The organism is Mahella australiensis 50-1 BON, assembly GCF_000213255.1.
GTDB classification, from domain to species: Bacteria; Bacillota; Clostridia; order Mahellales; family Mahellaceae; genus Mahella; species Mahella australiensis.
On the sequence record NC_015520.1, the window covers coordinates 862678 to 920348 of the forward strand.

66 protein-coding genes (2 of these 66 only partly in view) are annotated in these 57671 nt (G+C 43.9%); 65 read left to right on the forward strand and 1 reads right to left on the reverse strand.

Going from position 1 to position 57671, the window contains the following annotated elements:
- The 21 genes from MAHAU_RS04045 to MAHAU_RS04140 all read left to right on the forward strand — a co-directional run.
- A protein-coding gene (locus MAHAU_RS04045) for an aldehyde dehydrogenase (protein ID WP_013780447.1) crosses the window boundary here: on the forward strand, nt 1-664 show its 3' portion. 758 nt of this gene lie to the left of the window's left edge; the window shows 664 of its 1422 coding nt (coding positions 759-1422); the start codon falls outside the window, past its left edge; its stop codon occupies nt 662-664.
- 13 nt (nt 665-677) lie between these two features.
- Nucleotides 678-1868, forward strand: a complete 1191-nt coding sequence (locus MAHAU_RS04050) for an acetate/propionate family kinase (protein ID WP_013780448.1) — start codon at nt 678-680, stop codon at nt 1866-1868.
- Nucleotides 1869-1873: 5 nt separating this feature from the next.
- Nucleotides 1874-2167 (forward strand): BMC domain-containing protein, encoded by a 294-nt coding sequence (locus MAHAU_RS04055; protein WP_013780449.1) that lies wholly within the window; start codon nt 1874-1876, stop codon nt 2165-2167.
- Between the two features lie 29 nt (nt 2168-2196).
- Nucleotides 2197-2475 carry a BMC domain-containing protein gene (locus MAHAU_RS04060; RefSeq protein ID WP_013780450.1) on the forward strand — a complete coding sequence of 93 codons (279 nt, stop codon included), beginning with the start codon at nt 2197-2199 and terminating at the stop codon, nt 2473-2475.
- A 55-nt stretch (nt 2476-2530) separates the two neighbouring features.
- Nucleotides 2531-3586 carry a class II fructose-bisphosphate aldolase gene (locus MAHAU_RS04065; RefSeq protein WP_245543956.1) on the forward strand — a complete coding sequence of 352 codons (1056 nt, stop codon included), beginning with the start codon at nt 2531-2533 and terminating at the stop codon, nt 3584-3586.
- A gap of 186 nt (nt 3587-3772) precedes the next feature.
- Nucleotides 3773-4051 (forward strand): BMC domain-containing protein, encoded by a 279-nt coding sequence (locus MAHAU_RS04070; RefSeq protein WP_041644326.1) that lies wholly within the window; start codon nt 3773-3775, stop codon nt 4049-4051.
- A 47-nt stretch (nt 4052-4098) separates the two neighbouring features.
- Nucleotides 4099-4731 carry a phosphate propanoyltransferase gene (gene pduL, locus MAHAU_RS04075; protein WP_013780453.1) on the forward strand — a complete coding sequence of 211 codons (633 nt, stop codon included), beginning with the start codon at nt 4099-4101 and terminating at the stop codon, nt 4729-4731.
- An 11-nt stretch (nt 4732-4742) separates the two neighbouring features.
- Nucleotides 4743-5006, forward strand: a complete 264-nt coding sequence (locus tag MAHAU_RS04080; protein WP_013780454.1) for a EutN/CcmL family microcompartment protein — start codon at nt 4743-4745, stop codon at nt 5004-5006.
- Nucleotides 5007-5021: 15 nt separating this feature from the next.
- Nucleotides 5022-5300 (forward strand): BMC domain-containing protein, encoded by a 279-nt coding sequence (locus MAHAU_RS04085; protein ID WP_013780455.1) that lies wholly within the window; start codon nt 5022-5024, stop codon nt 5298-5300.
- 16 nt (nt 5301-5316) lie between these two features.
- Nucleotides 5317-6762, forward strand: a complete 1446-nt coding sequence (locus MAHAU_RS04090; protein WP_013780456.1) for an aldehyde dehydrogenase — start codon at nt 5317-5319, stop codon at nt 6760-6762.
- Nucleotides 6759-8090 carry a 4Fe-4S dicluster domain-containing protein gene (locus tag MAHAU_RS04095; RefSeq protein ID WP_013780457.1) on the forward strand — a complete coding sequence of 444 codons (1332 nt, stop codon included), beginning with the start codon at nt 6759-6761 and terminating at the stop codon, nt 8088-8090. The genes MAHAU_RS04090 and MAHAU_RS04095 overlap by 4 nt, the downstream gene beginning before the upstream one ends.
- A gap of 1 nt (nt 8091) precedes the next feature.
- Nucleotides 8092-8646, forward strand: a complete 555-nt coding sequence (locus tag MAHAU_RS04100; RefSeq protein WP_013780458.1) for a BMC domain-containing protein — start codon at nt 8092-8094, stop codon at nt 8644-8646.
- Entirely contained in the window at nt 8643-9839 is a 1197-nt protein-coding gene (locus MAHAU_RS04105) for an acetate/propionate family kinase (RefSeq protein ID WP_013780459.1), read from the forward strand. The genes MAHAU_RS04100 and MAHAU_RS04105 overlap by 4 nt, the downstream gene beginning before the upstream one ends.
- Nucleotides 9840-9876: 37 nt before the next feature.
- A complete protein-coding gene (locus MAHAU_RS04110; RefSeq protein WP_013780460.1) occupies nt 9877-10674 on the forward strand; it encodes an electron transfer flavoprotein subunit beta/FixA family protein in 798 nt (265 codons plus the stop codon).
- Nucleotides 10675-10687: 13 nt separating this feature from the next.
- Nucleotides 10688-11710, forward strand: coding sequence for an electron transfer flavoprotein subunit alpha/FixB family protein (locus tag MAHAU_RS04115; protein WP_013780461.1), 1023 nt, complete (start codon nt 10688-10690; stop codon nt 11708-11710).
- The gene (locus MAHAU_RS04120; RefSeq protein WP_013780462.1) at nt 11707-13134 is read left to right on the forward strand and encodes an FAD-binding oxidoreductase; all 1428 of its coding nucleotides are present in this window, start codon (nt 11707-11709) and stop codon (nt 13132-13134) included. The genes MAHAU_RS04115 and MAHAU_RS04120 overlap by 4 nt, the downstream gene beginning before the upstream one ends.
- A 613-nt stretch (nt 13135-13747) precedes the next feature.
- Nucleotides 13748-15397, forward strand: a complete 1650-nt coding sequence (locus MAHAU_RS04125; protein WP_013780463.1) for a Na/Pi cotransporter family protein — start codon at nt 13748-13750, stop codon at nt 15395-15397.
- A 3-nt stretch (nt 15398-15400) separates the two neighbouring features.
- Nucleotides 15401-16366 (forward strand): ROK family protein, encoded by a 966-nt coding sequence (locus tag MAHAU_RS04130; RefSeq protein WP_013780464.1) that lies wholly within the window; start codon nt 15401-15403, stop codon nt 16364-16366.
- Between the two features lie 80 nt (nt 16367-16446).
- Complete coding sequence (locus tag MAHAU_RS04135) at nt 16447-16986, forward strand: PRC-barrel domain-containing protein (protein ID WP_013780465.1); 540 nt, start codon at nt 16447-16449, stop codon at nt 16984-16986.
- A 5-nt stretch (nt 16987-16991) separates the two neighbouring features.
- Entirely contained in the window at nt 16992-17165 is a 174-nt protein-coding gene (locus MAHAU_RS15535) for a YtxH domain-containing protein (RefSeq protein ID WP_013780466.1), read from the forward strand.
- 13 nt (nt 17166-17178) lie between these two features.
- Nucleotides 17179-18234, forward strand: coding sequence for an AI-2E family transporter (locus tag MAHAU_RS04140; RefSeq protein WP_013780467.1), 1056 nt, complete (start codon nt 17179-17181; stop codon nt 18232-18234).
- Nucleotides 18235-18295: 61 nt separating this feature from the next.
- On the opposite strand, the gene MAHAU_RS04145 is transcribed toward MAHAU_RS04140, so the two are convergent.
- A complete protein-coding gene (locus tag MAHAU_RS04145; RefSeq protein WP_013780468.1) occupies nt 18296-18841 on the reverse strand; it encodes a hypothetical protein in 546 nt (181 codons plus the stop codon).
- 256 nt (nt 18842-19097) lie between these two features.
- On the opposite strand from MAHAU_RS04145, the gene MAHAU_RS04150 reads away from it, so the two are divergent.
- The 44 genes from MAHAU_RS04150 to MAHAU_RS04365 all read left to right on the forward strand — a co-directional run.
- Nucleotides 19098-19655: an RNA polymerase sigma factor gene (locus tag MAHAU_RS04150; protein WP_013780469.1), complete on the forward strand. Its 558-nt coding sequence runs from the start codon at nt 19098-19100 to the stop codon at nt 19653-19655.
- A gap of 4 nt (nt 19656-19659) precedes the next feature.
- The gene (locus MAHAU_RS04155) at nt 19660-20457 is read left to right on the forward strand and encodes a DUF4367 domain-containing protein (protein ID WP_013780470.1); all 798 of its coding nucleotides are present in this window, start codon (nt 19660-19662) and stop codon (nt 20455-20457) included.
- Between the two features lie 228 nt (nt 20458-20685).
- Entirely contained in the window at nt 20686-21786 is a 1101-nt protein-coding gene (dprA, locus tag MAHAU_RS04160) for a DNA-processing protein DprA (protein WP_013780471.1), read from the forward strand.
- A gap of 14 nt (nt 21787-21800) precedes the next feature.
- Nucleotides 21801-23897: a type I DNA topoisomerase gene (topA, locus tag MAHAU_RS04165; RefSeq protein ID WP_013780472.1), complete on the forward strand. Its 2097-nt coding sequence runs from the start codon at nt 21801-21803 to the stop codon at nt 23895-23897.
- On the forward strand, nt 23897-25219 hold the full coding sequence (gene trmFO / locus MAHAU_RS04170) for a methylenetetrahydrofolate--tRNA-(uracil(54)-C(5))-methyltransferase (FADH(2)-oxidizing) TrmFO (protein ID WP_013780473.1): 1323 nt from the start codon (nt 23897-23899) through the stop codon (nt 25217-25219). The genes topA and trmFO overlap by 1 nt, the downstream gene beginning before the upstream one ends.
- Before the next feature lie 338 nt (nt 25220-25557).
- On the forward strand, nt 25558-26088 hold the full coding sequence (hslV, locus tag MAHAU_RS04175; RefSeq protein WP_013780474.1) for an ATP-dependent protease subunit HslV: 531 nt from the start codon (nt 25558-25560) through the stop codon (nt 26086-26088).
- A 4-nt stretch (nt 26089-26092) separates the two neighbouring features.
- Nucleotides 26093-27487 (forward strand): ATP-dependent protease ATPase subunit HslU, encoded by a 1395-nt coding sequence (gene hslU / locus MAHAU_RS04180; RefSeq protein ID WP_013780475.1) that lies wholly within the window; start codon nt 26093-26095, stop codon nt 27485-27487.
- A 17-nt stretch (nt 27488-27504) separates the two neighbouring features.
- Nucleotides 27505-28302, forward strand: a complete 798-nt coding sequence (gene codY, locus MAHAU_RS04185; protein ID WP_041643838.1) for a GTP-sensing pleiotropic transcriptional regulator CodY — start codon at nt 27505-27507, stop codon at nt 28300-28302.
- A 206-nt stretch (nt 28303-28508) separates the two neighbouring features.
- The gene (flgB, locus tag MAHAU_RS04190; protein ID WP_013780477.1) at nt 28509-28922 is read left to right on the forward strand and encodes a flagellar basal body rod protein FlgB; all 414 of its coding nucleotides are present in this window, start codon (nt 28509-28511) and stop codon (nt 28920-28922) included.
- Between the two features lie 5 nt (nt 28923-28927).
- The gene (gene flgC, locus MAHAU_RS04195; RefSeq protein WP_013780478.1) at nt 28928-29317 is read left to right on the forward strand and encodes a flagellar basal body rod protein FlgC; all 390 of its coding nucleotides are present in this window, start codon (nt 28928-28930) and stop codon (nt 29315-29317) included.
- Between the two features lie 22 nt (nt 29318-29339).
- On the forward strand, nt 29340-29639 hold the full coding sequence (gene fliE / locus MAHAU_RS04200) for a flagellar hook-basal body complex protein FliE (RefSeq protein ID WP_013780479.1): 300 nt from the start codon (nt 29340-29342) through the stop codon (nt 29637-29639).
- The gene (gene fliF / locus MAHAU_RS04205) at nt 29636-31237 is read left to right on the forward strand and encodes a flagellar basal-body MS-ring/collar protein FliF (RefSeq protein WP_013780480.1); all 1602 of its coding nucleotides are present in this window, start codon (nt 29636-29638) and stop codon (nt 31235-31237) included. Before fliE ends, fliF begins: the two co-directional genes overlap by 4 nt.
- A gap of 14 nt (nt 31238-31251) precedes the next feature.
- Nucleotides 31252-32262: a flagellar motor switch protein FliG gene (gene fliG / locus MAHAU_RS04210; protein WP_013780481.1), complete on the forward strand. Its 1011-nt coding sequence runs from the start codon at nt 31252-31254 to the stop codon at nt 32260-32262.
- Nucleotides 32255-33007 carry a FliH/SctL family protein gene (locus tag MAHAU_RS04215; RefSeq protein WP_041643842.1) on the forward strand — a complete coding sequence of 251 codons (753 nt, stop codon included), beginning with the start codon at nt 32255-32257 and terminating at the stop codon, nt 33005-33007. Before fliG ends, MAHAU_RS04215 begins: the two co-directional genes overlap by 8 nt.
- Nucleotides 33008-34315: a flagellar protein export ATPase FliI gene (gene fliI, locus MAHAU_RS04220; RefSeq protein WP_013780483.1), complete on the forward strand. Its 1308-nt coding sequence runs from the start codon at nt 33008-33010 to the stop codon at nt 34313-34315.
- A gap of 12 nt (nt 34316-34327) precedes the next feature.
- Nucleotides 34328-34780: a flagellar export protein FliJ gene (gene fliJ / locus MAHAU_RS04225; protein ID WP_013780484.1), complete on the forward strand. Its 453-nt coding sequence runs from the start codon at nt 34328-34330 to the stop codon at nt 34778-34780.
- Nucleotides 34773-35330 carry a MotE family protein gene (locus MAHAU_RS04230; protein WP_013780485.1) on the forward strand — a complete coding sequence of 186 codons (558 nt, stop codon included), beginning with the start codon at nt 34773-34775 and terminating at the stop codon, nt 35328-35330. Before fliJ ends, MAHAU_RS04230 begins: the two co-directional genes overlap by 8 nt.
- Nucleotides 35331-35368: 38 nt before the next feature.
- On the forward strand, nt 35369-36928 hold the full coding sequence (locus MAHAU_RS04235; RefSeq protein WP_013780486.1) for a flagellar hook-length control protein FliK: 1560 nt from the start codon (nt 35369-35371) through the stop codon (nt 36926-36928).
- Between the two features lie 17 nt (nt 36929-36945).
- The gene (locus MAHAU_RS04240) at nt 36946-37377 is read left to right on the forward strand and encodes a flagellar hook capping FlgD N-terminal domain-containing protein (protein WP_013780487.1); all 432 of its coding nucleotides are present in this window, start codon (nt 36946-36948) and stop codon (nt 37375-37377) included.
- Nucleotides 37370-37738, forward strand: a complete 369-nt coding sequence (locus tag MAHAU_RS04245; RefSeq protein WP_041643845.1) for a TIGR02530 family flagellar biosynthesis protein — start codon at nt 37370-37372, stop codon at nt 37736-37738. Before MAHAU_RS04240 ends, MAHAU_RS04245 begins: the two co-directional genes overlap by 8 nt.
- 88 nt (nt 37739-37826) lie before the next feature.
- A complete protein-coding gene (gene flgG / locus MAHAU_RS04250) occupies nt 37827-38624 on the forward strand; it encodes a flagellar basal body rod protein FlgG (protein WP_013780489.1) in 798 nt (265 codons plus the stop codon).
- A 194-nt stretch (nt 38625-38818) separates the two neighbouring features.
- Nucleotides 38819-39058 (forward strand): flagellar FlbD family protein, encoded by a 240-nt coding sequence (locus tag MAHAU_RS04255; RefSeq protein WP_013780490.1) that lies wholly within the window; start codon nt 38819-38821, stop codon nt 39056-39058.
- Between the two features lie 44 nt (nt 39059-39102).
- Nucleotides 39103-39906, forward strand: coding sequence for a motility protein A (locus MAHAU_RS04260; protein ID WP_013780491.1), 804 nt, complete (start codon nt 39103-39105; stop codon nt 39904-39906).
- Nucleotides 39899-40654 (forward strand): OmpA/MotB family protein, encoded by a 756-nt coding sequence (locus MAHAU_RS04265; RefSeq protein WP_013780492.1) that lies wholly within the window; start codon nt 39899-39901, stop codon nt 40652-40654. The genes MAHAU_RS04260 and MAHAU_RS04265 overlap by 8 nt, the downstream gene beginning before the upstream one ends.
- A gap of 18 nt (nt 40655-40672) precedes the next feature.
- Nucleotides 40673-41104, forward strand: a complete 432-nt coding sequence (locus tag MAHAU_RS14925; RefSeq protein ID WP_013780493.1) for a flagellar basal body-associated FliL family protein — start codon at nt 40673-40675, stop codon at nt 41102-41104.
- Between the two features lie 16 nt (nt 41105-41120).
- The gene (gene fliM / locus MAHAU_RS04275; RefSeq protein ID WP_013780494.1) at nt 41121-42128 is read left to right on the forward strand and encodes a flagellar motor switch protein FliM; all 1008 of its coding nucleotides are present in this window, start codon (nt 41121-41123) and stop codon (nt 42126-42128) included.
- Nucleotides 42121-43221, forward strand: a complete 1101-nt coding sequence (gene fliY, locus MAHAU_RS04280; RefSeq protein ID WP_013780495.1) for a flagellar motor switch phosphatase FliY — start codon at nt 42121-42123, stop codon at nt 43219-43221. The genes fliM and fliY overlap by 8 nt, the downstream gene beginning before the upstream one ends.
- A 21-nt stretch (nt 43222-43242) precedes the next feature.
- On the forward strand, nt 43243-43605 hold the full coding sequence (locus MAHAU_RS04285; protein WP_013780496.1) for a response regulator: 363 nt from the start codon (nt 43243-43245) through the stop codon (nt 43603-43605).
- Between the two features lie 4 nt (nt 43606-43609).
- Nucleotides 43610-43987 carry a flagellar biosynthetic protein FliO gene (locus MAHAU_RS04290; protein WP_013780497.1) on the forward strand — a complete coding sequence of 126 codons (378 nt, stop codon included), beginning with the start codon at nt 43610-43612 and terminating at the stop codon, nt 43985-43987.
- A complete protein-coding gene (gene fliP, locus MAHAU_RS04295; protein WP_013780498.1) occupies nt 43968-44741 on the forward strand; it encodes a flagellar type III secretion system pore protein FliP in 774 nt (257 codons plus the stop codon). The genes MAHAU_RS04290 and fliP overlap by 20 nt, the downstream gene beginning before the upstream one ends.
- A 14-nt stretch (nt 44742-44755) precedes the next feature.
- Nucleotides 44756-45025: a flagellar biosynthesis protein FliQ gene (fliQ, locus tag MAHAU_RS04300; RefSeq protein WP_013780499.1), complete on the forward strand. Its 270-nt coding sequence runs from the start codon at nt 44756-44758 to the stop codon at nt 45023-45025.
- Between the two features lie 5 nt (nt 45026-45030).
- Nucleotides 45031-45801, forward strand: a complete 771-nt coding sequence (gene fliR / locus MAHAU_RS04305; protein ID WP_041644330.1) for a flagellar biosynthetic protein FliR — start codon at nt 45031-45033, stop codon at nt 45799-45801.
- Nucleotides 45798-46883, forward strand: a complete 1086-nt coding sequence (gene flhB / locus MAHAU_RS04310; RefSeq protein WP_013780501.1) for a flagellar biosynthesis protein FlhB — start codon at nt 45798-45800, stop codon at nt 46881-46883. Before fliR ends, flhB begins: the two co-directional genes overlap by 4 nt.
- A gap of 5 nt (nt 46884-46888) precedes the next feature.
- Entirely contained in the window at nt 46889-48916 is a 2028-nt protein-coding gene (gene flhA / locus MAHAU_RS04315; protein WP_013780502.1) for a flagellar biosynthesis protein FlhA, read from the forward strand.
- 3 nt (nt 48917-48919) lie between these two features.
- Entirely contained in the window at nt 48920-49981 is a 1062-nt protein-coding gene (locus MAHAU_RS04320) for a flagellar biosynthesis protein FlhF (RefSeq protein WP_013780503.1), read from the forward strand.
- A gap of 1 nt (nt 49982) precedes the next feature.
- Nucleotides 49983-50867, forward strand: a complete 885-nt coding sequence (locus MAHAU_RS04325; RefSeq protein ID WP_013780504.1) for a MinD/ParA family protein — start codon at nt 49983-49985, stop codon at nt 50865-50867.
- Nucleotides 50868-50876: 9 nt separating this feature from the next.
- Complete coding sequence (locus tag MAHAU_RS04330; protein WP_041643848.1) at nt 50877-51557, forward strand: flagellar brake protein; 681 nt, start codon at nt 50877-50879, stop codon at nt 51555-51557.
- Nucleotides 51554-52129 carry a CheB methylesterase domain-containing protein gene (locus tag MAHAU_RS04335; RefSeq protein ID WP_013780506.1) on the forward strand — a complete coding sequence of 192 codons (576 nt, stop codon included), beginning with the start codon at nt 51554-51556 and terminating at the stop codon, nt 52127-52129. The genes MAHAU_RS04330 and MAHAU_RS04335 overlap by 4 nt, the downstream gene beginning before the upstream one ends.
- A gap of 2 nt (nt 52130-52131) precedes the next feature.
- Nucleotides 52132-54108 carry a chemotaxis protein CheA gene (locus MAHAU_RS04340; RefSeq protein ID WP_013780507.1) on the forward strand — a complete coding sequence of 659 codons (1977 nt, stop codon included), beginning with the start codon at nt 52132-52134 and terminating at the stop codon, nt 54106-54108.
- A gap of 17 nt (nt 54109-54125) precedes the next feature.
- On the forward strand, nt 54126-54554 hold the full coding sequence (locus MAHAU_RS04345; RefSeq protein ID WP_013780508.1) for a chemotaxis protein CheW: 429 nt from the start codon (nt 54126-54128) through the stop codon (nt 54552-54554).
- A 19-nt stretch (nt 54555-54573) separates the two neighbouring features.
- A complete protein-coding gene (locus tag MAHAU_RS04350; RefSeq protein ID WP_013780509.1) occupies nt 54574-55191 on the forward strand; it encodes a chemotaxis protein CheC in 618 nt (205 codons plus the stop codon).
- A 3-nt stretch (nt 55192-55194) separates the two neighbouring features.
- Nucleotides 55195-55689: a chemotaxis protein CheD gene (locus MAHAU_RS04355; protein ID WP_013780510.1), complete on the forward strand. Its 495-nt coding sequence runs from the start codon at nt 55195-55197 to the stop codon at nt 55687-55689.
- Between the two features lie 22 nt (nt 55690-55711).
- Nucleotides 55712-56455, forward strand: a complete 744-nt coding sequence (locus MAHAU_RS04360; protein ID WP_013780511.1) for a sigma-70 family RNA polymerase sigma factor — start codon at nt 55712-55714, stop codon at nt 56453-56455.
- A gap of 28 nt (nt 56456-56483) precedes the next feature.
- A protein-coding gene (locus MAHAU_RS04365) for a FapA family protein (RefSeq protein WP_013780512.1) crosses the window boundary here: on the forward strand, nt 56484-57671 show its 5' portion. It continues 612 nt past the right edge of the window; only the first 1188 of its 1800 coding nucleotides appear in the window; its start codon is at nt 56484-56486; its stop codon lies beyond the right edge, outside the window.

Consider the following 57671-nt stretch of genomic DNA (forward strand, 5'->3'; position numbering starts at 1 on the left):
AGTAGTGGATGAGACGGCCGACATAGCCAAAGCGGCTAAGGATATAATAGACGGCGAAAGCTATGACAACAATGTGCTATGTATAGCTGAAAAAGAGGTATTTGTAGTAGAATCCGTAGTAGATCGGCTTATAGCTGAAATGCAAAAAAATAACGCATACCTTATAAAAGGCCAAGATGTTGCTAATTTAACGGGTGTTACTATAAAAGACGGCAAGCCGAACGGCCAACTTGTAGGTAAGAATCCATCGGTGATATTAAAAGAGATAGGCATAGAAGTGGGCGATGATGTGCGCACCGTCATATTCGAAGCGCCGCCGGAACACCCGCTGGTAATGATAGAGCAGCTTATGCCCGTATTACCTATAGTACGGGTCAAAGATTTCGACGAGGCTGTAAAATGGGCTGTTAAAGCCGAGCATGGAGACGGCCATACCGCCATATTGCATTCCAATAATATAAACCGTATAACAGAATACGCGCGTGCCATGCAAGTGACGGTGCTGGTGGTAAATGCTCCATCTTATTCATGCATGGATCCTCAATCCAAAACATTGGTATATGCCCATACTTTGACCGGGCCGACCGGCGAGGGATTCTGTACGCCGCGCCATTTTACGCGCCAGGAACGTATCGTATTGGGCGGCGCCTTTCATTTTGTGTAGAGAGGGCCGAAAGATGAATATTTTGGTATTGAATTGTGGAGGTTCGTCGGTCAAGTTTCAGGTATTCGATATGCCGAGCGAGCGGGTGATAGCTAAAGGTATGGTGGAACGCATAGGCAAAACCGATGCTGTATTGCATTACAGTTCTGCTCGTCAGGAAGCACAGCAAAGGGTAATGCCTATATCGGATCATAAAGCGGCTATAAGCATGGCGTTAAGCACTTTGACAGATGATGACTCGATAGGCGCTATAGATGCTATAGGCCACAGATTGGTACATGGCGGCGAAAGATATACAGGTGCTGTGTTCATAGATGATGAGGTTTTGTCAACATTGAAAGAATATGCGCCTTTAGCACCGCTGCATAATCCGCCCAATGCTCTTGGTATAGAAGCCTGTAAGCAGTTGATGCCTGACATAGTGCAGGTGGGCTTGTTTGACACTGCATTGCATCAGAAATTACCGGATTATGCATATACCTATGCGTTGCCGTATAGATACTATGAAAAATATCGTGTGCGGCGTTATGGTTTCCACGGCATAGCTTTTACCGATATAACCGAGCGTACTGCCCAAATTATGAGAAAGCCCCTAAACGAACTGCGCATAATATCGCTTATGCTGGGCAGCGGCACCACCGCTAACGCTATGAAGTACGGACGCTCAGTGGATGTGAGCACGGGGCTTACGCCATTGCAGGGCTTGGTTCAATCCACGCGCAGCGGCGATATAGATCCGGCAGCGGTTACCTACATAATGCGACAAGAGGGTTTATCGACCGATCAGATGGACGATGTGCTGAATAAACAGAGCGGCTGGCTGGGCATATCGGGCGTCAGCAACGACTTAAGAGAGGTGGAACAGGCAGCAGCCACGGGCAATGAGCGTGCTCGGCTGGCTATAGATACATTTGTATACAGCTGTAAAAAGTACGTCGGCGCCTATGCCGCTGCTATGGGAGGTTTCGATGTTTTGGCTTTTTCAGGCGGGATAGGCGAAAAATCATCACATATACGCCAGAAAGTGTGCCAGGGCCTTGAATTTTTGGGTATAGAATTGGACCAAGAAAAAAATAACGCTGGGATTGGCCCGCGTTTTATAACCACCGAGGATTCCAAAACAAAAGCTGTAGTGGTGTCTGTGGATGAAGAGTTGGTTATAGCACAACAAACATACGATTTGATCGATAGAGAGGGGAGGTGAGGGCTGTGAATTATGCACTGGGCATAGTGGAAGTTGTTGGATTCGCTGCTGCCATGCAGGCTGCTGATACTGCGGTCAAGGCGGCTAATGTAACCTTATTAGGGTATGAGCCGTCTAAAGGCAGCGGTATGGTTACCGTTAGATTTATAGGGAATGTAGGAGCTGTAAATGCTGCTGTGGATTCGGCTGCGGAGGCTGCGAATCGCGTAAGCAGCGTGTATAGCAAACTGGTGATTCCGAAGCCAGCCGAAGAGATAGATGCACTCTTAAAGGCAAAGAAGGCTGAAGGCGTTGATTAAATTTATTTGAGAAAGGAAAAAGATGAACTATGAATAATGATGCATTGGGAATGGTGGAGACCAAAGGTTTAACGGCGGCGATAGAGGCGGCTGACGCCATGGTAAAGGCGGCCAGCGTAACGCTGGTGGGCGTAGAGAAAATAGGTTCAGGTTTGGTGACAGTATTCGTTAGCGGCGACGTAGGCGCTGTTAAGGCGGCTACAGAGGTAGGAGGTCAAGCTGCTAAGAGGTTGGGAGAGCTTATCGCTGTTCACGTTATACCCAGGCCTCACAGCGATATAGCCAAGATATTACCGTCTATAAAGTAAAGCTCTCGATGGCATAGTGACTATAAATATTTAGGAGGTGATGATATTGCCATTGATGACGCTCAAGCAGATCTTAGCCGATGCCGATCAGCGCAAGTACGGCGTCGGCATGTTCAATGTTATAAATCTTGAAATGTTGAAAGCCATCATAGAAGCGGCCGAAGAAGAAAATTCTCCGGTGATATTGGGCTTTGCAGAAGTACACAAAGCCTACATGGATATAGAAACATTGGCGCCGATGATGGTCAAAGCTGCTAAAGAGGCTTCTATTCCAGTAGCAGTGCACTACGATCATGGCCAAAGTTTCGAAGGCATAGTAAAGGCTATGCACTACGGTTTTACCTCGGTTATGTATGATGGTTCCATGCTACCTTACGAGCAAAACGTGCGCAACACGCAAGAAGTGGTGCGAATTGCCAAGATACTGAATGTATCAGTGGAGGCCGAATTAGGTCATGTTGGTGGAGCGGAAGGCGGACTGGGAGGCCAAGATGATCCGTCAGCTTTTTATACCGATGTGAATCAGGCCGCCGATTTTGTTTTGCGTACTGGCATTGATGCATTGGCTGTAGCAGTGGGTACTGTGCATGGTGTTTACCGATCGCAGCCCAAGTTGGACCTTGATAGGCTGGAAGCCATTAAAAAACGTGTAAACATACCATTGGTATTGCATGGTGGCTCGGGATTAAGTGATCAGGATTTTCAAAATGCGATAGCCAGAGGGATATCTAAAATAAATATATTTACTGATATGTCGCTGGCGGCGGTCAATACGCTCCAAGACAGTGTATGTCTATGCGATAAACCCAGTTGCACTGGTGCTTTTTCGGATGAATGCCTTATCAAGATGGATAAGCCAAATCTATATCATGAAAATAGTCAGGAGGCTATAGTGCAGCGGGTAGTGCAAAGGGTTTTGCTTCAGTTGAAAGAGGGTGAGGGTGTATATAATACATCCGAGCTGAATTATCCGGACGTTATAACAGCGACCATAAGCGGTATAAAGGCTGAAGTTAAGCATAAGATTGAGATATTTGGCAGCAACGGTAAAGCCTGTGCATTTTCCTGCACACATTCAGGCGGTTGCAGTTGCGGTTGTCAAAAAGATTGAATTTGGTAGGTGAGTTTTAAAATGGCTGAAGATGATGTGTTACAGGGCCAATATGATGACATGACGGTTGAAGGCCAGACGGCTGTGCAGCTCGAACAGGGCACAGTCCCTCCCGATAATAGCTATAAGCGGCGAGGGCGTCCCAGAAAATCTGATAGCGAAAAGAAGAACAAGGAGGTTATAATCATGATAAACGAAGCATTGGGAATGGTAGAAACCAAAGGTTTAACAGCGGCGATAGAGGCGGCTGATGCTATGGTAAAAGCAGCCAGCGTGACGCTGGTGGGCGTAGAGAAAATAGGCTCTGGCTTGGTGACGGTATTTGTTACCGGCGACGTAGGCGCTGTTAAGGCAGCTACGGAAGTAGGAGGCCAGGCCGCCAAGAGCTTAGGAGAGCTTATAGCTGTTCATGTTATACCCAGACCCCATGAAGATATAGCTAAGATATTGCCGCAAATAAAATAAGTTGCGTTACTTTTTAAGTCTGTATCTTTAGGGAGGTGAATAATTCCGTGGACAGGGATAAGTTGTTGGAATTGATAACTAAAGCTGTTATAGAGGAGCTACAATATCAAAAGCGCCGCGTGCCGGTAGGGGTGTCGGCGCGTCATATTCATGTTTCCAGGCAGGATTTGGATACACTGTTTGGCAAGGGATATCAATTGCATAAACTAAAGCCATTGATGGCCGATGATTTTGCATCTGAAGAAACGGTAACATTAGTAGGACCCAATTTGAGGACGATAGAACGGGTGCGCATACTAGGGCCTGAACGCAAGCGAACGCAGGTTGAGATTGCACGGACCGATGCCGTAAGGTTGGGCGTTAACCCGCCGGTACGTCCGTCGGGTGATGTTGATGGATCAGCTGGTATAGTTGTGGTAGGCCCTAAAGGTGCTTTAAATCTAAAAGAAGGGTGTATTCTGGCTAATAGGCATATACACATGACGCCGGCCGATGCTGAACCTATAGGATTAAAAGATAACGATTACGTTACTGTCAGAGCAGGAGGAGAAAAGGGAGCAGTTTTGTATAATGTACAGATACGCGTCAATGAGAAATTCGATACTGAGATGCACATAGATACCGACGATGCCAATGCCATAGGAGTGCGCTGCGGGGACCTCGTCGAGATAATGCTGTAAGGAGAGATGATATGATCATATGCAAGGTTGTCGGCAATGTGGTATCTACTAGAAAGCATGAGCAGTTGGTGGGCTCAAAGTTACTCATAGTTGAGCCGTTATATGGCAGCGATGACAAGCCTATGGTGGCTGTAGATAATGTAGGCGCCGGCGTGGGTGAAACGGTACTGGTGGCAGTAGGCGGTGCCGCCAGGGTAGCCGTTGGGAAAAAGGAAGCTCCCATAGATGCTGCTATAGTAGGCATTGTAGACAACGCGGATTCATTACGTTTATAAGAGAGGTTGGCATATATGAATGGAAATGCATTAGGAATGGTTGAAACCAAGGGATTGGTAGCGGCTGTAGAAGCAGCCGATGCCATGGCCAAAGCGGCCAATATAGAAGTTGTCGGTAATGTCCGAGTGGGATCAGGCTTTGTATGTATACTCATCCGCGGCGACGTAGGAGCCGTTACCGCCGCTGTAGAGGTGGGGGCTCAAGCGGCTAAGCCGTTAGGTCAGCTTATAGCCGCGGTGGTTATACCGAGGCCTCATTCAGACGTAGAAAGCATGCTCCCGGTCAGTAAATGAGGGGATGTAGTTTATTGTGCAAGAAGATAAAATAGCAGGCATAGTAGAAGCTGTATTGAAAAAGTTGGCGCCTGAGTTGATTGCCGTTGAAGATAGTGTACAGGATAAGCAAGAGGTTTACGCTGATGTTGCATGGGAAGCGAATGAAACCATGCGGCAAGACGGCATATTCGATGATGTTGAATCAGCGTTGGATGCTGCTGCTAAGGCTCAGAGGCAATTGGTCGATATGGGTATGGAAAAACGCAAGCAGATTATATCATCTATGCGTAAAATATGCTTGGAGAATGCGGAAAGATTGGCCGAGATGGCATGGAAAGAAACGCGGCTGGGCCGATATCAAGATAAGATAGTAAAGAATAGGAATGCCGCTTTATTGACGCCGGGCGTCGAAGACCTCGAACAAAAGTTGGATGTAGGCGATGTAGGCATGATACTAACTCAGCGCGGTCCATTTGGCCTGGTGATTTCAGTGGAACCGACTACTAATCCTACCAGTTCGCTTATAAATCATAGTATAGCTATGGTGGCGGCCGGCAATGCCGTTTACTTTGCCCCACATCCAAGGGCTTTGAAAGTATCTCTTGAAACTATAAGCTTGCTTAATAAAGCTATAACAGAAGTTGGAGGCCCGGCCAATGTGGTAGTGACGGCGCGGACAGCCAGCGTGGATAATGTCAATAAGGCCTTTGCACATAAGGATGTAAAGCTCATAGTTGCTACCGGCGGGGCTGCTTTGGTAAAAGCAGCCATGACTAGCGGTAAGAAATGTATAGCCGGAGGTCCGGGTAATCCGCCAGTAGTAGTGGATGAAACCGCTAACATTGAATTGGCTGCAAAAAACATTGTGTTGGGAGCCTCGTTTGACAATAATATGCTGTGCATATCAGAAAAAGAGGTTTTTGCCGTACAAAGCATATGCGATGAATTGATAGCTGCGATGGAACGTAATGGAAATTATATAGCGCGCGGGGATGTTATAGACGCTATAACCGAACTGGTCGTAACAGACGGACACATAAACGGTAAATTCGTTGGGCAGAACCCGTCTGTGATACTTAGAGAGCTCGGTATAAATATAAGCGATGAGATACGTGCGATAATTATGGAAGTTTCTGCAGATCATCCATTGGTTACGCTGGAGCAGCTTATGCCTATACTGCCGATAGTACGAGTCAGGGATTTTGAAGAAGCTTTGCAATTATCCGTAGCAATGGAGCATGGTTTCAGGCATACAGCGGCTATATATACAAAGGACTATGAACGGGCAGCCAGATTTGCTCAAGTTATCGAGGCTACCTTGACGGTAATCAATGTACCGACCTATACTGGTCTTGGCGGCGATGGCATAGGTAAACCCACCATGACGGTGGCTGGGCCTACAGGGGAAGGCATTACATCGCCTAGAACTTATACAAGGGAAAGGAATGCAGTATTTGGGGGGTCGCTCAGTATAAAATGACTGATAAGCAGATACAGGACATGGTTTTCGATGCGGGTGTGGTTGGTGCCGGCGGGGCTGGATTTCCCACTCATGTAAAGATAAACGCTAACGCAGACGTGGTCATAGTCAACGGGGCTGAGTGTGAGCCATTGATTAGGGTAGATCAGCAGCTTATGGCAGGCAAGGCCGATGAGATATTGCAGGCATTGCAGGCTGTAATGATATCCTGCCATGCTTCAAAGGCTTATATAGGTCTTAAGCCTAAATACAAAGAGGCTATACACGCCGTGGAGCAGTTGCTACCGCATTATGATGGTATAGAGATAAGCATATTGCGCGATGTCTATCCGGCCGGCGATGAGCAGATATTGGTATATGATATAACCGGCCGATTAGTACCTGAAGGCGGAATACCGCTGATGGTGGGCGTAGTGGTCGTGAATGTGGAAACGCTTTTTAATATATACAATGCCATACATGGTTTGCCGCTCACCGAAAAATTTGTTACTATAACCGGTGCAGTGCGCGATCCTATAACAGTAAGAGTACCTATAGGCACATCGGCCAGAGATGCCATATCGTTTGCCGGGGGCCCTTTGGTAGAACCTTTTGTTGTTATAGATGGCGGACCGATGATGGGTAAACTGATTTCATATAGCAGTGCTGTTGTTACCAAGACTACCAAGAGCTTTATAGTATTGCCATCTATGCATCGCCTGGCTATTATCAAACAAGAACGGCCTGGTCTGGCTGTTAAGCGCGGTATGGCATCGTGCTGCCAATGCCAGGAATGTACGGACTTATGTCCGCGTCATCTTATAGGTCACAGCATAGAGCCGCACAGGACCATAAGGGCGGTATCACATGGTGTTACCACTGATAGCGCGGCCATAACCACGGCGCTTTTATGCAGCGAATGTGGCGTATGCGATATGTTTGCCTGCCCCTTGGACCTTTCACCGAGGCACATAAACATAGCTATAAAAGAGGAACTGGCCAAGAGAGGATTTAAAAACCCTCATCATAATGCAGATCTGGTAGCACATCCATTTCGCGACGGGCGTCTGATACCTGTGGAGAGGCTTATAGCAAGGTTGGGACTAAACCAATATAATAAACCGGCGCCATTGATAATGGATGAACAAATTGTAAAAAGGGTATCGTTACCACTTAAACAGAGCACCGGAGTAGCTGTAACGCCTTTGGTCAACACCGGCGATAGGGTTAAAAAAGGCCAGCTTATAGGCTCGGTACCCGAGGGTCAACTTGGAGCAAACCTGCATGCCAGCATATCCGGTATAGTCAAAGCTGTGGGCCAAGAAATAGTGATAGAGGGGATCGACTAGTATGAACGGGAAAAAAGCAATAGGTCTTGTGGAATTTAAAAGTATAGCCATGGGATTAGTAGCTGCCGATAATATGATAAAAACAGCAAACGTCGATGTTATAGAAGCCACTGTGTTATGCCCAGGTAAATATATATTGCTTATATCCGGCGACGTTGGTTCGGTACAAAGCGCTGTGGATAGAGGCGTAAACGATTTTGCTGAAAATGTCATAGACAGTTTTGTTTTGGCCAATGTGCATGATGATGTGTTTCCCGCCCTAAATGGAGCGACGCCTATAGACGAGCTGGAATCGTTGGGTGTAATAGAGACATTTTCTGTGGCGTCGGCCATAGTGGCGGCCGATGCGTCAGCCAAAGCGGCGGCGGTAGAACTGTTGGAAGTCAGGATAGCTCGGGGAATGGGAGGTAAATCATTTGTGCTCATGACCGGTGATGTAGGGGCTGTTACGGCGGCGGTTGAAGCCGGTGCAGCATCTGTCAGGGAGGATGGATTCCTGGTGAGTACGGCGGTTATCCCGAATCCTGATCCGAAGCTTTGGGAGATGACGGTATGAAGATACTGTGTCTAAATTGTGGCGGCTCATCGATGAAATGCCAGCTTATAGAAATGCCTGGCGAGAATACCTTGGCTAAAGCTGATATAGACCGCATGAATACGCCGCAAGCCATACTCAGTTATATGGTAGGAGATGACAAAAGATTAAGCCAGTCGGTGCCGGAAGCCACCTTTATCACAGGTATAGAGATACTGATGGAGAAATTAAAAGAGGACGATATTATCGCCGAGGATAATGGCATAGACGCGATAGCCCATAAACTCGCCCATGGAGCTGAACGATTTAATAAGCCAACTATTATCGATGAAGAGGTTATCGAGGCATTAGAAAGGCTTTATCCCTTGGCTCCCGTCCATTTGCCACCGGCTGTTAAGGGCATACGGGCTTGTCAAAAGTTATTGCCCGCAGTGCCGCAGTTCGCTGTATTTGAAACAAACTTTCATCAGACCTTGCCTCCATATGCTTATATATATGGCATACCATATGAGTGGTATGAAACGTATGGTATACGTAAATACGGCTTTCATGGTACGTCGCATCGTTATGTGACCGAAACGGCAGCCGATTTATTGGGGAAAGATATAAAACAATTAAAGATGGTATCGTGCCACCTTGGGAGCGGTACGTCGGTAGCGGCTGTCAAATACGGCAAATCAGTAGAAATAAGCAGCGGTCTTACGCCGCAGTCCGGTACTATTATGTCCACCAGACCGGGCGACTTTGATCCTTGGGTATTTCCTTTTGCTGTAGAAATGACTGGCATGAGCGTGCAGGAGGTAAGCGATACATTGGTAAAGCGCGGCGGCTTGTTGGGAATATCCGGTGTTAGCGGTGACATGAGAGATATACAAGAAGCGGCCGCGCATGGAAATGAAAGAGCGCAATTGGCTTTAGATGTTTTTTGCTACCATATAAAGAAATATATAGGCTCATTTGCAGCGGTTATGAACGGGTTGGATGTATTGATTTTTACAGGTGGTATAGGCGAGCATTCCTCCGGTGTGAGAAAAAAGGCATGCGATGATATGGAGTTTTTGGGAATAAAATTGGATGATGACAAGAATGAAAGTGTACCGGTGCCACATATATTATCGGCGGATAATTCGCAAGCTGTTATAATGTGTGTGGAGACCAATGAAGAATTGATGGTGGCTAGGCAGGTATATGCTATAGCCCAAGCTGGCAATTGATAAAAAAGAAAATACTTAAAATGAGAAAGGATTATATATGCGCATTGTTATTCCGATAAAGCAGGTGCCGGAAACGGGTAACGTGAAAATGGACGAAAAAACCGGTACCATGATACGTGAAGGTGTGGAGAGCATAATAAATCCCTTGGACCTTTATGCTATAGAAGTCGGCATAAGGCTCAAAGAGCAGTTTGGCGGCGAGATAATCGTATTGTCGATGGGACCGCAAAAGGCCATGGAAGCCATAAGAGAGGCCATAGCCATGGGTTGTGACCAAGGCGTGCTTATATCGGATAGAAAGTTTGGTGGTGCCGATACATGGGCAACATCGTATACGTTATCGCAGGCCATAAAGAGGATAGGTGAATTTGACCTTGTATTGTGCGGCGAAAGGGCTACCGATGGCGATACAGGCCAAGTCGGTCCGGGTATAGCCTCATTTTTGGATCTCCCGCTCTCTACATTTACCAGCGAGATAGTTTATATCGATGAACATAGAATACAGGTAAAACGATTGGTAGAAGGCGGTTATGAACTGTTGGAACTGCCGCTTCCATGTTTGCTAACGGTGGTTAAAGAGATAAGCGATCCAAGGTTGCCTACGCTAAGAGGCAAACAAAGGGCAAAAAAAATAGACGTGCCAGTATGGGGACCGGATGATATAGATGCTAATCCGGGCAATATCGGATTAAAGGGTTCTCCTACACGCGTTGTAAAGACCTTTCATCCTCAGGTATCTCGCAACGGTAAAAAGTTGGTAGCGAGGGATGCCGAATCTATCAATAAGGCAGTGGATGAATTGATAGAATTTCTTAAAGATAGGCAGCTTATATGAGGAGGGATGAGCCATGGAGTTAAATGAGGTATGGGTTTTAGCCGAGCAAAAAAATGGTATTATACAAACGGTATCATACGAATTATTAAACCGTGCCAGATCATTGGCTGATAAGCTGAACGTGTCATTGGCCGCTGTGTTGATGGGCTACGATATCCCTGCGGATGAAGTGCAGGAGTTGATATACCGAGGGGCTGACAAAGTATATCTTATAGAACATGAAGTGTTAAAAGATTTTTTAGTGGAGCCTTATTCAAGCGTGCTATGCTATATGATAGACACGTATAACCCGCAAATAGTTATAGCAGGTGCAACATCTACTGGTCGTACAGTGCTGCCGCATGTAGCTATGAGAAAACGAGCCGGCCTTACGGCAGATTGTACTATACTTGATATAGAAGAAGGTACGGGCAACCTATTGCAAACCAGGCCGGCTATAGGCGGCAATATATTGGCTACGATAAAGACACCGGAGGCTAGGCCGCAGATGGCTACCGTGCGCCCTCATTCCATGAAGCCTGCGCCGAGAGATACAGGAAGAACAGGTGAGATTATTAAGCCGGTATTGCCGGATGGTTGTTTGGTATCTCGCGTAAAAAAACTGGACTTTATAGAAGATGAATCTCAGGGAATATCCTTGCAACAAGCAGATGTAGTCGTAGCCGGTGGCAGAGGAGTGGGTAAAGCTGAGAATTTTAAATATATCGAGGAATTGGCCAAAGTATTAGGGGGTGCGGTCGGTGCATCCAGAGATGTCGTGGATCGCGGCTGGATTACATATCCCCATCAAGTCGGCTTAAGCGGTAAGACTGTCACACCTAAACTATATATGGCAATAGGTATTTCCGGAGCGATACAGCACATAGCTGGTATGCAGACATCGGAGACCATAGTAGCGATAAATAAGGATCCGGACGCACAAATATTTAAATTGGCCGATTTTGGCATAGTGGGCGATGCCATGGACATATTGCCGGTGTTAATAGAGAAATTGAAACAATGCGCAGCACAACGTGAGCAGGAGGCGGTAAAATGAGTGTGCGTTATAATGCCGTAACTCAGGAGTTAGTGGACAAACTTATAGATATAGTGGGTTCAAAGAATGTCATATGGGATGATCAGGAACGTATGGAAAACTATGCTCACGATGAGGTGGCTGAAAAAGAATATGCACATATGCCTGATGTGGTAGTAAAACCCGCTGACGCCAAAGAAATATCGCAGATAATGAAATTGGCCAATGAATATATGATACCGGTAACGCCAAGAGCGGCCGGCAGCGGTTTATCGGGCGGGGCAGTGCCAGTGTATGGCGGCATATTGCTCTCTGTCGAGCGTATGAACCGCATATTGGAGATCGATAAAGAGAACCTCATGGCCGTGGTAGAACCAGGCGTGGTAACAAATGAGATCAATAATGTCATAAAGGACGACGGCTTATTTTATGCCGGTTACCCCATGAGCCTGGAAACCTGTTTTATAGGCGGCAATGTAGCGGAGAACGCCGGAGGAGGCAAGGCTATAAAATATGGTGTTACCGGCCGTTATATATATGGCTTGGAAATGGTTATGCCTACCGGCGAGATAGTGGAATTTGGCGGCAAACGCGTTAAGGATGTCACCGGTTACGATATAGTGCACTTAATGGTGGGCGCTGAAGGTACATTGGGCATATATACGAAGATAGTATTAAAGCTATTACCGTTGCCTACAGCCGCTGCAGACCTATTGGTTTTATTTAAAGATGTGGATACAGCTATAAATGTGGTCCCAAAGGTTATGACCAATGGTCGTATAATACCGACCGCTATAGAATTCATGGATGAATCGTCGTTTAAGGCATCATGTCAATATTTGAATGAAACTATCCCGGTGGCTGAGGCCGGTGCAATGTTGCTTATAGAGATCGATGGTGAGAATAAGGAACTGGTCGAAAGCGAGTATGAGACTATAGGAGAGCTATGTATAGCCAATGGTGCTATAGAAGTATATGTGGCCGATAATTATACCACAATAGAACGGATATGGAAGATAAGGCGCAACGTAGCCGAGGCATTTAAGGTAGTCAGTCCGCATCAGAGTTTGGAGGATATAGTAGTGCCAATATCCAATATACCCGATTTTGTGCGAGGCTTGGCGGAGATAATAGATAAATACGATGTGCCTATACCGTGTTATGGCCACGCCGGCGATGGCAATTTGCATGCTACAGTGGTTAAGAATCCTGATTTTACGATGGAAAGATGGCACGAAATTCTGCCTAAAGTATTGACGGAAATGTATGAACTGACAGCTCAATTGGGTGGCACCATAAGCGGTGAGCACGGCATAGGTTCTAAACGCAAGCACTATATGAGGCTCGTTATGAATGAAGATCAGCTCAACGTTATGCGTAGAATAAAGAAGGCGCTTGATCCCAATAATATATTGAATCCCGGCAAGATATTCGATATGGAGTAGGGCTATTAAAAAAGGGGCTTTAACAGCCTCTTTTTTATGCAACTTCGATTCGTGCTATGGCAAATTCAGCACATGCAATGATATAAAGCCTACACACGCTACTGGCTTGACATATATACCTCGCTACGGCTGTGAAGCTGGACCACTACGCAATCAAAGATTGCTGTGGTCCTACGCTTCAAAAGCCCGCTCAGTATATATGTCAAGCCTTATGCCACGTAATGATTGCGTACTTACAACTCGTTTCGCTTGAGCAAGCTAACGCCGGCAATTCGCGTCCATGCTCAGTGCCGGCTGGTCGGGCGTCCATGCCCGACCTACGCTTGCTCTGCGCTGCACTCGTTGAGTACGCCTACGCAATATTTCAAGGCGTTCTCCGGCTTTATATCATTTGCATCGCTTTATATCACCCGTTTCAGTTAGATATTACGAATCACAGTTATGCAAAAATTTTATAGCATGTTGGCCGTATGTTTGGTATAATATCGTTGGCTTGAACGATTCCTTTATAAATGAAAAAGAGGTGGGTATATGTTGTAATTATAATAAGCTCCGTAATTGTATCATCTTATAGCGTATTTTAAACAATGGAGGAAGATGGGAAGTACATGCTATGCAAATGATAATATCTCTGATAGGAGGATTGGGCCTTTTTCTTTATGGCATGAAGATGCTTGGGGAAGGTCTGGAAAAGGCTGCTGGTAATCGCCTTAAACGGCTTATCGAAGTACTGACCACCAATCGCTTTATGGGTGTATTGATAGGAACCGCAGTTAGTGCCATAATACAGAGCAGCAGCGCTACTACTGTTATGGTAGTGGGGTTTGTAAATGCAGGGCTAATGACCCTTATGCAGGCGACGGGTGTTATAATGGGAGCCAATATAGGCACCACGGTTACAGCTCAGCTTATAGCTTTTAAGTTGACCGCTATAGCTCCTATAGCCATAGCAATAGGAGTGGGATTTATATTCTTTGCTCCTAAAAAGTCATTAAAACATTTGGGAGAGATAATAGCGGGCTTTGGCATATTGTTTATAGGGATGGATATTATGAGCGAGTCAATGTCACCGCTCAGATCAAATGAACAATTTATAAGCTTTCTGCTCAATTTTAAAAATCCGTTATATGGTATAACCGCCGGTGCTATTTTTACAGGTATAATACAGAGCAGTAGCGCATCTATAGGTATATTGCAGGCTATGGCGTTCCAGGGCATAGTGGGTCTGGATGTAGCCTTGCCCATACTATTCGGTATGAATATAGGTACATGTATTACAGCTTTGTTGGCTAGCATAGGTACATCGGTTACTGCTAAACGCGCGGCTATAGTTCATCTAACTTTTAATATAATAGGCACTATTGCGTTTTTACTTATAATACAATTTATACCGTTTACTGAATTGATTCAATCGCTATCGCCTGGCAATGTGGCCCGACAAATAGCCAATGCTCATACTATCTTTAATATCGTCAATACGATTTTACTTTTTCCGTTTGCTGAACAGTTGGTGAATATAGCTTCACGGGTGATACCCAGCAAACCAGAATATATATCGGAAAAACGATTTGAGTATCTTGATCAGCGCATATTGGAGACACCTGCTGTGGCCGTAGTACAAATAATGAAAGAGGTAGGCAGGATGGCTGACCTGGCCATAAGAAATATTGAACTTTCTATGAGCATATTCTTTGATTTTGATGAGCAAGAGCAAAAGCTTATATATGAGAATGAGGAACTGATAAACTTTCTCAATCATGGGATAACGGAATACCTTGTGAATTTATCTAATATATCGCTTAACGAGGAGCAAGCGGGAGAAATATCCGGGCTATTTCATACAGTAAATGATTTGGAAAGAGTGGGAGATCATGCGGAAAACCTCGCCGAACTGGCTGAATATAAGGAGGAAAACAGATTAGAATTTTCCAATATGGCCATATCGGAATTGGAAGGGTTATATGATAAAGTGCTTGGAATATTAAAAGATTCTGTATATGCATTAAAAAATGATGATATGGTTATGGCTGCAAGTATAGAACAAAGGGAGGAAGAAGTGGATGATATGGTTAAGAATTTCAGAGAGGCGCATATAGAGAGATTGAATAAGGGACAATGTCAGCCATCATCTGCGGTAATTTACCTCGACATGCTTAATAATTTGGAGCGTATATCCGATCATGCCGTTAATATAGCGTTTTCTGTGCTCGAGCATAGTGGAAAATATAACAAATTAACAATTATAGCTGGACAGGAGGATTAATATATGAATGAAAAGTACATAGCTGGTATAGACTTGGGAGGTACCACTATACAAACGGTATTGACCGATGAAAACTATAATATTGTAACAAAATATAAGAGCGATACTTTGGCTAAAGAAGGACCGGATGCTGTCATAGAACGTATGATGGATGCCATAGACCATGTGTTGGAAGAATCCAAGCTGAGTAAGGAAGACCTATTGGGTATAGGTCTGGGTATACCGGGTCTTATGGATATAGAAAAAGGAATATCATTATTTGCCGGCAATCTCAGCTGGGAGAATATACAGGTAGTGCAACCTTTTAAAGACAGATTCAATGTGCCTGTATATATGGACAATGATGTAAGAGTAAATGCGCTTGGTGAATGGTATTTTGGAGCTGGGCGTGGCGTAAAGAACATGGTATTGATTACCCTTGGAACCGGTGTGGGAGCAGGTATAATAATAGATGGCAAAATGCTACGCGGTCCACAGTCAGCAGCAGGCGAGGTAGGTCATATGATCATAGTAGAGGATGGCCCTGCCTGTACATGTGGTAGCCGTGGGTGTCTGGAGGTATTTGCGTCGGCTACCGGGATGATGCGGCGCTGCAAAGAGTTGATGTTGGAGAATCGCGATAGCCTATTGTGGCAGATGTGTGACGGTGATATAGATAAAGTGAGAACACATATGATAGATAAAGCCCATGACCAAGGCGACAAAGTAGGGCGACAGGTAATGGCCGAAACAGCCTATTATCTTGGTATAGGACTGACCAATGTAGTGAATATATTCAATCCTGAGTTGGTGGTCATAGGAGGAGGAGTTTCCAAAGCTGGCGAACGATTGCTAGGACCCGCCAGAGACTTTGTGAATAAGCGGGCAATGGTGGTACAGCGGCAGCATTACAAGCTTGTGGCGGCGCAGATGCTGGATGAAGCAGGCATGTTGGGTGCATGTACATTGGCGAAAGAAAATTTACCATAATTTATCAAGAATTAAAAGCCTCTTTTCAGCCAAACTATAGTTGAAAAGAGGCTTTTACTTTTAATTTAAAGGTGTGATATATGAAAAAGAGTAAGGATATTATCGGAGCGCAGGCTTATGATGCACATAGCGGTGGTAGGATCGGTGTTATATCAGCCGTATTATACAATATAAATGAGCCGGTATGGTTTATAATAGAGACAACCGATGGCAGAGAAATGGCGGTATTTTTTGAAGATCTGGAGATAGGTGTCGATAACAGCATAATCATCGATTCTTCTAAGATACGCAGTGTTAAGGATATCGATGTGACTTCATTGCATAAGATTCCAGATGATGAACCTTTGCCAGTTATTACAGGAGAAGGGCGGTATGTGGGCCGTATAAGCGATATACTATTGGACGTAAATAAAAAGCGGGTAGATGGCGTGGAAATATCGGCAAGCTTGGTTGATGATATCATAAAAGGTAGAAATATACTTCTACTAACAGGTAATGAAATATCCGATGGCAAAGGGATGAAAATACCTGAATGGGAGTACAATAATGTATATGAAGGCGGAAAGGGATTAAAGAAACTTTTAGGCTTTCAAAACAGTGAAAAAATTAGAAAGGAGTAACATATATGGGCAATAAGTACTTTAGAGGCTTTATGATGGGCGCTATGATAGGGGTAGCAGCCGGTATGGTAATACTACCGCAACTCAATGCATCTACCAGAAAGCGCATAGCGCAAACTAGCCGAAAAATGGTAAATAAAGCGGGTGATACCGTAGGCGATATGATGGATATGGAATGACGATGGGAGTTACATGGGCATAAAGGTAGAAAAACGCCACTTATGGCTTATCTTATTAATATTGGCAGTTATAGTCGCTGCTTTGTTGCTATTCAACTTAAGGGCCAAATTGCTTGCAATATTACGGCCCTTTTTTATAGCTTTTTTAGTGGCGTATATACTCAACCCAGCGGTCAACAAACTGCAGTTGAAAATGCCGAGGATTGTGGCCATTATGCTGGTGTATATTTTAATATTGATTTTGATATTGTTATTCGTATCGTTTCTCTTGCCAAAAATTATATCCGAAATTATGGGCCTAATTGATATTTTGCCTGGCTATATACAGCAATTTCAAGATACAGCTAGCAAAATGCAATATGCTATGGACGGAGCAGGTATACCACAAAGCATAAAAGAGGCTTTATTATCTATAGGAGACGATATGGAAGAGACAATTAAAGACATTGCCCATAATATGGGACGTTCTGTAATCGGCATCTTGTCCGTTTCTGTAAGCCTTATAATAGTGCCGATTATAGCCTTTTATTTTTTGAAGGATGCCGATTATTTTAAAAATGCATCCGTTCAGCTTATTCCTATAAGAGCGCGTGAAAATGTGCTGCGTATAGCCCGCGACACAAACCGTGTATTAAATCGTTTTATTCGAGGGCAATTATTAATAGCTGCCATAGTGGGATTGTTATCGTCTATAGGGTTAACTATAGTGGGTGTGGATTATGGAATCATCTTCGGACTATTGTTGGGACTATTCGATGTAATACCATATTTCGGCCCTGTTATAGGCTCAATACCTGCTCTGATCTTTGCGTTGATGGAATCCAGGACCATATTCTTTTTGGCCTTGTTGGTCATAGTTATAGTCCAACAAATGGAAAGCAGTATAATTACGCCTAAAATAATAGGCGACAGCGTTGGGCTGCATCCGGTGTATGTTATATTATTTTTGCTTATAGGTGGCAGTTTCTTTGGCATAATGGGCATGCTGCTGGCAGTACCTACAGCACTGATACTGAGGATATTATTTTCTCATATAATAGATGCCATTACCGGTTCTATAATAAAATAATGCCGGTATCTTATATTTATGCCAGGTACCGGCAAGTTAAATGCTATTTGCTTTCAGCGGCTTATTCGACGTATATATAACCCGTTGTTGTAGAATTTATGTCTGCTTGGCCGTTGTCTAAAACATAGTGATAAGTCGTCACCCTATAGTATTTTTGAGGGCTAACGCTTTTATAATGCATGCTTATAGCCGTGTCGCTATTATATTCGGCATAACTCTCACTGCCAATAGTAACCCATTTATAACCGTCCCACATCTGGAAATAGAGATTATAAGACACCTTATCCACCACTTTATTGGCTATGCTCTCGCCCACAGCTTTAAGAACATAGGCGCCGGGTTGTTGCATAATCATACTTCTGCAGGCCAATAAATAACCGGCATCGCTTGTTCCGACACTGTAAGAATTTGCTTGTTGCAAAATTCCAGATCCATAATGATATCCTACGCCATAATCTGGATATTCTGAAGGAGTGCCTTCTGTAGGCACTGCGGAATACGTGCGCGCCTTATCCAAAGGAGCCGCGTAAACGGTTGAGGTATACATCGGCATCAACAATAAAGTCATAACTAATACTGAGACAGTTAAACACAACTTTTTACTCATACTATTACCTCCGTTTCATTTTTATGTATTTATAACCCAATTGTCACCACTCAAATCTCTTATACTAATGATTCTTCTAGGTCATGATATCATCCCCCGTTCTCCTCTTTATATAAGACTATTCTATACCGTAAAAGTTGCATTTTTTAAAAAATATTTTTATTATCAATCAAACCATATTAGCGTTAATAGAAGGAGATATTAATATTTTGTCGAATATATAATTAGGTAAGCATGAGAGAAGGTGTAAAAGATCGTGGCCAATAAAAATAAATCCAGCGGCGTGAAACTTTTTAATGAGTTGATGCCTCTTATATATAGAGAGTTATATAGCTTTATTTATGCTATAGTGAGGAACAAGGCTATGGCGGATGATATTATGCAGAATACTATGATGAAGGCCTATAATAAAATCGATGACCTCAGGGACCCTGATAAGTTCAAGGCATGGGTATTTTCTATCGCTAAGAGGGAGGCTATAAGCGCATTGAGGATGCACGAAAGGGAGACCATGACTGAAATGCTGGATGATAATACAGATTATGGATATGACTTTGCTTTACCTGAAAATATAATATTGGATGATGAGATCAAAACTTATATAGCGAATATCATAAATGATTTACCGCCTAATTATAGGGAAGTGATAATATTGAGATATTGGTCAGAGCTTTCTTTTGAAGAAATAGCTAAGGTATTGAATATAAACTATAATACCGCAAAAAGTCGCCATTACAGGGCTAAGCGGATTATACACGCTGAGATTGTAAATTATTTGAAAGATGAATCGGAACTAAAAGGGGAAAGGGGGTAGCCCGATGGATAAGATGGATGATATTTTAAAAGACGTACTTCACAGCAAAGCCGACATGATAAAAGGCTTAGGCGATATAGAGGTACCCGATTACCAAGAGTTTATGGATAAGCTGGCGCACGATGAAGCATCACGTTTGCGCGTTATCGACCTCGCTGATGCGAAGAAACGAAATGATAAACATAAAGGTAGACGAACTGCAAAAAAGGCTATAGCGGTGGCGGCCTGCATCGTGATACTGTCGCTGGTCTTATCTATGGCGGCCAGTATGCCGACAGCTCAAGCCTTTAAGTTCAATATTGTAAAGACCTTAATGGAAATAAAGGATGGCTTTTTGTCCATAACCCAGTCGGATATAGATAATGATGCAGATATACCCGATAAGGAGAGCGACCAAGCGGATGCCGGCGATATAGCTGATAATGCCAAGGCCGATCTAAAACACAAGGCGTTGATACCGTCATATATACCGTCTGGTTACACATTAAAGGCTATAGATGAAAAACCTATGGTTGGCAGCGACTATATAATCAAGCAGTCCTATGCAAACGATCGGAACGGGCAGATAAGTATAATACAAATATCGAATATTAACGGTTTTGATGCTAATGCTCTTGTTGCTGATGCTTCGGGCAAAACAGTCAAAATAGGCAATGTGGATGTGATCCTGCTTTCTACAGGCAATGACAGCATATATGCCGTATGGCATGATGACAATATCCAATACGAAGTTACGGCCACAATATCCGAAAGCGATGCGATAAAAATGATTGAATCTATGATACTGTCCGATGATAAATAGATCTAGGAATGGGCAGCGATGCCCGTTGCGACAGAAACCCTTTCGTTTTGTTACTGCTCAAAAGCCCGCTCAGCATATATTTCAAGCCTTATATCACGTAATGATTGCGTGCCTGCAATTCGTTTCAGTCACATAGCATGAATTCAAAGAGCAGTAATTTTTGGTTCACTATAAATATTATCTATGATATAATTCAACCTGTAATAACTTATATGGCGGTGGATAAATTTGACTTCTGAAGAATTGCATTGGATTTGGTTATCCAGCATAACAGGAATAGGCCCCAATCGCTTTTATGCATTGATAGAAGCGCTGGGCAGCGCATCAGATGTATGGGCGGCGTTATCATCTCCTTATAATCCCGACGTAGAGGGTATGGGTACGCAGTTATGGAATATACTGCGACAATATAGGGACGAAAAATATATTGAAAAATTGATAGCTAATATTGAAAAAAATCGCATTGATGTGCTTATGTCTACATCGCCGGATTATCCGAAAAACCTTAAGGAAACCTACAACCCACCTCCAACATTATATGTAAAAGGTAAGATAGATAATATTAAAGACGAGATGGCCGTGGCGGTAGTGGGCACCCGAAGGTGCAGCGCTTATGGTCGCACAGTGACCGGTAAACTTTGCTCGCAGGCGGCGGCTGCCGGCATTACTATAGTCAGCGGTATGGCCCGTGGTATAGATGGATTGGCGCATAAGGCTGCCATGGATGCTGGAGGAAGGACCATAGCGGTGCTGGGCTGCGGTGTAGATATGATATATCCGCCCGAGCATAAGCCTTTATATTACGATATAATATCGCATGGCGCAGTAATATCGGAATTTCCTCCTGGAATGGAGCCGCTTAAGGGTAACTTTCCCCAACGTAATAGGATCATAAGCGGTTTGTCGCTGGCTACTCTCGTTATAGAGGCTGGCAATACCAGCGGTGCTTTGATCACGGCTGATTTTGCGCTCGAGCAAGGCCGCGATGTTATGGCGGTTCCCGGCAATATAACCAGTCCCAACAGCATTGGCACCAATCGTCTTATAAAACAAGGCGCAAAACCGATAACCGACGTACAGGATATATTGGAAGAGTTCGGCATCAAATTTACTGCAAATATTGCTGCCGGAGATGTAGCTATGAATCAACTGAATATAGAAGAGCAGCGTTTATTGAAATTCTTTCAGGATAGTCAGCCGGTAAGCGCGGAGGACCTGTGCGTTTTATCGAAAATGAGTGCTGCGAAGGTAAACGGAGTATTGACATCTCTCGAAATAAAAGGCATAATAAAACAATTACCAGGAACACTATTTATAAAAAACGCATAAAGGGGTGAATCGATATGGCCAATAATCTGGTTATAGTGGAATCTCCGGCTAAAGCCAAAACCATAAGTAAGTTTTTGGGCAGGGGATATAAAGTAGAGGCGTCTATGGGCCACGTGCGAGATCTACCCAAAAGTCAGATGGGCATAGATATAGAGCATGGTTTCGAGCCAAAGTATATAACCATACGAGGTAAAGGCGAAATAGTGGATAAGTTAAAGAAACAGGCCAAAGCAGTTGATCGAGTGCTGCTGGCTACCGATCCCGACAGGGAGGGTGAGGCTATATCCTGGCATTTAGCACAATTGCTGGATATAGATATGGATAAGGCGTGTCGTATTGAATTCCATGAGATAACTAAAAATGCTATTAAAGATGCGTTAAAGCATGTCCGACCTATCGACAAAAATTTAGTCGATGCGCAACAGGCTAGAAGGGTGCTGGATAGACTGGTGGGTTACAGCATAAGCCCGCTTTTATGGAGGAAAATACGCAAGGGATTAAGTGCAGGACGCGTTCAGTCTGTGGCACTGCGTTTGATATGCGACCGCCAGCAAGAGATAGATAATTTCGTTCCACAGGAATATTGGACGCTGACAGCTCTTCTGGCTTCCGATAAAGGCGAGACGCTTGAAGCGCGCTTTTATGGCAAGGATACCAAAAAACAAGAGCTGAAGGATAAAGAATCAGTAGATGCTATAATAAAAGATATCAATGGTTCTGATTTTATAGTAGAAAAAATAGAGAGAGGACAGCGAAAAAGAAAGGCGTCCGCTCCTTTCGTTACAAGTACACTACAGCAAGAGGCAGCGCGAAAGCTGCGCTTTACGGCTAAGAAAACAATGGCTGTGGCACAGCAGCTATACGAGGGCGTGGAACTGGGCAAGGAAGGCATGGTTGGCCTGATAACGTATATGCGTACCGATTCGGTGCGGGTATCGCAGGAGGCCCGGCGCGAGGCCAGGAATTATATTGCCGAGCGATTTGGCGACAATTACGTTCCGGATAAGCCTAATGAATTCAGAAATCGCAAAGGTACGCAGGATGCTCATGAGGCCATACGTCCTACCTATATAAATTATACTCCGGATTACGTAAAATCTTTTTTGTCGCGCGACCAATACAGGCTATACGAACTGATATATAACCGGTTTATAGCCAGTCAGATGAGCGATGCCGTATATGATACCATATCTGTTACAATAAAGGCGGGGGACTATGTATTCAAAGCCTCCGGGTCTACATTGATCTTCCCAGGTCATCTGGCGTTATATATGGAGGGACAGGACGACGACAATGATGATAAAGAACAAAAACTCCCTCCATTGGAAGAAGGACAACGGCTTATATTAAAGAAATGGATGCCGGAGCAGCATTTCACACAACCGCCGCCCTTATATACCGAGGCTTCATTGGTAAAAATGCTGGAGGAAAAAGGCATAGGGAGGCCGAGCACATATGCTCCTATTATATCGACTATTGTGGAACGCGGCTATGTTGTGCGCGAAAAACGGACGCTTAAGCCTACCGAATTAGGCATACTGGTAAACGATATGTTAAAAGAACATTTTCCCGACATAGTGGATGTTAGTTTTACGGCTCAGATGGAGCAAATGCTGGACGATGTAGAAGAAGGCCAAAAGGATTGGCACAATATAATCAGCGAATTCTACTTTCCTTTTAAGTCGGTATTAGACAAGGCCGATCAAAGTATAGAAAAAGTAGATGTACCCGACGAGCAGTCCGATGTGATATGTGAAAAATGCGGCCGTCGTATGGTCATAAAACAGGGGCGATACGGTAAATTCCTTGCTTGTCCAGGCTTTCCGGAATGCAGGAATACCAAACCGTTGCTTGAAGAATTAAAAGTAACGTGCCCTAAATGCGGCGGGCATATACAAATCAAACGTTCCAAGAGGGGCAGGAAATTCTACGGATGCGAAAATTATCCTAAATGCGATTTTGTAAGTTGGGATGAACCTACAGGAGAGCTATGCCCCGAATGCGGTTATCCTGTGGTAATAAAGTACAGCAAAAACGGCAGAAAATACACCAGATGCAGCAATAAGGATTGCAAGTATACAGGTCAGAAATTAGCCGGGGAGGCCAAATGATGGCAATCGTTAATGTGATAGGGGCAGGCTTAGCCGGCAGCGAAGCTGCATGGCAGATAGCGCAGCGCGGCATAGATGTGAATTTGTTCGAGATGCGCCCGGTGCATATGACGCCGGCGCATACCACAGATAGATTTGCGGAATTGGTATGCAGCAATTCCCTGCGGTCGGATCGTTTGGAAAATGCCGTAGGTTTGCTGAAAGAAGAAATGCGCAGATTAAACTCGATTATAATGATAGCGGCCGACCGCTGCAGAATACCGGCAGGCGGAGCGCTAGCGGTGGATAGAGAAGGGTTCTCATCTTTTATTACTGACACGCTGTGCAGCCATCCGCATATAAACGTTATGAGGCGAGAAGTGGATGACATAGCCGATGATGGAATAACAGTCATAGCTACCGGTCCTTTGACATCGGATGTACTTGCTCAAAGGATAAGCGCAATTACCGGCCGGCATTATCTTTATTTCTACGATGCCGTTGCTCCTATAGTAATGTATGATACTATAGACACGAATAAAGCCTTTAAATCGTCCAGGTATGGCCGCGGAAACGATTATATAAACTGCCCTATGGATAAAGAACAGTATGAACGCTTTTGGAGTGAATTGGTTAACGCACAAACCGCGCCGCTTAAAGATTTTGATAAACAGATATTATTTGAAGGTTGCATGCCCATTGAAGAAATGGCTCGCCGAGGCAAGGACACATTGCGATTTGGCCCGCTCAAACCCGTCGGAATAGAGGTAGAGGGCTATAGGCCGTATGCGGTGGTACAATTGCGTCAGGACAACGCTGAAGGTACATTGTATAATATGGTGGGTTTTCAAACGCATCTTAAGTGGGGTGAGCAACAACGCGTTTTTCGCCTTATACCGGGCCTGGGAAATGCTGAATTTGTACGCTATGGCGTAATGCATCGAAATACTTATATACATTCGCCGCACCTTTTATTGCCGACATATCAGTTGCGGGATAAGCCTAATATATTGTTTGCAGGGCAAATAACCGGTGTGGAGGGTTATGTTGAGTCGGCATCATCAGGCTTGGTAGCGGGCATAAACGCCGCATTACTGGCGGTGGGGCGTAAGCCGCTCGTATTTCCTGCTGATACTGCCATAGGCTCATTGGCTGCTTACGTTTCGATGTATGCAGGAAATGATTTTCAGCCGATGAATGCTAATTTCGGTATAATGCCGCCTTTATCGCAGCGTATAAAAAACAAACAGCAGCGGAATCAAGCTATTGCTCAGAGAGCATTGCAGGCATTAGAAGATCTAATCTCCAGTCCGGAATATGGCATAGGCGAAGGTAACAATTAGTCTCAAGGCGATTTTGTGAGAGGATGCTAGTGAAACTTAGCGAAGCGTAGGATTGGCATTTCCCAGCGTAACCAAACTAACTTGGAAGTGTAGAAACAATGTCCCGCCCTGAAGTGGTAAAACGTCGAAATATTATTGGCGCTTTGGAAATGCCCGAAGCAAGCTATAGTTTCACTGCATCCGAAACATATGAGCCTGAGACGAATCAGTTACCGAGCCTACCTGCTGATTGCATCCTAAGTTCCGAATTGGAGAGGTTTAACATCGTCTATTGATAATCAAGCGTCATTGTGATAATATGTTCTCATCAGTAACGTGAATATCGGAGGATTTTGTTTATGTTAAAAGGGACTACCATAGTAGCTGTAAAAAAAGACGGAAAAACTGCGGTGGCAGGAGACGGCCAGGTTACTATGGGCGAAAATACTGTCATGAAACATCATGCTAAAAAGGTTAGACGGATATATAACAACGAGGTTGTTATCGGATTTGCAGGGTCAGTGGCTGATGCATTTACTCTGTCTGAAAGATTTGAGGATAAACTGCAGCAGCATAGCGGTAATCTATTAAGAGCAGCCGTAGAATTGGCGCAAGATTGGCGCAGCGATAAGGTTATGCGCAAATTAGAGGCTCTTATGATCGCTGCCGATAAAGAAAGAATGCTGGTTATATCGGGTAATGGAGAGGTTATAGAACCGGATGACAATGTAGCAGCCATAGGGTCAGGCGGCCCTTATGCATTGGCAGCAGGAAGAGCATTAGTTAATAACACCGATCTTTCGGCATCTGATATAGCATACAAGGCTCTTGAAATAGCGTCTTCCATATGCATTTATACTAATACCAATATTACTGTAGAAGAGGTATAAGTTCATGGAATATACACCCAAAGAGATAGTAAAAGAATTAGATAAGTATATTATAGGGCAACATAAAGCCAAAAAAGCCGTAGCAGTAGCACTTAGAAATAGATACAGGCGGAATCTGCTCCCTCAAGAGATGAGAGAAGAAATCATGCCGAAGAATATCATAATGATGGGTCCTACAGGTGTTGGCAAGACCGAGATCGCTCGTCGTCTGGCTAAATTGGTCAATGCTCCTTTTATAAAAGTCGAGGCTACAAAGTATACAGAGGTAGGCTATGTAGGGCGTGATGTCGAATCCATGGTAAGGGATTTAGTGGAAGTGGCCATACGCATGGTGAAAAATCAGAAAATGTCCGAGGTAGCTGACAGGGCTAAGCAGCTTGCGGAAGAGCGCTTGCTGGACGTTTTATTGCCGCCGCGAAGAAAAAGAAACAGCGGCAAAAATCCGTTGGAGGCTTTTTTCGGTGGCCAGGGTGCGGAGGATAAAGAAGATGAAGAGAGTGAAACATTAATTGATAATTCCGCTGATGGTCGGTTGCGCATGAAGGAAATGTTGGATGCAGGTGAGTTAGACGGCAGATATATAGAAATAGAAGTACAAGACAACGCCGTATCGGGTATGGGCATATTTTCAGCGATAGGTATGGATGATCTGGCCATAAACATGCAAGATATGTTCGGCAATTTATTTCCCAAAAAAACAAAAAAGAGAAGGGTTACTGTAAAAGAGGCTAGGCGTATTTTCGAACAGGAAGAAGCACAAAAGCTCATAGATATGGACGAAGTGACTGAAGAGGCATTGAACAAGGCCGAGCAAGAGGGAATAATATTTATCGACGAATTGGATAAGGTGGCCGGTAGAGAGGGTGGTGCCGGGCCGGATGTATCCAGAGAGGGCGTTCAAAGGGATATATTGCCCATAGTGGAAGGTACCACAGTTATGACAAAATATGGACCGGTCAAAACTGATTATATGCTGTTTATAGCGGCCGGGGCCTTTCACGTAGCCAAAGTATCGGATTTGATACCAGAGCTTCAAGGCCGTTTTCCTGTGCTGGTTCAGTTGGACAGCTTATCTCAACAAGACTTTAAGCAAATATTAACGCAACCCCAAAATGCTCTAATTAAACAATACAAAGCGTTGATGTCCGCCGATAATCTGGAGTTAGAGTTTACAGACGATGCTATAGATGAAATAGCGCGCATGGCATATGTGATAAATGAAAATAATGAAAACATAGGAGCAAGGCGCCTTCATACGGTAATGGAGAGACTGCTCGAGGATATATCATATGAAATGCCGGTCAGCGGAGGCAATGAGATAATTGTGGATAAAGCGTATGTTCAAGGTGTTTTAAAAGAAACCGTTCAGGATAAAGATATAAGCAAATATATACTATGATAGATGGAGTTGATACCATGAGTATTCCGTTATTAGAGAGAACCAGGCGGTTGAACAGTATACTTCAGAATTCGGATGCGCATTCTGTGTCATTTGCTGATATTTGCGCTTTGTTGAGCGAGGTATTGCAATCCAATGTATACCTCGTAGACGACAAGGGCGCATTATTGGGCTATAAATTGATGGAAAATTTCAAATGTTCAGTAATAGAAGAGGAAATATTAAAACAGAAACGTTTTCCCAGTGATTACAGCAGAAAGCTCCTTCAATCGCCGACAACTAAGGCTAATATTACGCAGCAGTATAATAGTTGTGTATTTGATTCGAGCATAGCATGTCTTTTCCCAGGTAAACTAACCACCATAGTGCCTATAAACGGTGGGGGCCAGCGCCTTGGGACGCTGATATTCGCCAGATTCGGGAATAGATTTGAGGATGAAGACCTTATATTGGCCGAATACAGCGCTACAGTGGTGGGCATGGAGATAATGCGCAAACGTACCGAGCGTATAGAAGAAGAGGCCAGGAAGCGTGCTGTGGTCGAACTGGCTATGAATGCCCTATCGTATTCCGAGTTGGAAGCTGTGGAGTCGATAGTGGATGAATTAAATGGGAAAGAGGGCCTTCTTATAGCCAGCAAAATAGCTGACAAAGTCGGGATTACGCGGTCGGTCATAGTAAACGCCTTGCGCAAGTTAGAGAGCGCAGGTATAATTGAATCGCGCTCGCTGGGTATGAAGGGTACTTATATAAAGATATTGAACGAAGGGTTGCCTGATGAATTAAAGAAAAGAAAGTTGCAGGAGTTGACTTAAAGCGCCACAGGCGCTTTTTTTATGCTGAGTTGAAGTGTAAAATTTGTCGAATAAACTACATGATAAATTTGGTAATATAGTCCTATTGTAGAAATCGGTCGATTTATTATATACTGATTGTGGTTTTGTTAAAATTACGTGAAAAATGTTCCGTTTGCGTTATAATGTGTTATAATGATGTAAAGAAAGTCAAAGGGGTGTGAGATATGAATTTTGTCAATGGAGAAACAGCTCAAATAGGGGTTTTGAGCAAGGCCCTGGATGGCTTATGGATGAGGAACCAGGTCATTTCGGATAATGTGGCTAATGTCGATACACCTGGATTCAAGGCTTCTAAAGTTGCATTTGAGGATGTATTGAAAGGTGCATTAGATGATAATGCGCTTAAAGGCAAGGTTACAAACATCAAGCATATTCCCATAGGCGCTTTATCTGCCAAAGACGTTCAACCTCAGGTTTTACAATCCCAAAACACATCTATGCGCATGGATGGGAATAATGTAGACATCGATTTAGAAATGGCCGATCTGGCCAAAACCACCATCGCCTATAATGCCGTTATCCAGAAAATGACTAAAGAATTTCAAATGCTTCGCTCGGCCATAAATGGAGGTAAGTGATAATCATGGGTATGTTCGATGCTATAAACAACAGCGCTTCGGGCTTGACGGCGCAGCGTCTCCGCATGGATATAATATCACAGAATATAGCCAATGCCAATACCACGCGCACGCCTGAGGGTGGTCCATATGTACGCCAGATGCCGGTTTTTTCTCAATCGTCGTCAGGAATGGTACAGGTGCAGGCTATAGTATCCGATCCCAGGCCATTTAAATTGACGTATGATCCTTCACATCCGGATGCGGATCCAAACGGCTACGTGCGTATGCCGAATGTAGATGTGACAGAGGAAATGGTGGATATGGTATCGGCTACGCGTTCATATGAAGCCAATGTAACGGTTATAGACGCCGCAAAAAATATGGCTATGCGGGCCATGGATATAGCGAGATAAGAAGGAAGGAGAGAATTGAGATATGCCTGTTAACCCCATTTCTATAAATGCTGCCATAGGTACCGGCAATATTTCGCCTATCGGCTCGGCTAAGGCCGGTGAAGTAGATTTTAAGGATTTATTGTCGGAATCGATGGATAAGCTCAATTCCATTATACAGGACAGCAATGCAGCCGGGGAAGCTCTGGCTACCGGCAGTATAGACGATATACATAGCGCGATGATAGCGGCTGAAAAAGCCGATTTGGCATTACAGTTTACTATACAGATAAGAAATAAGATAATAGATGCATATAATGAAATTATGCATATGCAGATATGATGGTTAAAGATACTTTTTCTAATATGCGCAAGCAACTCAACGAATTTTGGCAGGGCTTAACGCCCTCGCAGAAAAATCGCATAATAATAGCAGCAGTGCTCATTATTGCTGGCATTGCGGTCACCGGTGCGATATGGGGGCGTCGGCAATATACTGTATTGTATAGCGGCCTGGATATAAAGGAGGCCGGTGAAATAACGCAAAAGCTGGATGAGATGGGCGTGCCATGGCGAACTGCTGCCGGAGGGACGGCGATAGAAGTGCCTAAAGGGCAGGATGCAAAGATAAGGATGCAGTTGGCCACACAAGGTATACCGAAGACCGGCGGCAATTATGATTTGTTTATGCAAAGCTCAGCTTTCGGAACTACCGACTATAAGGAGCAAAAGCTCTATATATTTCAGCAACAGGAGCGCCTGCAGGAATCCATTATGACCATACAGGGCGTAGACCAGGCGGTGGTAAACATAAGCGTGCCGGAGAAGGATTCCTTTGTCCTGAAAAACGATGTTCAACCGGCTACAGCATCGGTATTGCTCAAGTTGTCTCCCGGCGTTGAGATGAAGTCAGCGCAGGTTAGCGGTATTCAGCAATTGGTAGCCAAAAGCGTGATAGGATTGAAGTCCGAGAATGTCACTGTAATTGATGATAAGGCCAATATATTAAGCGTAGAGCAAAAAGAAGATGATATTCGCACAGCCGATCAACAAGTAGATCTTGAGAAGAAAGTGCAGGATGAGCTGCAGCAAAAGCTCTTACAGCTATTAGAGCCTATATTTGGTCCTAAAAAAGTGGTGGTGGGAGTAGGAGTGCAATTGGATTTCGATAAACGTTCTTCGGAGAGCATACAATGGCAACCGGTTCTCGATGACGAGGGTATAGCCGTAAGCATGCAGACCATAAAGGAAAGCATGATTAATATGCCTGCCGGAGAAGTGCCTGGTACCGCTAACAATGGAGCTGATACAGGAGGTCAAGGTCCTCCTCCCGTTGAAGATGATACGGGAAATAATCCCGATGGCTATCCAGGAACTAATCAAGGCAATTCGGAATACAACAAAGAAGAAAACACAATAAATTATGAGGTAAATCAGTTAAAGCAGCAAGTAGAAGAGGCGCAGGGTAAACTCAAAAGCATGACGATATCGGTAGTGGTGGATGGGGAAAATATAAGCGAACAGGTTCGCCAGCAGGTGCAGTCGGTAGTAGCAGGCGCGGCCGGTATAGATGCCCAATATGTAATCGTGCAGGCTATGCCTTTCTCAGTCGCTTCATTACAAGAGGATATAAACAATGCGCTAAATGCCTCCCAGCAGCAGAAGCAAGCCGATAGCATGAGAAATATTATATTAGGTTTGATAACCGCTGCCGTAGCGGGTGCAGCAGCATTTATAGCTGTTAGGGTGGCAAACGGCAGAAGAGGGGCCGTCGAGCCAGAGATGGTCGAAGCTGGAATCCCGGAGGGAGTATCGATAGAAGAGATACCGATGGAACCGGAGGATGAGCATACCAAGATAAAGCAGCAGATAGAGAAATTGGTGGATCAGAAACCAGACGTGGTAGCACAATTGTTGAGGACATGGCTTAATGAAGATTAAAGGGGTGATGGATTATGGCGGGTAGAACCGGTGTTACTGGCAAAGAGAAAGCTGCTATACTTATTATAGCCTTAGGGCCGGAAAAAGCTGCTAAGGTATACAAGCATCTGCGCGAAGATGAGATAGAGCAGTTGACGCTTGGTATAGCCAATGTAAATAAGGTAACCCAGGAAGAGAAAGATAGAATAGTAGAAGAATTTTATCAGATATGCCTGGCGCAAAACTACATAAGTGAGGGTGGCATAGGATATGCAAGAGAGGTGCTGGAGAAGGCATTGGGCAATCAAAAAGCTTTGGATTTGATAAACAAACTCACGTCATCTCTTCAGGTCAGACCGTTTGATATGGTGCGGCGCACTGATCCCAATCAACTGCTCAATCTTATACAGGGAGAGCATCCTCAAGCTATAGCATTGGTGCTGTCATACCTGCGCCCACAGCAGGCCGCGGCTATCCTTTCCGCACTGCCGCCTGACAAGCAGGTCGATGTAGCCACGCGGATTGCACAGATGGATAGGACATCGCCGGATATAATAAAAGAGGTGGAGCGTATACTGGAAAGAAAATTATCATCGGTTGCAATGACCGATTATACCTCTGCAGGTGGCATACAGGCCGTAGTAGATATACTCAATGCAGCTGACCGCGGTACTGAGAAGAATATTTTAGAAACGCTCGATGTCAAAGACCCCGAATTGGCCGACGATATAAAGAAACGCATGTTCGTATTTGAGGACATAGCTACTATGGATAACCGGTCCATACAGAGGTTCTTGAGAGAAATCGACAACAATCAGTTGGCGTTGGCATTAAAAGGTGCTAGCGAGGATGTGGCGAATGTATTGTTCAACAATATGTCCAAACGTATGCAGGATATGATTAAAGAGGATATGCAGTTTATGGGTCCGGTCAGGCTCCGTGATGTAGAGGAGGCCCAACAAGCTATAGTAAACGTCATAAGGAAACTTGAAGATGCCGGCGAAATAGTTATTTCGCGCGGCGGAGGGGATGAGATCATTGTCTAAAGTTTATAAAGACGGGAATGTGCAACTTTATTATTCTTCTCCTTATATATTGGAAGATGTAATGATATCCATACATAAAGAACAAGTCGGTAAAGAAAACTATACATCTGACAACAGCGCACAGGTTAATACTATTTTAGAAGAAGCCAGCCGGCAGGCAGAAAACATAATAAAAGAGGCTGAGAGCGAGGCCGAAGCATTGCAGCAGCAGATTTTTGAGAGCGCTCGTAGGGATGGTTATGACAGGGGCTATAACGATGGTTATAACAATGGTTATAAAGACGGATTGCAGGCGGGGCGCAGCCAATACGATGATATGATAGCCGAAGCTCAGCATATGGTCGATGACGCTCAAAAAGAGAAAGACAAGGTCATGCGTGCTGCTGAAGAAGAATTGGTGGAATTGGCCCTAAGTATAGCCAAAGAGGTATTAGAACACGAAATAAGCATTGATAGGAATACTATAGTATATCTGGCTAAGAAGGCTTTAAAGCGCTGTTATTATAGCGATGGTATAACTATTAGAGTACGCGATGAGGATTATGGGACGCTGATAGAACATCTAGCTGATTTTACATCAGCTAAAGGGGAGAATGTTAATATTACAATATTGAAAGATGCAGCCATAGATGAAGGCACATGCTTAATAGATACGCCGACAGGTACCATTGATGCCAGCATAGATACGCAAATGGATATAATAGCTGCTAAACTAAGGTCCTTGTCTAAGGCGGTGAACGGATAAGTGATATCGCTTGACAAGTATAAAGGGGCGATTAAAAATATTGACTCCATAGAATATAAGGGAGCGGTTTCACGTCTGACAGGTCTTACAATAGAGGCTGATGGGCCAGGTGTGGAAATAGGCCGTTTGTGCAAGATATTGTCACAGGATGGTTCGATTTCTGCGATAGCTGAGGTTGTCGGTTTCAGAGAAGAACGTATGCTGCTTATGCCGCTAGGCAACGTTAAAGGCATAGGTCCAGGCAGTACCGTCATTGCCATGAATACCTCACTTACGGTACCGGCAGGCCCCGGTTTATTAGGAAGGGTGCTGGACGGTTTAGGGCGGCCTATGGATTCGGCAGGGCCGTTGGCTGCTGATATGTATTACGATGTGGAAAAAGATCCGCCTGACCCACTGACTCGCCAGCGCATATGCGAACCTATCGTATTAGGCATAAAAGCAATAGACGGCCTTCTCACGTGCGGATACGGGCAAAGGATGGGCGTATTTGCGGGCAGCGGTGTGGGTAAAAGCACGCTCATGGGCATGATGGCGCGTTATGCATCAGCGGATGTGAACGTGATAGCGCTGATAGGAGAGCGTGGCAGAGAAGTAAAGGAATTCATAGAAAAAGATCTGGGAGAGGGACTGGCCCGTTCAGTGCTCGTAGTAGCCACATCAGATCAACCTCCCCTTATCAGGACCAAAGCTGCCTTTGTAGCTACCGCAATAGCTGAGTACTTTAGAGATCAGGGATGCAACGTGTTATTGATGATGGATTCGCTTACAAGATTTGCTATGGCCCAGCGTGAGGTCGGCTTGGCTATAGGCGAACCACCGGTATCGCGCGGTTATACGCCATCGGTATTTGCTACTATGCCAAGGCTGTTGGAACGAGCAGGAACATCGGATAAAGGCAGCATTACCGGTATATATACCGTGCTGGTAGACGGCGATGATTTTAACGAACCTGTCACCGATAACGCGCGTAGTATATTGGATGGCCATATAGTATTATCCAGAGAATTGGCTAACCGAAATCACTATCCACCTATAGATATACTGGCGAGCGTCAGCAGGGTTATGCCTGATGTCGTAACAGACAGGCATATGATGCTGGCATCTCAGATAAAAAAGATCATGGCTGTGTATAAGGGAGCTGAGGATCTTATAAATATAGGCGCTTATGTAAGAGGGAGCAGCCGGGATATAGACTATGCGATAGATCATATAGATGATATAAATGATTTTTTACAGCAGCTTGTGGGACAAGCCTTCAGTTTGCCAGAGATACTGTCAATGATGGAAAATATTATAAAGGAATAGCGCAGGTGGTTTATGAAACGCTTTAGCTTTAGATTACAAAGTGTGCTGAATTATAGAGGACAATTGGAAAAAGATTTAGAAGACAGGCTTGCGTTGAAAAACAAGGAACTTTTGGAACAACGCGATAAGGTTGACATCTTAAAACGATATAATGATTGGGCATGCGATGAATTGGAAAGCAATCTGCAGGTTGGATGTGACGCTAATACGGCCAGAACATACGGCGATTATATTAAGAGGCTGGGTATGGATATAAAGGATCAACAGCGCCGCTTGGCAGAGCTCCAATATGAAGCGGATAATATACGGGCGCAGCTTATAAAAGCAGCTCAGGATGAAAAAATACTATCGACATTGCGAGATAAATATTGGCAAACATATGTGCGTGAATTTTATCATGAGGAGGAGAAGGTTATAGACAGCGTATTATCCCACAAGTATTTTGAGGAGAAAGAAAATGCCTGAAAAGAACGGCGGCAGATCAGCTTTGGCTGTGGTGTTGGCTATAATATTCATTTTATTGGCGGTATTCGAGGCGGCTATAATATTCAATATAGCGGGCATCAGAGATATGGTATCGACCATACCATTTATAGGACCTGTAATAAATGGTCCGGAACTAGAAGCCAAAGCCGATATAGAAGAGCGGACGACGGCGTTAAACAAAAAAGATGCCGATTTAAAAGCAAAAGAAACATCGCTTGCAAATAAGGAAGCGGAATTGGAAAAACGCGAAAAAGCAGTGGATGACAAGGAGAACCAATTAGCACAAAAGGAACAGGAACTGGTGGTAAAAGAAGCTGAATTGAACAGCAAACAAATGGCTATAGCTGACATGGCCAAGATGTATGAGAGTATGGACGCCAAACAGGCAGCCGCCATATTGTCTGAGGTGGATAATGACGGCCTTGTAATAGACATATTGAAAAGGATGAAAGAGGATAAAGCGGCTGCTATACTAGAGCAGATGGAGTCGAAAAAAGCAGCGGAGCTGACAAAGATTATGCAGCCGTAGACGAAGACAACGATGAGCCATGAAAGGAGGTGATGAAGATGATGATATCTCAGGTTATTAACGATCTGGCGTTGCAAGCGCAAAATGCAACAAACGCAGCGAGTTCGCCCGGTTCACCGGATAGCGGTGCCGTTGCTTTCTTAGATTTGCTGACCGCATTATCAAGCCGACAACCAGGGGACGATAAAAAGCTTAAATCGGACGACGATACAATAAATGCTGTAATCGCCGGCTTAATGCTTATGTCAGGTGCGACGCCTGCGAATGACTGGGAGATGAGTGATCTAGATGACAATAGCCTTGCCGATATGGGATTCAATGGCGACGATGGCTTATCGCTGGAGATGATAAAGGGCAGCAATGCTGACCTGCAAGGTGCTATCAGGAGCATGGCCGCTCAGCAGGAAGATGCAATAGCTGGACTTACTGATAAGAAACAAGCAGATAAACCAGATGACAGCAACTTAGGTCGATTATTGCAAGCGCTGGAGCAAAAAGGCGTTGATATAGCCGATGTAAGGCTAAAGCTGGCTATGCTCAGCAATACCGCACGTGATCCTGCCGACTTGGGAAGCAGTGTAAATGAAGATTTGCAAGGCTTAGCTGTGTTAATACAGGAAGATGCAATAGCCGGGCTTACTGAGATGGCGAAGGGAAGCAGTTTATCAGTGCCATTGTTGGAAGAGGGTACTAGTATTAGCCCTGTTGCAAATGAGAAACAGGCAGATAAGTCCGGTGAAAACAACTCAGGTCGATTATTGCAGGTGCTGGAGCAAAAGGGCGTCGATATAGCCGATGTAAAGCTAAGGCTGGCTATGCTCAGCAATACCGCACGTGATCCTGCCAGGTGGGTAAACAACAGTGCAAATGGAGATTCACCAAGCTTAGTTGTGTCAAACGGTGTTGTATCAGCAAAGTTATCCCGGAATATAACAGAACCATTATCGATGACTGCCGAAGATAATATGGAGATTAAGCACGATATGAATGTCGGAGATATCGAAAGTGCAGAGCGGGATCAACCCGACAGCCGTCAGCTATACAATTCGACTATCGACAATGTAAGCGATATTACCCTTAATAAGGCAAACAATGCCGGTATGCCTTCTAATGATATAACCGGCATCAATACGCAAAAGATGGATGTACCATTAAAAGATGCTGCGGGCACAATAATCGATGAGCTGCAACGATATTTATTAGCCAACAAACAGCCGGCGCCGAGTGGTAAAATTATATTTCAGCTCCAGCCGAAGAATATGGGCCATATCGCTGTAGAAATGCAATATGCGGATGGCAGATTAAGCGCTCATATAATAGCCGATACGTCGGCGGCATATCAGCTTATAGATGGCAATTTGAATCAGTTGCAGCAAGCCGTGCAGCGCAGCGGATTTGATTCAACGCAACTTACTCTTACATTGAGCCAGCATAATATGCAGGAAACATGGAGCAATAGCGGCGGTTGGGCAGAGCGGCATCAATATAGCGGTAGTGGTTATTCGGAGATGTCGGTTTTTGATGAACCAATGCATTATAGCACGGAAAAGCCGTGGGATGTATGGGATGAATACAGCAGCATAAATCAGTATATATGAAAGGCAGGTGAAAGACGATGTATGTGAATTCAATCAATACTATGAGCAGTGCGCAAGCCAGTACGGTTATAAATAAGTCAGCCAAATTGAGACAGGACGATTTTTTGAAGTTATTGGCCGCGCAGATGCAGAATCAAAATCCTTTGGACCCTATGGATGACAAGGCTTTTATAGCACAGATGGCTCAATTCAGCTCGTTGGAGCAGATGCAAAACATGAGTGCCAATCTGAGTATGGCACAGGCTGTGGCAATGATAGGTAAAGAGGTATATGCAACGATACCGACAGAAAGAGGTGTACAGCAGCAAATAAGCGGCACGGTGGATAGCGTTAAGTTCAGTAATGGGCAAGCGATATTGACCGTAGGGGCTGTCGATGTACCGCTGGAGAATGTTACAGAAGTAAGGGATCTGGAGGATGCGACAGAAGTAAGTGATAGCGATGAGTAATGAGATATATCTAAATCCTTATATCTGGTCGCCGCCTGCTAAAAAAGCGAATGATCAAAAACCGGTCCAACAAGATATTTCATTTGATGATGTGCTTAAGAGCAAGCTGGATGTGAAACTTTCCAAGCATGCCGAGCAGCGCATCAAAGATAGAAATATAAATTTGACCGGTGATGATGCTGACAAACTCAATCAAGCGGTAGCCAGAGCGCAGGCAAAAGGCATAAAATCGTCGCTGATATTGATGCAGGATAAAGCCTTTATAGTCAGCGTGAGCAGCAATACCATAATAACGGCTGTAGACAAGCAGCATTTAGCGGATAGCATTTTTACAAACATAGACGGCGCTGTAATAATATGAGCTGGACCTTTTCAGGGGGCTCTGCTACCTTGAGCGAAGGAGAGGATGCTTTCAGCGCTGAATAAAACCTGAGGAGGATGTATTTATTATGATGAGATCAATGTTTTCTGGTGTATCCGGTTTGAGAGCGCACCAGACAAGGATGGATGTTATAGGCAATAACATAGCCAATGTCAATACCGTTGGCTTCAAAAGCAGCCGCGTTACCTTTCAGGATGTATTCAATCAAACCATAAAGACTGGCTCGGCCCCTAATGTGTTGGGCGGTACAAATCCGCAGCAGATTGGATTGGGCGCTGCCGTGGGCGCCATAGATGTCCTGCATACCCCCGGTGGTATAGAAAGAACCGATAATCCTTTGGATCTGGCCATAAACGGCGACGGTTTCTTTGTGGTAAACGACGGTACTGCCGATTACTACACCAGAGCGGGTAATTTCCATCTCGATGCAGATGGCAATCTCGTTACACCCGATGGCATGTATGTACAGACGGCAGGTGGCGGCAATATCATAATAGATCCGACATTATATGTATCTATAGTGATAGATAAGACTGGTCAGATAAGCGGTATTCAGGCGGATGGTACCGTGGACACATTAGACATCGTCGGTTTAGCTAAATTTGTAAATCCAGGAGGACTCGAAAAGATAGGCCAAAATATGTACAGGGAAACCATAAGTTCAGGGCCGCCAGCAACCGGTATAGTACAACCAGGCCAGGATGGTACCGGTTATTTGACGCCCGGCGCTTTGGAGATGTCGAATGTTGACCTATCGCGTGAGCTCACCGATATGATAATTACCCAGAGGGGATTTCAGGCTAATTCCAGAGTAATAACGACTTCGGATGAAATGCTTCAGGAATTGGTTAATCTGAAGCGATAGTACAAATGCAATAAATACAGTGTAATGAAGCAAGCTTACTTGGTGTAAGGTTCAGCATATATGGTGAGCAGGCTTTTGAAGCGTAGAACCACAGCAATCTTTGATTGCATTGTGGTTCAGCTTCACAGCCGTAGCGAGGCATATATATCGAGACTGTAACATCCAGCAGATCTCCAATTAGAAAGGTGGTACATATGATAAAACTCACAAGGCTTAACGGCAAAGAATTTGTCATCAACGACGACCTTATAGAGATGATGGAGGCTACCCCCGATACGGTGATAACCATGACCAACGGCAGCAAGATAGTGGTAAGCGAATCGGTGGATGAGGTCATAAAGCGTATAATCGCTTTTAGGCGAATGGCAGGCTATCATAGCGTTGCCGACTTTAGCATCGATAAAGATGAAACTGACCGAAAGGGGGTTATGTGAAACCCTGCTTATAGCAGCATATAAACAGGGCATACACTATAATTATGGATATAGCTACAATAGCCGGTCTGATAGCGGGCATAGCCTTTATCGCTATAGGTATACTGTTGAATGCAAATTTGCTTACATACTACGACCTACCGTCTATAATGATAACGCTGGGCGGTACCATTGCCTCAACGCTTATATCCTATCCGTTGAGCAATGTGTTGAATACGCTGGGTATAATAAAAAATGTTTTTTTCGTTAAAAGGCAGAATCCTAAAGAGATAATGGATATAATACTCAATTTGGCCAATACGGCCAGACGAGAGGGATTGTTAGCACTCGAAGAGGCAGCTTATCAATTGGATGATCCATTTATGCGCAAGGGCATATTGCTTATAGTGGACGGCACTGATCCCGAGCTGGTAAAAAACATAATGGAAACTGAACTTAATTATATCGAAGAGAGGCATAAACAGGGATGGGGTTTGCTTGAAACTATGGGCAATTATGCTCCGGCTTTCGGTATGATAGGCACATTGATAGGTCTTATAAATATGTTGAGGAATCTCAATGATCCTGATACCATAGGCCCTAATATGGCTGTTGCCATAACAACCACGTTCTATGGATCGGTTTTAGCTAACCTGATCTTTTTACCTATGGCACAAAAACTCAAGGTGCGCAGCGCTGAGGAGATGCTGCTGAAGGAGCTTGTATTGGAAGGCGTACTATCCATACAAGCAGGAGAAAACCCAAGGATTATAGAGGAAAAACTGAAAGCTTTCTTGCCACCCAAGTTATTGTCAGTGGCCGAGCAAGAGGTAGAGCAGCAACGGGAAGAAGCGTTGAATAATGGCTAGGAAGCGCAACAACGACGAGGAAAACAAATCGCCGTCGTGGCTTACCACATATGGCGACATGATGTCGCTATTGCTTATATTTTTTATATTTCTATTTTCCTTTTCCAATATAGACGCGCAAAAGTTTAAGGCAATGGTGGCTTCGCTGCAGGCCAGCCTCGGCGTATTGGAGGGCGGCCGCAGCATGAGCAGCGTGCCGGCCACCGGTGGCGATGAAGGACAGGATTTGGAGCAAAGGACGAACGAACCGCAGGATGAATTCGAGTCATTGTATGAGGATATGCAAAGGTATATACAACAGAACAATATAGCGGCTACCGTGGAGATGACGGAAAATAAGATGGAAATATTGCTGAGGTTTAAGGACAATGTACTGTTCGAATCTGGCAAAGCTGATATCATCCCGAGCGCATTACCGGTGCTGAATAATATTGCCGGCGTATTAAAAACATATAAGGAACAAATAGGTGGTGTCAGGATAGAAGGCCATACCGATAATGTGCCCATACATACCGTCATGTTCCCATCGAATTGGGAGTTGTCTACAGCACGAGCTGTAACGGTATTGCGCTATTTTGTAGAACGACAGCATTTGCCTCCTGAAATGCTATCGGCCGTAGGGTATGGAGAATATCATCCGGTGGCGACCAATGATACTATAGAGGGCAGGGCTAAGAACAGGCGGGTGGACATTGTTATAACACGTACCTGGATCCCAGGAGAAATAAATAGCAACACAAATCCGTAATGAAAGGATGGATAAATATTGGCCAAAAACAACAAGTCGCTTTTGTGGACAGCTATGATAGTTGTATTGGTGGCGGCCGTGATCATAGCATATTATATGGCATCTTCTAACGACGCTAGTGGGCAGAATATCGCAGAGAAAAAGACGGAAATTTTTATGCCAACCGTTAAGGATGGCAGTTTTGTTACCAATTTGAAGAATAGCAGGCATTTTTTAAAAGTTACCATGGTTATAGAGGTAGCTAACAGCGCTATATTGGACGAATTTACTAGCAAAGATTATATGGTCAATGATATAATAGTATCGGTATTAAGTAGTAAGACCGATGAAGAATCAGCAGAGGATGGTTTTCAATCCAAATTAAAGAATGAAATAATATCGGCCCTAAATAAGAAGTTTGGCGAAGGTGCCGCAGTAAATATATATTTCAATGAATTTGTAATTCAATAGTAAGGGGTGGCCTATATTGGCGGATGTACTGTCGCAAGATGAAATAGATCAATTGCTTCAGGCGTTGAATACCGGAGAGCTAAGCGTAAGCGACATAATGGAGCAAACTGCCGAGGAAAAGAAAATACGCGTATACGATTTCAGGCGTCCTAATAAGTTTTCAAAGGAACAACTTCGCACATTGGAAATATTGCACGAGAATTTTTGCCGTTATCTATCCTCTTATTTGGCGGGCTTTTTGCGCATATATTGTCAAGTGAACATAGTATCGGTAGAGGAGCTTACTTATTATGAGTTTATGAATTCATTGCCCGAACCGGTAGTATTGGGCATAATGGATTTTCAACCGATGGATGGTAAAATAGTGGTCGAGATAGCTCCGAATATATCTTATGCCATGATCGATAGGGTTTTAGGCGGTTCGGGTCGTGCAGCCGAAGAAATGACGGCCTTCTCCGAGATAGAGCTGGCACTTATAGAACGCATATTAAGGCAGATAGGCACCCTTCTTCAGGAATCATGGGCAAATGTGGCTGCTATAACGCCTAAACTAGAGCGTATAGAAACCAATGCCCAATTTGCCCAAATAATAGCGCCGAATGAAACGGCTGCGCTGGTTACGCTTATGTTAAAGGTGGGCGATGTGGAGGGCATGGTTAATATATGTATACCCCATGTTACCATAGAGCCCATAAGCGATGAGCTTACGACAAGGTTTTGGTTCTCAAATGAAAAAAAGGAAAAAGCGGAACGAGATGAGGTTTCATTCAATACACTGCGCAAACGCATAGAGAATGTGCAGATACCTATAAGGGCTATATTAGGGGAGAGCACAATAAGCATAGGCGATTTTATGCAGTTGAGTCCCGGGGATATTATACAGCTTGATGAGAGTGTTGACAATCACATTAAAGTGATGGTGGGCGATATAACTAAGTTTTACGGAAAACCGGGATTGAGACATAACCATATGGCAGTAAAAATAACTGATGTGATTTATCAAGAGGAGGATACCGATGAGTGATATACTGTCCCAGGAAGAGATAGATGCTTTGCTGCGAGGTCAGCAATCCCCTTCTCAGAGTAGCGACGATGCTATACTAACAGATATAGAGAAAGATGCACTGGGAGAAATAGGCAATATAAGCATGGGGACGGCGGCTACTACGCTTTCTACTCTTTTAAGAAATAAGGTTGTGATAACCACTCCAAGAGTGGATATTACGACTATGAATGAATTGGGCAAGGAATACCCCATACCATTTGTAGCCGTTGAGGTGAAATACACGCAGGGGCTAGAAGGGGTAAATTTGCTGATTTTAAAAGAAGAAGACGTGAAATTAATAACCGATCTCATGATGGGAGGAGACGGCAGCAACATTGCTGACGAAATAAGCGATCTGCATCTTAGCGCTATAGGTGAGGCTATGAATCAGATGGTTGGATCATCGGCTACATCGCTTTCCACGATGTTCGATAAGAACATAAATATATCTCCTCCGAAAGCATTTGTTATTAACTTTACCGATGAATCCCCTTACGATGCTTTTGATTCCAATGAACCTTTGGTTCGCATAGCATTCAGTATGGAGATAGGCACCTTGTTGAAAAGCGAGATGATGCAGTTATTGCCTATAGATTTTGCTAAAGAATTAGTAAATAATCTGCTCGGTGGCGCGGCAAAAGCTCCAGATAATGAACCGTTACAAAAGCAAGAAGTAACTCAAATGCCCCCGATTGAGTCTGAAAAGCCTGAAATTAAACAAGCTGTTGTAAATAAAACAGAATCAGAAAAAGTCGTTAAGGCTCAACCGGTAGTATTCCAACAATTAAATAATGAAGCGCCTGAGGTATTGCAAGGGTCCAACATGAATCTTATAATGGATATACCATTGCAGGTTACGGTAGAACTCGGTCGGACTAAAAAAACAGTAAAAGATATTCTTGAATTGGGGACGGGTTCAGTGATAGAATTGGATCGATTGGCTGGAGAACCGATCGATATATTAGTCAATGGTAAACTCGTGGCAAGAGGCGAGGTGATAGTTATCGACGAAAATTTCGGAGTCCGTATTATAGAAATGATAGACCAAACGACTGCAAAAAATACTAAATAAAACAGGGGAGGAATAGATATAATGGCAAAAAAAGTCTTGATCGTGGACGATGCAGCTTTTATGAGGATGATGATAAAAGATATACTTACAAAAAACGGGTATGAGGTATCAGCCGAGGCCGAAAATGGCTTAAAAGCCGTTGAAAAATATAAAGAGGATAAACCGGACCTTGTTATAATGGATATAACTATGCCCGAAATGGATGGTATAGAATCCGTAAAGAAAATAAAAAATCTGGATCCGAACGCCAATATCATAATGTGTTCGGCTATGGGACAACAGGCTATGGTCATTGAGGCTATTCAGGCAGGTGCTAAGGATTTTATAGTGAAGCCGTTTCAGGCCGATAGGGTCATAGAAGCTGTAAAGAAGGCCGTAGGCTAATATTATGCCTGATAACGGTGCCACATGGTTAAGCGTTATGCTGGCCGTATTTGCATTCATAATTGTCATTGCCGGCGCCTATTATGCCACGCGTTTTATAAGCAAAAAGTCTATCGGTTTATCCAGAGGCAGGTACATAGAGATTATAGATCGAGCGATGCTTTCGAACGATAAATGGTTATGCATAGTTAAGGTAGGGGAAAGGTATTACCTTTTATCTGTGGCACCATCGTCGGTAAGCCTTATAATAGAGTTGACGGCAGACCAGATCATGCTTATCGGCAAAAATGATGCGAGAGAAGGCAATGTATCGTTTGCAACATATATGCAGGCTTTTATGAAAAAGATAGGGAATAAGACGGATGAGACGGATAAAAGTTAGGATTATAGTGCTGTTTATTATCGTTATACTTGCGTGGGCATTAAGCGGTACAAATAGCGCATATGCAGCACCCGAGATACCTATACCAAATATAAATGTCGATATAGAGCCTGCTCAGACGCCGCAAGAAACGGCGTTGAGCCTTCAGATACTGCTGCTATTAACGATATTATCCCTGGCTCCGGCCATATTGATAATGCTGACCTCATTTACTAGGATCATCGTTGTATTATCGTTTGTTCGGAGCGCATTGGGATTGCAACAGATGCCGCCCAACCAGGTCATCATAGGATTGGCTTTATTTTTGACGTTTTTCACCATGGCACCGGTAGCTACGCAGATCAATCAGACAGCGTTGCAACCGTATATGAATGGGCAGATAGAGCAGCAGCAAGCCATAGATAATGCGATGGTACCGCTCAGGGAGTTTATGTTTAAGGAGACACGCGAAAAAGATCTGAATTTGTTTGTAAATCTGTCTGGCATGGACAAGCCGGAGCAACTTTCAGATATATCGTCTACGGTATTGATACCGGCTTTTATAATAAGCGAGCTTAAAACGGCATTCCAGATAGGTTTTTTAATATATGTGCCATTCATAGTGATAGATATGGTGGTGGCTACCACGCTTATGTCCATGGGTATGATGATGATACCCCCGGTTATGATATCGCTGCCTTTTAAGGTATTGCTGTTTATCATGGTGGATGGATGGAATTTAGTGGTGCAATCGCTCATAACCAGTTTTCATTGAAAGGGAGCAGAAAAATGTCTCAGGCACAGGTTCTAAGTATTGTGCGGAATGCCCTTTATATGGTCATACTGTTGTCAGCCCCGATGGCTATATTCGGCCTCGTGGTAGGCATAATAGTATCCATATTTCAGGCGGTAACGCAGATAAACGAACAGACGCTGGTATTCATACCCAAGATAATAGCTATAATCGTAGCCTTAATATTATTCGGTCCATGGATACTCAACACCATGGTAGATTTCACCAACGACATATTTCATAGTATATTGTCGTTCATACAATGATATCGATGGATATTTTGAATTATATACCGACGTTTTTGCTTGTATTTATGCGCATGACCGGGTTATTTGTGCTGTCGCCGGTATTTGGCAGGCGCAATGTGCCAGCCTACTTAAAAATAGGAATGTCATTTATGATGGCGATGGTGCTGCTCAATACCATACCGCTTCAAAGTATAGATATAGTAAATAATATCTGGTTGTATGTATGGATATTGTTTAAAGAGATGCTTATAGGCCTGGCTATGGGTTATATAACCACATTGGCGTTCTCTGCTATCCTTATAGCAGGGCAGATAATGGATTTTCAAATAGGTTTCGGCATGGTGAACGCCTTTGACCCTGTAAACGAAGTAGCTGTACCGATAGTGGGCAATCTCATCAATATGATGGCTCTGCTGCTGTTCTTCGGCATGAATGGACATCATGTGCTGATATCGCTCTTATTTGACAGCTATACGGTATTGCCGATAGGTGATTTTAGCATAAAACCCGATATATTGTGGTATATATTGGAGATATTCGTTCAGACGTTTGTATGGGCTATAAAACTGGCTATACCGCTTATGGCAGTATTGCTGCTCACCGAGGTAATGTTGGGAGTATTGAGCAGAGCGCTACCGCAGATGAATGTATTCGTCATGGGCATGCCCATAAGGCTGATGATAGGTCTTATAATGTTATTGCTGGTACTGCCGGTATATATAAATCTTATGGAGCCGCTGTTTGCGGATATGTTCGACGATATAAGTGGTTTTATGCAAAGGATGGTGCGATGATCTGGTATATAGACCTTCAGCTATTTGCTGACGACGAAAAAACCGAGCAACCTACGCCCAAGCGCCGCAGGGAGGCGCGGGAAAAAGGGCAGGTTTTTAAGAGCGCTGAAATAAACATGGTAGCCGTATTGCTGGCATCGTTTCTGGTAATCAAAGCGATATTCCCTAGCCTATTACAGATATTGACCGCGTATGAGCGTCAGATCTATACGATGGCCGGTTCGGCGGATAGCATATATACGAGTGAGAACCTGTCAACGTTGTTTATAAATACTATAATCCAGATCGGCAAAGGGCTATGGATATTTATCTTTGGCATATGCATAATAGGCATAGCTGTAAATATAGCTCAAGTTGGATTTGTATTTTCGGCTAAACCTTTAGCGATGGATCTTGGACATTTAAATCCTGCAGCCGGATTTAAGCGTATATTTTCCAAAAGGGCTGTAAATGAACTTGTTAAGTCAATATTAAAAATAGCGATAATAGGCTACGTTGCTTATACAGAGATAAGAAATGATATAAATATATTCCTCGCCATGAGCCGCGAAGGTACGTCGGTCATGATTTACGATATGGTAAGCATAGTATTGAACGCTGCTATAAAACTCACGGCTGTGATGGCAACAGTGGCTGTATTGGACTATATATTTCAGCGCCGGGAGTATGAGCGAAATCTCAGAATGTCCAAACAAGAGGTGAAACAGGAGTTTAAGGAGACCGAGGGCGATCCGCAGATAAAAGCGCGGATCCGACAAATACAGAGGCAATTGGCTATGATGCGGATGATGCAGCAGGTACCCAAAGCGGATGTAGTTATAACAAATCCGACGCATTTTGCAGTCGCTCTGCGATACGACGCTGAAACCGACCAGGCGCCGGTTATACTGGCCAAAGGTGTCGATTATATGGCACAGCGCATAAAAGAGGTAGCCAGACAAAGTCGTGTGCCGATAGTTGAGAACCGGGAATTGGCCAGAAACCTTTATTATGCAGTGGATATAGGGCAAATAATACCGCCTCAATTTTACGAGGCGGTGGCTGAAGTGCTGGCTTACGTATACAACATGGGTAGGAGGTGAAATATATGAAGCTCGGCGATATAGCGATAGCATTTGTGGCGGTGGCCGTAACATTGTTGATAATAATACCGCTGCCATCGGGCTTATTGGATGTGCTTTTGTCGTTTAATATAGCGTTGGCTTTGATAATACTGCTTATAAGCCTATACGTAAAAGAACCTTTGGAATTCTCTATATTCCCGTCGTTGCTGCTTTTGGCGACCATTTTCCGTATAGCGCTCAATATATCATCGACAAGATTGATATTATCGGAGGGTTATGCCGGTCAGGTCATAGAGGCCTTTGGCAATTTTGTCATAGGCAATGACATAATAGTTGGTGTAATAATATTCCTTATCATATTCGTGGTGCAGTTTATTGTCGTAACCAGAGGTGCAGAAAGAGTAGCCGAAGTGGCTGCCAGGTTTACCTTGGACGCCATGCCTGGCAAACAAATGGCCATAGACGCCGATCTAAATTCCGGCATCATAAGCGAGGCCCAGGCGAGGGAGCGACGGGCCAAGATACAGCGCGAAGCCGATTTCTACGGAGCAATGGACGGTGCGAGCAAATTCGTCAAAGGCGATGCGATAGTAAGCATCATAATAGCCGTTATAAATATAATAGGCGGCATAATAACCGGAATGCTGGTGCAAGGCATGGACTTTGCCGAGGTGCTGAACCGCTATACGCTGCTGACAGTGGGCGACGGTTTAGTAAGCCAGGTGCCGGCTTTGCTTATCTCTGTAGGAACCGGCATAATAGTGACGCGCGCAGCCTCGGAGTCTAATATGAGCCGCGACCTTGTATCACAGATAACGTCTCAACCCGTAGCTATGCTGATAGCCGGCATAACCTTGATAGTGTTAGCCTTCATGGGGCTTCCGAAACTGCCAATGTTTTCTATTGGAGGTGTTTTCATATATCTCGGCTACACTATACAAAATACAGCAAAGCTTAAACAACAACAAGAAGAAACCAGTGCTGAGAAGACGCGTACCGATGAGATACGCCGACCGGAAAATGTTTTGCCGTTATTACAGGTGGATCCGATAGAATTGGAATTTGGATATAATCTTATACCGTTGGCAGATGTCAATCAAGGCGGCGATTTGCTGGATCGCGTCGTTATGATAAGGCGCCAGTTGGCATTGGATCTGGGCATAGTGGTGCCTATGATACGCATACGCGATAACATACAATTAAAGCCCAATCAATATGTCATAAAAATTAAGGGTGTCGAAGTGGCTGAGGGTGAATTGATGCCGGACAGATACATGGCTATGAACCCAGGTGCCGTGGAACATGAGATAAACGGTATACCTGGTGTCGAACCGGCCTTTGGCCTACCTGCCATATGGATAACAGCGGAACAGAAGGATGAGGCTGAAATGGCCGGTTATACTGTTGTAGATCCGCCGTCTGTGATGGCTACCCATTTGACAGAGGTTATACGAAGGCACAGCTATGAATTGCTGGGGCGCCAGGAAGTACAAGGGCTCATAGATAATATAAAGCAGACCCATCCGGTATTAGTGGACGAATTGATACCCAAACTCATGACGGTTGGAGAGGTGCAAAAAGTCCTGCAAAATTTATTAAAAGAGAATGTCCCGATAAGAGATATGGTAACCATATTGGAGACGCTGGCGGATTATGTGAATCTTACGCGCGATCCCGATATGCTGACCGAATATGTAAGGCATGCCTTATCTAGAACGATTACAAGGCGTTTTATACAGGGGAATAAAGCATCTGCCATAACGGTCGATCCATCGCTGGAGCAACTTATAATGGATTCCGTAAAACAGACCGAGCAAGGCACGATGATAGCGATGGAGCCGTCTAAATTGCGCGCTATGTTATCGTCGTTATCTAATGAGATACGAAAGTTATCCGGCACCGGCATACAGCCGATAGTTATAACATCGCCGGTAGTGAGAATATATTTTAAGAGGCTTACTGAACAATTACTTCCCGATTTGCCGGTGTTGTCATATAATGAGCTGGAGCCTTCTATCGAGGTGCAGTCTGTGGGGATGGTGAGGATATAGACGATGGATGTAAAACATTATGTGGGCGATGATATGAGGGATATAATGGATCAGATAAGGACGGAAATGGGCTCTGACGCTATAATACTTCATACCGGGAAAACGCGCAAGAAAGGACTAAAGGGTTGGTTTTCCAAACCTTTGATAGAGGTAGTGGCAGCGCATGACCGCACTGCGAATGATAAGCAAAATGATGTAGACAGTCGCAGACTTCAAGCGATGGAGTTGCAGTTAAGCGGCTTGCATTCTGCTATAGAGCGGCTTGCAGATATCAAACAGAACCAGAGTGCTGCCGAAATTAATCCAATATATTCAAAGTATATCGACATATTATCTGCGCATGATGTCAATCCTGATATAGCATCCGAAATAATGGATAAAGCGATGGCTATATATAAAGGCGGAGATATGCAGCAGTGCGTAGAAGACGTGATAAAGGAATATTTGGGCCAACCTGTGCCAATAAGCTTGGACAATGGGAGACAAAGTGTTATAATTTTCTTAGGCCCTACCGGCGTGGGGAAGACCACCACGCTGGCTAAATTAGCTGCGTATTACGGTATACAATTGGGCAAAAAAGTAGCGCTCATTACGGCCGATACATATCGCATAGCGGCAGTAGAGCAATTGCGCACATACAGCGATATAATGCAATTGCCATTGTCGGTGGTTTACTCGTCTAACGAGTTAAAGCAAGAGATCGGTCGTTATAGCGATGCCGATATCATAATGATAGATACCCCTGGCCGAAGCCCTAATGACATAGATGGCATAAATGACATAAAAGATTTAATAAAAGCGAGTGAACCTACTGATGTTTTTTTGTTGGTCAGCGCATCGTTTAACTACGCAGCTTGCCAGCGTTTGTGGCAACGGTTTGGCGATATCGAGGATATAAGGCTGTTGTTTACAAAGCTCGATGAAACGGATTGCTGGGGTACGATATTGAACATGCGGCATATCTCGCGCCGGCCGCTGTCATATATAACCGATGGCCAAGTGGTGCCCGACGATATAAAGGTCGTCGATGTGGATGCAGTGGCAGCCAAGATAGCGAGGGATTAGTATGGCTATAGGCGATCAGGCTGAACGTTTGAGGACCATAATCAGCGATTTGAGGCTGCAGCGTGATGAGCGGCCAAATAATAGAATTATTACCATAACCAGCGGTAAAGGCGGCGTCGGTAAAACCAATATAACCATTAACCTCGCGATATGTTTAGCTAAGCGCGGCTTTAGGATTATCATACTGGATGCGGATTTCGGTTTATCCAATGTCGACGTCATGCTGGGAACGGTATCAAAATACAGCTTTGTGGATTTATTAAAAAGTGACAGGCAGTTGGAGGATATATTGAGCGTTGGTCCGCTTGGCGTAAGGTTTGTATCCGGGGGTTCTGGAGCGATAGAGTTATTGAATATGGATGAGCGGCAATTGGACGGCATAATAGATAAGATGGCACCTTTGGATAAGATGGCCGATATAATTCTGGTGGACACAGGGGCAGGCATAACGCCATCTGTTTTAAGATTTATGCAGGCATCCGATGAGGTGATATTGGTCGTGACACCTGAACCGGCCTCTTTGACCGATGCCTACGCCTTGGTAAAATCATCGGTTGGATTAGTGGAGCAATCGAAGATGCATGTTATATTTAATAGGGTGGCCGATATGCGCGAGGCCAAAGATACAGAAGATAGATTTCTGACTACGGTAGAACGTTTTTTAGGGGTCAGGATGAACTCACTTGGATTCGTTAATCATGATAATGCCGTACTTAAAGCCGTAAAAAAGCAGCAGCCGTTCATATTGGAGTATCCCCAATGCAAGGCGGCGGAGCAGATACGCGCTATAGCTGATGCCTTACTGGGGACAAATAGAGCCTATGGTATCGAAAGAGGTTATAATGGGATCAGAGGGTTTCTAAGCAGATTGTTGAAGGGGGCCTAGCCAAAGTTGATGGTTTATAATGATTATGATCTAAATGTGGGAGAACGCATAGAACTGGAAGTAGAAGACGATAATGGGGTAAAAACCACCTATATAAGCCAGGTGTACAACGTGCTGGATCAGAACCATATAGTAATAGCCGGGCCTATAAAAAAAGGTAAGATAGTGCTGTTATCCGTAGGCCAACCTTTAGGGGTTATATATTACAGATCAGATGGGTGTTATCGTATCTGTGCTAAGATAACTCAGCGTCTCAAAATGGATAAAGATGTGTATATTTATACTATAGAGGCTATGGGAGCACGGGAGAGGATACAGCGCAGAAATTACTACAGGCTGGGGATTGTGCTTCCGGTACAATTTAGAAAGATGACCGAAAGCGGTGACAAAAACCAATTCGCATTGCATAAAGCTTATACATTAGATATAAGCGGCGGCGGTATGCGAATAACAGTGTCGAAAAGGATCCCGATAAAAGAGAGGGATTTATTGCAATGCCATATATTATTGGACGATGATGTTAAATTAGAAGTAAAGGGCATTGTTGTACGTATAGCAGGCGCAAATAATGATTCTGACACGAATGAAATAGGCGTGGAATTCCAAGATATTTCAAACCAGGTACGGGATAAGCTGATAAGCTTCATATTCAAACAGCAGCTTAAATTTCTTCAAAAGGGGTTGAAATGATAGAGACTATAATAGCAATAGGTTCATCGACCGGCGGACCAAGGGCTTTGGAGCGAATACTGACAGTGCTGCCGCCGCAGCTAAAAGCGCCTATAGTAATAGCGCAGCACATGCCTAAGGGGTTCACAGCATCTTTAGCTCAACGTTTGGACATGCTATGCGATATCCATGTACGCGAAGCCAGAGAGGGGGATATATTAGAGAATGGTACTGCTTATATAGCGCCGGGGAGCATGCATATGACAGTGATTCCGAGAGCGAATGGTCAGCTTGCATTGCGTATATTTGAAGATGAGATAAAATCGTATTATAAACCGTCGGTAGACGCATTGATGAGATCTATTGCGCCTTTGCCAATAAAGAAGATAGGGATAATATTAACCGGTATGGGCAGCGATGGAGCAATGGGATTAAAGGCTATTAAGCAAAATGGCGGTGTAACGTTGGCGCAAGATGAGGCATCGTGTGTGGTATTTGGCATGCCGGCAGCCGCTATAAAAGAAGAAGCGGTAGATAAGGTCCTATCGTTGGATGACATAGCGACAGAAATAATTAAGATATTGGGGGTATAGAGATGGAGAATGAGCAGTATTTGCAGATGTTTATAGAAGAAACGAATGAACATCTAGAGGCCATGAACCAGGAGCTTTTAAAGTTAGATCAGGATCCTAGCGATATTCAGGCCGTAAACGAGATATTCAGGGCTATCCATACTATAAAGGGTATGGCGGGCAGCATGCAGTTTAATAAAATGCAGCGATTAGCACACGATGTGGAGAATGTGTTGGATGCGCTGAGAAAGGGGGAAATTACAGCTACGCCGGATATGCTTGACCTTTTATTTCAATGCCTAGATATACTGCAATCGCAGCTTGAAAGCATAGCGTCGTCAGGAACCGATGGCGATAATGATTTTAGTCAGATTATCGATAGGCTCTATGCTTATTTACCTGTTAATAGGCAAAACATATCTGCAGTTGAGAAATCTACCCCGTCGTCGATAAATCAATATGTAAATAATGTCGTGCGCGTAGCCAATGAAAAAGGATATACAGCATATAAAGTACATATCGTATTGCGCCCTGATTGCCTGTTGAAGTCAGCGAGGGCATATATAATATTTAAAACATTGGAGGAATTTGCCGAGATAATAGAATCTGCACCATCTGCTCAAGATATAGAAAATGAGAGATTTGATAGGGACTTTACGCTTACCATACTTACAAAAGAGCCCGAACAATATATCTATGAGAGGATAAATTCCGTATCGGAAATAGAGAGCGTAACCGTACAAGAATTAAATGAAATCGACGATAAAACGCAGAGGACTGAGCCTGCTCAGCAAAATCAACAGGATCAATATAAATCGCCATCTGGCGGCGTACCAATGGAACAGAAAGTTAGTAAAAGCATACGTGTAGATATAGAGCGCCTTGATGATTTTATGAATTTGGCCAGCGAGCTTATAATAACCCGTAATCGTATAGAAGGTATAGGCATCGGGCAGGATAACCCCGAATTAAACGAGGCTATAGAATACATGAGCCGCCTTACATCGAATTTACATGACTTGGTCATGAAGATTCGCATGGTACCTATAGATCTGGTATTCAATAGATTTCCGAGGGTTATAAGGGATTTATCCCGAACTACCGATAAAAAGGTGGAGTTAGTGATGAGCGGTAACGAAACCGAGATCGATAGAAGCATAGTTGAAGAGTTAGGCGATCCGCTCATACATCTTATACGCAATGCGGTGGATCACGGCATAGAACTGCCAGAAGAACGCGTAAAACAGGGCAAGCCTGAGAACGGTACGGTAGAACTGCGCGCATATAATGACGGTGATAATGTGGTGGTTGAGGTCAAAGATGACGGAGCGGGTATAGACGTAGCCAAAGTGGCTAAAAAGGCCATAGAAAAAGGATTGATTGATGAAGATCAGGTGAAAGAAATGAGCGATGAAGACATAATCTCATTCTTATTTCAGCCAGGTTTTAGCACATCCGATGTGATAACCGATATATCCGGCAGAGGTGTGGGGCTTGATGTGGTCAAGACTAAGATCGAATCTTTGGGTGGAACGGTCGATGTGAGAAGCGAACTCCGAAAGGGCACGCGCTTTATCATAAGGATGCCGCTAACCTTATCTATTATTCAAGCATTGCTGGTTATGGTGGGATCTGAGATATATGCCATACCTCTTAATTCTATAATTGAAATAATAGATGTAAATGCTGCTGATATAAAAAGCATAAGGCGCCAGCAGGAGGTCATAGACTTCCGATCATCCCTTATACCATTTGTGCGCCTGAAACAAGTGTTAAATGTACTGGATGATGAACAGGATGTCCATGGCACTATCACCACGGTGATAGTCAGAAAAGGTGATAAAATTGCAGGATTTGCAGTAGATACTTTAATAGACCAGGAAGATATAGTCATAAAGCCATTGGGCAAATACCTTTCGCACATAAAGAGCATATCGGGTGCTACTATACTGGGCAATGGGCAAATAGCCTTTATCCTAGATATAAATCATTTGCTTTAAGAATGGGAGTGATAGAAATGGCAGAGCAGTTTGTGATATTCAGCATTGGCCCAGAAAATTATGGATTAGATGTCACTATGGTTTCATCTATAGAACGCATATTGCCTATAACCAGAATGCCATATGCTGAAGATTTTGTTATAGGCGTTATGAATCTGCGCGGTGATATCATACCGGTTATAGACATGCATAGGCGACTTGGTATGGATGAAATTGAAGATACAGAGACCAGCCGGATCATAATAATACAGTATAAGGATTATGTCGTGGGGTTGAAGGTTGATGCCGTATCCAATGTAACGTATTTTGATACAGATAAAATTCAGCCGTTCGATGAAATTTCCTCTGCTGACAGAAACCAATATTTTGATCGTGTCATATATGATGGCGCTGATATGATATTGATACCAGATATATCTAGGTTGCTCAATATATCTGAGGATTGAAAGGAGGGAATATTGATATATGGTCGATATCGATGGGCTTAATTCGTTTGAAATAGATGTATTAAGGGAAATAGGCAATATAGGCGCCGGCAATGCGGCCACAGCGCTTGCCAAAATGCTTTCCAAAAAGGTAAATATGCATGTGCCGGAAGTCAGAATAATGGATTTTAAGAATGTCCCCGATGTGCTCGGCGGTGCAGAACAGCCTGTAATGGGCGTTTATCTGAATTTTGAGGGCGATGTGGAAGGAAGTGTATTGTTGGTAATGGATGAAGCATCGGCCCATATATTGATAGATATGATGATGGGCAGGCCTATCGATACTAACCGTCCGTTGAATGATATAGACCTCTCGGCTGTGCAAGAATTAGGCAATATATTGACCAGCTCGTACCTTGGAGCTTTGTCTACGCTGGCAAAACTCGATGTCAGGCCATCTATCCCATGTTTAGCTATAGATATGGCTGGCGCGATATTGAGCGTACCTGCTGTAGAGTTCGGGATGACGAGCGATAAGGTGTTATTTATAGAAACGGAATTTATCGAAGGCTCTGATAATGTGCGCGTGTATTTTTTCCTCGTGCCCGATGTCGATTCTTACGATACCATATTAAAAGCATTGGGGGTTATACAATAAATTATGCCCCAATTAATAAAGGTTGGTATGGCTGATCTGAATATAGCATTGTACCCGGATGTATTGACCACCATAGGATTGGGTTCATGCGTTGGAATTGCGCTATACGATAAGATAAATAAGATAGGAGGATTGGCGCATATCATGTTGCCATCCAGTAAGGATATAAAGAATAATTCTAATAAAGCCAAATTCGCGGATACAGCCATCGTAAGTTTATTGACGATGATGCTGGAAAATAAAGCGGATAAGAAAAACATAGTATGTAAATTGGCTGGAGGGGCTCAGATGTTTGCTCTTAAAAACGGTTCTGGCAACAATGATATACTGAATATAGGTGTACGCAATGTAGCGGCAGTTAAGAAGGTTTTAGAAGAACTTAAAATACCTATAATAGCCGAAGATACAGGTGGAAATTTTGGCCGCACTATAGAATTATATACTGAGGATGGCGGATTGATGGTAAAGACTATAGGGCATGGAACCAAGATAATATGATATTGAAGCAAGGGCTATGAAAATGGATGAAAAAAATATACCTATAGATAAATTATGGCAGGAATATAAAAAAACATCGAGTATAGAGTATCGAAATAAATTAGCTGAGCATTATGCGCCAATGATAAAATATATTGCTTCCAGGCTGATGGTATATAATACGGGTGATGATTTGGATGACCTTATAGGGTACGGGGTTTTCGGCCTTCTGGATGCTATAGAGCGATATGATCCTTCGCGCGACGTTAAATTTGAAACGTACGCTTCTCATAGGATAAGGGGTGCTATAATAGACAATTTGCGTAAAAAGGACGTAATTCCAAGGAGCGTGCGCGATAAGGTAAAGCATTTAGACGCGGTTTATAAGCAATTAGAGGCAACTTCTGATAAACCGGTTTCGGATGAGGATGTATGCCGTTATTTAGGAATATCGATCGAACAACTCGATGCCCTCTATGCTGATATCAATAGATTCAATTGCATATCCCTGGATGAAATATTTGTAGATGAATGGAACATAGGTGACACCGAAAGCTCGGAAAGTGTTTACGATAGGATAGAGCTTAAGCAGGTACTGAGTGAAGCTGTTTCCAAGCTGTCGGATAGGGAGAAACAGTTGCTGCAGTTGTATTATTACGATGGCCTGACATTAAAAGAAATCGGCAAAGTATTAGGAATATCGGAATCAAGGGTGTCCCAGCTTCACACTAAAGCTTTGCTTCAGTTGAGAAGTAGATTGCGCAAAATGCAGTTTATTGCTGGATAAATTCAATAATTTAGGATGAGGGATAACTATGATGCAGCAGGATTATATAACAGTGGAGGCTGATACGTATGAAGAAGCTGTCAGCCAAGCGCTTAAAATGTTGGATAAAAGCGCCGAAGAAGTGGAGATCGAGATTTTGGATCAGCCTAAAAAAATCCTTAATACAACAATCCGTCCATGTAAAATCAAGGTTAGAATTCGAGACACCGATAAGAGGGCTGAGTCTATAGACGGAAGCTTTACGCTTGAATATAAAAAAGATGGCGTCTACCTCACAGTAAATCCGCCTATGGGGGAGGGCAAACCTGTAGATGAGAGGATTATAGTAGATAAGATCAAGCGAAAGAACGTTGAGCAAATAGATAATAAAGCGGTATTTTCAGCTATTTATACGGCTGATGGTATCCCTGTAAAAATAGCGCCGCCACAAGACGAACATCCTGTAGATGCCGAGGTTGATATTTCAGTTTCTCGAGATGCTATGGAGGCATACATGTGTATCTTACCAGAGGATGGAGGCAAGCCATGTGACATAGATGTGGCAGGGAAAGCAATCGATAAAGCTGGAGTAAAATATGGTATAAATTGGGATGCGATAGGGTCAGCTTTGCAACAAGGTCTTTTCAATCAGAATATCTTGATAGCCAAAGGCGTTGAGCCAATAAATGGACAAAATGGATATATAGAATACACTGTACAATTAAATGCCGATGCAAAGCCTAGGATATTAGAAGATGGAACTGTGGATTATAAACACTTAGACTTAATCAAAAATGTCAGAAAAGGAGATGTGTTGGCAAAACGGATACCGCCTACATTGGGGATACCGGGGCGGACTGTGTTGGATAAAGAAATACCGGCAAAGGATGGCAAGCCCGTTAATCTTTCGGGTGGTAAAAATACAGAGTTATCAGATGATGGCAATACATTAATAGCATCCATAGACGGACAGGTAGTGATGAAAGATGGCAAAATAAGTGTGCTGCCGGCGTACGAGGTGTCGGCTGATGTGGATAATTCTACCGGTGATATCGAATTTGTTGGTAATGTAAAAATAAAAGGCAATGTCCGCACGGGGTTTACAATTAAAGCTGCAGGGGATGTTGAAGTAATGGGTGTAGTAGAGGGCGCGACTATAATATCCGATGGCAGCATAGTATTGAGGAGCGGCGTGCAGGGTATGAATAAAGCGGTGCTGAAAGCAGATGCCGATATA

Coding starts and splice junctions, on each gene's coding strand:
- MAHAU_RS04050 (WP_013780448.1), top strand. CDS start 678: ATGAATATTTTGGTATTGAATTGTGGAGGTTCGTCGGTCAAGTTTCAG.
- MAHAU_RS04060 (WP_013780450.1), top strand. CDS start 2,197: ATGAATAATGATGCATTGGGAATGGTGGAGACCAAAGGTTTAACGGCG.
- MAHAU_RS04065 (WP_245543956.1), top strand. CDS start 2,531: ATGACGCTCAAGCAGATCTTAGCCGATGCCGATCAGCGCAAGTACGGC.
- MAHAU_RS04070 (WP_041644326.1), top strand. CDS start 3,773: ATGATAAACGAAGCATTGGGAATGGTAGAAACCAAAGGTTTAACAGCG.
- MAHAU_RS04080 (WP_013780454.1), top strand. CDS start 4,743: ATGATCATATGCAAGGTTGTCGGCAATGTGGTATCTACTAGAAAGCAT.
- MAHAU_RS04085 (WP_013780455.1), top strand. CDS start 5,022: ATGAATGGAAATGCATTAGGAATGGTTGAAACCAAGGGATTGGTAGCG.
- MAHAU_RS04095 (WP_013780457.1), top strand. CDS start 6,759: ATGACTGATAAGCAGATACAGGACATGGTTTTCGATGCGGGTGTGGTT.
- MAHAU_RS04100 (WP_013780458.1), top strand. CDS start 8,092: ATGAACGGGAAAAAAGCAATAGGTCTTGTGGAATTTAAAAGTATAGCC.
- MAHAU_RS04105 (WP_013780459.1), top strand. CDS start 8,643: ATGAAGATACTGTGTCTAAATTGTGGCGGCTCATCGATGAAATGCCAG.
- MAHAU_RS04110 (WP_013780460.1), top strand. CDS start 9,877: ATGCGCATTGTTATTCCGATAAAGCAGGTGCCGGAAACGGGTAACGTG.
- MAHAU_RS04115 (WP_013780461.1), top strand. CDS start 10,688: ATGGAGTTAAATGAGGTATGGGTTTTAGCCGAGCAAAAAAATGGTATT.
- MAHAU_RS04120 (WP_013780462.1), top strand. CDS start 11,707: ATGAGTGTGCGTTATAATGCCGTAACTCAGGAGTTAGTGGACAAACTT.
- MAHAU_RS04125 (WP_013780463.1), top strand. CDS start 13,748: ATGCAAATGATAATATCTCTGATAGGAGGATTGGGCCTTTTTCTTTAT.
- MAHAU_RS04130 (WP_013780464.1), top strand. CDS start 15,401: ATGAATGAAAAGTACATAGCTGGTATAGACTTGGGAGGTACCACTATA.
- MAHAU_RS04135 (WP_013780465.1), top strand. CDS start 16,447: ATGAAAAAGAGTAAGGATATTATCGGAGCGCAGGCTTATGATGCACAT.
- MAHAU_RS15535 (WP_013780466.1), top strand. CDS start 16,992: ATGGGCAATAAGTACTTTAGAGGCTTTATGATGGGCGCTATGATAGGG.
- MAHAU_RS04140 (WP_013780467.1), top strand. CDS start 17,179: ATGGGCATAAAGGTAGAAAAACGCCACTTATGGCTTATCTTATTAATA.
- MAHAU_RS04145 (WP_013780468.1), bottom strand. CDS start 18,841: ATGAGTAAAAAGTTGTGTTTAACTGTCTCAGTATTAGTTATGACTTTA.
- MAHAU_RS04155 (WP_013780470.1), top strand. CDS start 19,660: ATGGATAAGATGGATGATATTTTAAAAGACGTACTTCACAGCAAAGCC.
- topA (WP_013780472.1), top strand. CDS start 21,801: ATGGCCAATAATCTGGTTATAGTGGAATCTCCGGCTAAAGCCAAAACC.
- trmFO (WP_013780473.1), top strand. CDS start 23,897: ATGGCAATCGTTAATGTGATAGGGGCAGGCTTAGCCGGCAGCGAAGCT.
- hslV (WP_013780474.1), top strand. CDS start 25,558: ATGTTAAAAGGGACTACCATAGTAGCTGTAAAAAAAGACGGAAAAACT.
- hslU (WP_013780475.1), top strand. CDS start 26,093: ATGGAATATACACCCAAAGAGATAGTAAAAGAATTAGATAAGTATATT.
- codY (WP_041643838.1), top strand. CDS start 27,505: ATGAGTATTCCGTTATTAGAGAGAACCAGGCGGTTGAACAGTATACTT.
- flgB (WP_013780477.1), top strand. CDS start 28,509: ATGAATTTTGTCAATGGAGAAACAGCTCAAATAGGGGTTTTGAGCAAG.
- flgC (WP_013780478.1), top strand. CDS start 28,928: ATGGGTATGTTCGATGCTATAAACAACAGCGCTTCGGGCTTGACGGCG.
- fliE (WP_013780479.1), top strand. CDS start 29,340: ATGCCTGTTAACCCCATTTCTATAAATGCTGCCATAGGTACCGGCAAT.
- fliF (WP_013780480.1), top strand. CDS start 29,636: ATGATGGTTAAAGATACTTTTTCTAATATGCGCAAGCAACTCAACGAA.
- fliG (WP_013780481.1), top strand. CDS start 31,252: ATGGCGGGTAGAACCGGTGTTACTGGCAAAGAGAAAGCTGCTATACTT.
- fliJ (WP_013780484.1), top strand. CDS start 34,328: ATGAAACGCTTTAGCTTTAGATTACAAAGTGTGCTGAATTATAGAGGA.
- MAHAU_RS04230 (WP_013780485.1), top strand. CDS start 34,773: ATGCCTGAAAAGAACGGCGGCAGATCAGCTTTGGCTGTGGTGTTGGCT.
- MAHAU_RS04235 (WP_013780486.1), top strand. CDS start 35,369: ATGATGATATCTCAGGTTATTAACGATCTGGCGTTGCAAGCGCAAAAT.
- MAHAU_RS04240 (WP_013780487.1), top strand. CDS start 36,946: ATGTATGTGAATTCAATCAATACTATGAGCAGTGCGCAAGCCAGTACG.
- MAHAU_RS04245 (WP_041643845.1), top strand. CDS start 37,370: ATGAGTAATGAGATATATCTAAATCCTTATATCTGGTCGCCGCCTGCT.
- flgG (WP_013780489.1), top strand. CDS start 37,827: ATGATGAGATCAATGTTTTCTGGTGTATCCGGTTTGAGAGCGCACCAG.
- MAHAU_RS04255 (WP_013780490.1), top strand. CDS start 38,819: ATGATAAAACTCACAAGGCTTAACGGCAAAGAATTTGTCATCAACGAC.
- MAHAU_RS04260 (WP_013780491.1), top strand. CDS start 39,103: ATGGATATAGCTACAATAGCCGGTCTGATAGCGGGCATAGCCTTTATC.
- MAHAU_RS04265 (WP_013780492.1), top strand. CDS start 39,899: ATGGCTAGGAAGCGCAACAACGACGAGGAAAACAAATCGCCGTCGTGG.
- fliY (WP_013780495.1), top strand. CDS start 42,121: ATGAGTGATATACTGTCCCAGGAAGAGATAGATGCTTTGCTGCGAGGT.
- MAHAU_RS04285 (WP_013780496.1), top strand. CDS start 43,243: ATGGCAAAAAAAGTCTTGATCGTGGACGATGCAGCTTTTATGAGGATG.
- MAHAU_RS04290 (WP_013780497.1), top strand. CDS start 43,610: ATGCCTGATAACGGTGCCACATGGTTAAGCGTTATGCTGGCCGTATTT.
- fliP (WP_013780498.1), top strand. CDS start 43,968: ATGAGACGGATAAAAGTTAGGATTATAGTGCTGTTTATTATCGTTATA.
- fliQ (WP_013780499.1), top strand. CDS start 44,756: ATGTCTCAGGCACAGGTTCTAAGTATTGTGCGGAATGCCCTTTATATG.
- fliR (WP_041644330.1), top strand. CDS start 45,031: ATGGATATTTTGAATTATATACCGACGTTTTTGCTTGTATTTATGCGC.
- flhB (WP_013780501.1), top strand. CDS start 45,798: ATGATCTGGTATATAGACCTTCAGCTATTTGCTGACGACGAAAAAACC.
- flhA (WP_013780502.1), top strand. CDS start 46,889: ATGAAGCTCGGCGATATAGCGATAGCATTTGTGGCGGTGGCCGTAACA.
- MAHAU_RS04320 (WP_013780503.1), top strand. CDS start 48,920: ATGGATGTAAAACATTATGTGGGCGATGATATGAGGGATATAATGGAT.
- MAHAU_RS04325 (WP_013780504.1), top strand. CDS start 49,983: ATGGCTATAGGCGATCAGGCTGAACGTTTGAGGACCATAATCAGCGAT.
- MAHAU_RS04330 (WP_041643848.1), top strand. CDS start 50,877: ATGGTTTATAATGATTATGATCTAAATGTGGGAGAACGCATAGAACTG.
- MAHAU_RS04335 (WP_013780506.1), top strand. CDS start 51,554: ATGATAGAGACTATAATAGCAATAGGTTCATCGACCGGCGGACCAAGG.
- MAHAU_RS04340 (WP_013780507.1), top strand. CDS start 52,132: ATGGAGAATGAGCAGTATTTGCAGATGTTTATAGAAGAAACGAATGAA.
- MAHAU_RS04345 (WP_013780508.1), top strand. CDS start 54,126: ATGGCAGAGCAGTTTGTGATATTCAGCATTGGCCCAGAAAATTATGGA.
- MAHAU_RS04350 (WP_013780509.1), top strand. CDS start 54,574: ATGGTCGATATCGATGGGCTTAATTCGTTTGAAATAGATGTATTAAGG.
- MAHAU_RS04355 (WP_013780510.1), top strand. CDS start 55,195: ATGCCCCAATTAATAAAGGTTGGTATGGCTGATCTGAATATAGCATTG.
- MAHAU_RS04360 (WP_013780511.1), top strand. CDS start 55,712: ATGGATGAAAAAAATATACCTATAGATAAATTATGGCAGGAATATAAA.